Genomic DNA, 57,671 nt, shown 5'->3' with positions numbered 1-57,671 from the left:
TCTTCAATACCTTCATGAATGTCAGATAATCGAAACGTCTCATCGTCTGGGCGAGCGTAGCCTTTAAGGCTCTTGACCATGTCGGCGATACGTTGAGCACAAACATTGATGGATCGTAAAGTTGCTCCTGTAATGTGATAACTCTCAAGAAGGTCGAGCTCATGCGCTACTTCAGCTTGGTTGCTTTGAGTACGCTTCAACCATTCTTGATTGTCTTCTAACCCGAGTTTGACCAGCTTTTTAGCGACTCGACGTTCACCCACCTGAGATTCTATATTTTTGGCTAGTTGCCGTTCATCAGAAGTTGACCTCGGTTTGGAATCGAGAGATTTAGCCAGAATATCCGCTCCTAGAGTTTTGAGTCTGGATTGACCATTATCATCACTGACTAATTTATGAATGTTAGCCGTTAGCGTTTCGGTACTGCGAAGAATTGCCGCTACAGGATTGTTTAGCTCATGGGCAACGCCCGCGACCAATTGGCCTAGCATTGCCATCTTTTCACGCTCAATGAGTTGTTGATGGGCAGAATCTAGGGATTCAAGCGTCTTTTGCAGTTCGAGCTTAGTATTAATACTGCGCTGCAGGCGACGATTGAAATGACGCAGAAGTAGGTTAGTAAACAAAGGAAGCAGGGTGGTGTTGGAATGCATGACTTTAGCGAAAATGTCTCGGTCGAGTTTTATCACCTCAGTTTGTTTTAAAGTCAGTGCTGTCGAGAATGAGGGCTCACCCGTGACAAACGACATCCCTCCGACAATATTACCCTTGTTGTGTCTGACCACCTCGCGCTGTATTCCGAGTTCGTCTTTTTTATATAGCGCAACTTCTCCTTTGGTAATGAACCAGAGAAATTGATTTTCTTCGCCTTCAATGGTGAGCAGATGTTCAGATGAATAGGTTCGGCAAGCGCGAGTGTCGTCCTGATCTGAGAAGAACTCGTGCAAAGCTGAGATAACTTGCTCAGCGAGCTCTTGATCGGAGAGCGTGTGATGATCAGTGATAAAACCCTCGCGATAGCTGCGCATTTTGAGTTCGATGTGTGCTCTAAGAAGACGCTGTTGATCGAGTATTTGACTATATGCGAGAAGGTTTTCTTGGTCGTGCTTTAGAATAAAAGTCGTGAGTTCTTTTTTGACCGTTTTGTATACCAAGTTGTCCTGCAACGGTTTAGTCAGACAATGATCCAGTCTACCTTCATTGACGGCAGACAGTATCGCTTGTATGTCTTGTCCGCAGCTGATCAAAATCTTACGTGCGCTTTGTGTATGGTGGCTTTTGTCTAACTGAATCAGAAATTCAGCGCCATTAAAGTTTTCATGATGGCTAGCCAGTACCAGCGCGACAGGTTGCTGGTTTTCCTGACAGTAAGCCAGCGAAGCGTGCGCGTCTTCGATTGCATCAGCCGTATGTATGTCGAACCTTGCCGCAAATTGACCCAGCTCTCGTCGCAGTTGCTCTACACTAATAGGATTGTTGTCTAAGCACAGTAAGGCATACTGATTCACTGTTGTCGCCTGTCTCTAATGAACGCCCTGATCTGAAATTACTCTAACAAGGATTACTCAGAGTGACTGAGACACAGGTTTTAGATTCGTCTTCGATTTGTGAAGAAAGCCAATACTCTGATTTAACTCAATGTTTTTTGGTGTAAACTGCAAGAAATACCTAAGTGAAGATAATTACATGCATCAGTTGAAAAAATACGGCGCTATTGGTGGCGCAATCGCTTTGGCTTTATGTTGGCCTCTGGCGGTAGGACAAATTGGACAAAATGTTATCCATGATGGCATTACGCATCTAAGCAATGATTCAGTGAAAGCTGAAGTCGTTTCCTACAACCGCGGCTACCTCTCTTCTGAAGTACAAACTCGTTACACGGTTGCGGATCCAGAGCTTGCCAGCCAACTGGAAATTGATGGGTTGCCGACGGAATTCGTCGTGAATAGCCATGTCACTCACGGTTTGTTTAGTTTGAAAGCAGAGTCCACGTTGGAAAATGCGGAGCAGTTTCCTTTAACGATGACAACGGTGACTCAACTTAACGGCAATACGGACTACTCGTTGGAGCTGGGTAACTGGCATCAAACAACAGAAGGTGACGGCGGCGCTATGGTATCAGTGACACCTTCGTCTCTGAAAGGCCATGTTACGGTGTTGGGAGAAGTCAGCTACGACCTTAACATTCCTTCCGTTGAAGTCGATTTCAATACAGGTGAAAAGATGCTGCTGTCGAACATCACGGGTTCGGGCCTTGGCAGAAAGCAAAACAGTTTTTGGCTGGGCGACCAGAAAATCAACATTGCGGAAATGTCGGTTCTCGATTCCACACAGACCCCTTTGTTTTCTCTGAAAAGTGGTCAGTATCAGTTTGCTTCTTCACTTGATGATGCCTCTCAACGTGTAAATAGCAAACATGTTGTGAGCGTTGATAAATTACTTATGTCTGAAGACGAAGTGGACAACTTGGTGCTGGATTTAGAATTCGGCGATTTAGACAGCAGCTCATTTGAGCATTTGGTTAGTATGTATCAGAACAATCCGGTGCTGACGGCTGACGATATCCAAGATGCGATTCCTTACGTGGAAACCCTATTTTCTAAAGGTTTCTACCTATCTATGAATAAGATGGCTCTGACCTTAGGGGACAATGGCGAGTTCGAAAGTACATGGAAAATTACCGTTCCAGAAGGAACCACCAACGTCACTCAAAACCCTGCCAACATTCTTCCTTCTTTAACGGGGAACTTAGACACGTTTTTCTCCAATGGCTTGGTTGAACAGTATCCTTTCATTAAACAGGGTGTCGATGAAGCGATGGTGATGGAGTTTGTTAGTCAGAACGATAAGGGCTACCAGATTCAGGCTGAGCTAAAAGATGGCAATCTTGTATTCGAAAACGGGCAGCAAATACCTTTGATGGCGATACTATTGCCAGCAATGATGCAGCCATAAGTTAGGATTTTTATCACTTACATGAAAAAGAGGTCTAAAGACCTCTTTTCTTGCTTTTTATACGTGAGAAAACGTGCTATTAATCCTGTCATTACTTATTGAAAGCATGAGCAAGGAATCTCGAAATGGACAATGTTTATAACTTTAGTGCCGGACCAGCGGGGCTGCCTAGAGCTGTAATGGAAAAAGCACAATCCGAATTCGTTGAGTGGAACGGATTGGGCACATCTGTGATGGAAATTAGCCACCGAAGCAAAGAGTTTATTAAGGTTGCTGAGGATGCAGAACAAGATCTTCGTGACCTACTGAACATTCCTGACAACTACAAAGTCTTGTTCTGTCAGGGTGGTGCTCGTGCACAGTTTGCTGCTGTCCCATTAAACCTATTAGGTAGTGCTAAGAAAGCGACCTACGTTGATGCAGGATACTGGGCAGAAAGTGCAATCAAAGAAGCAGAAAAATACTGCGAAGTGGATGTATTTAATGCCAAAACCACAAAAGAAGGTAAATTGGCTGTCACTGATGCATTAGAATGGAAGATTGACCCTCAATCCGCTTATGTACATTTTTGCCCAAATGAGACTATCGATGGTATCGAGATTTCAGAACTGCCTAAGACGGATAAACCGATCGTTGCGGATATGTCATCCAACATACTTTCAAGAGAGATCGACGTCTCTCAATACGGGGTTATTTACGCTGGTGCTCAAAAGAATATTGGCCCTGCGGGGATCTGTATTGCTATCGTCCGTGATGACTTGCTGGATCTTGCTCATGAACTTTTACCGAGCTTCATCAGCTACAAGATGTTGGCAGAGAAAGACTCAATGTTTAACACGCCACCGACTTTCGCTTGGTACTTGTCTGGCTTGGTGTTTAAGTGGTTGAAAGAGCAGGGTGGTGTCGCGGCTATGGAGCAGATTAACCGCGAGAAAGCAGCGATTCTTTATGAATGTATTGATAGCTCTGATTTCTATAAAAACGAAGTTTGCGCCCAGAATCGTTCACGAATGAACGTACCCTTCCAGCTTGCTAAACCTGAACTGGATGGCCTATTCCTAGAACAGGCAGCAGCGAAAGGCCTTGTTTCGTTGAAGGGCCATCGTGCTGTCGGTGGTATGCGTGCTTCAATTTACAATGCAATGCCTGTAGAAGGTGTAAAAGCTCTGGTTGAATTCATGAAGGAATTTGAAGCAGCAAATGCTTAACCCGGAGAGATAAAGTAAAGGCTTAGCCATTGAGGCTAAGCCTTTTTTATTGATTAAAGTTTAAAACGAGCGACAACTTGTTCCAGTTCTTCGACTTTTCGGTAAAGCTGGCTGACCGCTTGAGCGCCATCTTGAGTGGTGCGAACCGAGTTGTCGGCAATTTGGCTGATGGTATTGATGTCACGCGACATCTCTTGTGCTGCTGTAGCTTGCTCGTTTCCGGCTGTTGCGATCATATCTATCATCTGGTTGACATCCTGAGCACGGGATACGATCTGCGTCAGGGCGTCCCCAGCGGAGTTAGACAGGGTTACGCCTTCTGCAACTAAGTGAGTTCCTTCGCTCATCCGCTCTACGGCCTGACGTGTTTCGTTCTGAATCGAGCTGATCAAACCGCCTACTTCTTCGGTCGCTTTTGAGGTTCTCTCAGCCAGACTGCGCACTTCATCAGCGACGACGGCAAATCCTCGACCAAGTTCACCGGCTCGTGCGGCTTCAATGGCTGCATTGAGCGCGAGCAAGTTGGTTTGTTCGGCGATATCGTTAATGACTTTGATAACGTTACCGATCTCTTCTCCGCGTTTACCTAAACTGTCGACAGTTTCTGCGGTTTCATTGACGACTTCGGAGATCCGATTCATGCCATTGACGGTTTCTTGCATCAATTTACCGCCATTGGTTGCTTCCTCACCAGCCTGACGTGAACTTGCTGCAGCGTCAGTGCTTTGATCTGCAACCTGATTGACGGTAACAGTCATCTCTTCGACAGCACTGGCGATGAGTGTAGCTTTGTCTGCTTGTTCCTCAATACCAGAAGCAACCAATTTAGTTGTGTCCTCGACCATTTGCGTGTTGCTAGCAACTTCAGAAGCAACACTTGTGATATTGGATAACACACTTCTGAGAGATTGTTGCATTGCATCAATTGCACGAGCGAGTTCACCCAGTTCATCTTTGTTGGTTTCATTGATCGGCGGTTCTGACAAATCACCGTCAGCAATGGACTTGGCTTTTGCTGCAATCACATCCAGTCTCTGACGTATGATGTTTAGTAGGCCCCAAGCGACAGCAATACCGACAACCAATACCACAATAACATTGATAGTCAGCCAAAAGATAATGGTCGACATATTGTTGTTGAGTTCTGCTAAGGCTTGGATAGAGTCGTTAGTCTCTTCTGTGGCGGAGTTATTGAGGATTTCTTCCAGCGGAAGAATAATAGATTGCTTCAATTCACCGACCAGCATGTTTGCTGATCTTTTACCCGAAGGGTCGTAGCCTTCAAAGACCTCCTGAGCAATACGAATAATGTCGTAGTAATACTGTTCAACCTCGTCGATTTGGCTTGAAGCTTGGGGATCTGGTTCTAGGGGACGGAGTTTATCAAGATATCCTGCAAAGGCACCGGCATCATTGTTAAAGGTGTCTCGTGCTGCTGGGTCACCCATGATGTAGGCATTGAGCGTTGCAATCATATCGCCGGCTTCGTCGACCAACTCAAGATAATAACGAATACTCGGTAAGTCTTGATTCAAAGTCCTATCGAGAGCGGTGCTTTTATAGGCTTCGGTAAAACGCTTTTCTGCGAGTTGATCGAGTAAATCCTCCAACGGTGCCCCAATGTTTTTGGTCAGCTGATTGATTTTATCGATAGCCTGCTGTTCATCGGCGGGGTTGAATTTGGTGAAGATGCCTTGGTTAACGCGTTCAATGTACTGGTTCGCTAGACTAATGATGCGATCCATTTTTGCTACGTCAGAGGCTTTAGCCGACTCTAACGCACGTAATCGCAAGTATTGTTGCTGGAATTCATTGGCATTCGTTTCAAAAGCATTGAGTTGCCCTGCATCGCCATTGAGATATTCGAGGGCGTTAGTTTGTAGGCTTCCAATTGCATCCAATACGTTGAAATAGGCCAACACTCCGGGTACATCATCAGACTCTATTTCCTGTGAAATGGTGGCAGATTTGTTGACGAGAGACCAGACGATGAAAGCTAAAATCAGGGTGGTAATTATTATTATTGAAAAGCCCATATAGAGGGCATGGGACAGACGAACGTTCATCTCTATCTCTCCATCGGGAGTTGGATTCCAATGAACTAAGTATGGAGCCTATGAACCAAGGCGCAAATAATTAATAAATTTATCCGTAGCAAGCGAGTTAGAGGGGATTGATGACAATAAAAAAATCGCAGCCTAAGCTGCGATTTTATAATGTGTCAGAGTGAGTCGACTATCGACGTTTAGGCTTGCGACCTGCCGAAGGTTTTCCGCCCGCTGGTGGCTTACTGTTACCATGACCGCCTGGCTTACCATTTCGACCACCTGTTGGTTTACCACCGTTACCTGAGTTGCGGCTATTGTTTGGTTTTTTTTGACCAGAGCCGTTCATCTTTTCAAACCCTGGCTGACTCTTTGTATGTTTAGTCGCGAAACGGTTTGAGCCATGACGACCAGATTTTCTTCGCTGTGCAGGAGTCAGGGCTTCATTGTCTTCTGCTGGTACCAGACAGCTCTGCTTGTCACCAATTAAGTGCTTTTTGCCCATGCTGATGAGCGCTTCGCGAATCAGAGGCCAGTTAGCTGGATCATGGTAACGCAGTAGGGCTTTATGCAAGCGGCGCTGGCGCTCTCCTTTCGCTACTGGTACTTCTTCGCGTTGTTTGTACTTAACACGCTTAAGTGGATTGGTTTCCGAGTAGTACATCGATGTGGCGTTACACATCGGTGATGGGTAGAAGTTTTGTACCTGATCACACTCGAAGTCGTTCTTCTTAAGCCACAGCGCTAAGTTCAGCATGTCTTCATCTTCAGTGCCCGGGTGCGCAGAGATGAAGTAAGGGATCAGATACTGTTTCTTCCCGGCTTCTGCACTGTACTTCTCAAACATTTCTTTGAAACGATCGTAAGTGCCCATGCCTGGCTTCATCATTAGGTTCAGTGGACCTTTTTCTGTATGCTCTGGTGCGATCTTCAGATAACCGCCAACATGGTGAGTAACTAACTCTTTAACGTATTCAGGTGACTCGATGGCCAAATCGTAACGAACGCCAGAAGCTATCATCACTTTTTTGACACCTTCCACTTTACGTGCTGCGCGATACAGATCGATAGTGTGCTTGTGGTCAGTATTCAGCTTGTTACAGATCCCAGGGAAAACACACGATGGACGGCGACAGTTTGCTTCAGCTTTCGGATCGCTACAGCCGAGTCGATACATGTTTGCAGTTGGACCACCAAGGTCGGAAATGGTACCAGTGAAGCCTGGTACTTTGTCTCGGATTTCTTCAAGCTCGTTTATGATCGACTCTTGAGAACGGTTTTGGATGATACGACCTTCGTGCTCAGTAATAGAACAGAAAGAACAGCCACCAAAACAGCCACGCATGATGTTCACGGAGGTTTTGATCATGTCGTAGGCAGGAATCTTTGCTTTACCATATTTCGGGTGCGGTACACGTGCGTAAGGCAGGCCGAAAACGTAATCCATCTCTTCCGTTGAAAGAGGAATCGGAGCTTGGTTAACCCAAAGTTCACGATCACCGTGACGTTGAATTAATGCACGACCAGAATATGGGTTAGTCTCAAGGTGCATAATACGGCTGGCATGAGCGTAGAGAATTCGGTCATTATTCAGCTTTTCAAAATGCGGGATACGTACCGCAGTTGTTGCCGCATCGTGACGAGAAGGACGAATAGCGATAGGCTTCGCTTCAGGCTCTTCAGTTTTCGCTTTGGTGTCACACTGTTCTTCTACCGCATATGGGTTCGGTGGGATGAAAGCTTCTTTACGCGGTTTTTCAATACGTGAAGAGTCAATGATCTTATAGCCTTCTGGCTCCGCTGGCAGGCTGACAACCGTACCGCGAATATTAGTCATCGTGCCAATCTCTTCACCATCAGCCAATCGGTGAGCAACTTCAACCAATGCGCGCTCTGCGTTACCAAATAGTAAGATATCTGCTTTTGCGTCAAACAAAATGGAGCGACGAACTTTATCGGACCAGTAATCGTAGTGCGCTAAACGACGTAAGCTGGCTTCGATTCCCCCAAGAACAAGCGGCACACCTTTGTAAGCTTCACGACAGCGCTGAGAGTATACTAATGTCGCGCGATCAGGGCGTTTACCGCCTTCGTTGTTTGGTGTATAGGCGTCATCATGGCGTAGCTTACGGTCAGCTGTATAACGGTTGATCATTGAGTCCATGTTGCCAGCAGTGATGCCGAAGAACAGATTTGGTCGACCCAATTGAGTGAAAGCATCTTTATTGTGCCATTCAGGCTGCGCAATGATACCGACACGAAACCCTTGAGCTTCAAGCAGGCGACCGATAATTGCCATACCAAAGCTTGGGTGATCCACGTAAGCGTCGCCAGTCACGATGATAATGTCACAGCTGTCCCATCCTAGGGCATCCATTTCCTTACGACTTGTCGGTAGGAAAGGGGCATTACCGAAGCACTCTGCCCAGTATTTTTTGTGCTCATGAATAGGGGTGATATTGCTGTACATATTTTGTTCTCTGTTCCAGGGAGCGCGAATTATAGCGGCTTGAGAGACTACTATCTACCTCAACATGTCCCTAGATTCTTCATGCCTAATGCACGTCCTATTAGTTATGCATCAGGTTGTTGTTAGTTGTGTTAGCTATATAACGGATTACGCCTTCATATGGGACTAATATTATAGAGTGGTGATGAATATCAAGCTTGAGGTGTGTGCTTATGCATGGCGTAGATTCCGAGATAGCTGTGGAAGAGAAAGCAGCCCCCCATCGTCAGCGAAAATACCAAACGTACACCTGGCAGCTAGATCTTGTTACCCAGGAGTTTAGTTGCGAGCCTGAGGCGATGAAACGGCTCTTTGGCTGTCATAAACCCACCATTTCAGCCAAGGAACTGCTCAAGTTGCTACCGACGACTCAGCGTCGTATGGCTCGCACTATGTTTAAGTCTGCATTAGCTTCCGACAAAACTCACTCATTCCATTGCTGCTTACTTACACCCAATAGCTTGTTCACTTACGTAGAGTTCATCATCCAAGCGGAAAGTGAGTTTGTGCTAAAAGGCGTGGTTGCTCCGTGTTTGGTTATTCCATCGAGAATGGTAGCAGCGGATATTTTTTATTCTGTATTTGAGAACAGACACCATGGTGTCTTAGTGACGGACTCAGAAACCCGAATCCTTGCGTGTAACCGCCATTTTGAGCGAATTACAGGCCATCAGCTCGAAGATATTCTGGGCTTAAAAACGAATATTCTGAACGCAGAAAAACTTAGCGCAGATTATTACCGTGACCTGTGGCACAGCATCGAACGGCATGGTCACTGGAGTGGTCCTATGCTGACTAAAAAAGCGGACAACTCCGTCCTACCCCAAGAATTAACTATTCATAAGATTGAGCCGGGAAACGGTGAATCTTACTTTCTGGGGTTGTGTGCAGATTTATCTAATCAGCTTCACCGAATTGACGACCGAGAAACTGGCGGTGTTGATTTACTGACTCAATTACCGTCTCCAGAGCGGTTTTTAGAGCAGCTGGACAAAGAGTATGGTGATAACCAAGGTGAAGAGTTGCTGATAATGCTGGCGTTACAACCGCAGTTTCCGTTGGCGAATGAGCAAGAGGTTAAACGTCAGTTTGCTAGCTACATTGCTGAAAACTCCTTGGTTCCGTATGCAAGCTATATTGGTGATGGTCGGTTTGCGGTGACATTGAGTGTAGAAAACTCCCAGGGGACTGAAAATGTTCGAGCTATTAGGAAGATGATTAAAGCCTTTTTCCACAGCTTCAAGCATGCTCAGGGCACTGTCGCTCAATCGCTCAAGTTTGGTCTAACAGGGGTTTCCGTAATGCACTCAGATGCCAAGTCGCCCAGGCAGTTGTTGTCTCATGCATTGCAGTCTCTGCTTGAACTCCATTCTGGCGAAAGTAAGAGGATTGCGTTTTATGATCGCGAGATCCATGAACAAGTGGAGCGTAAAAAGCAGCTAGAGAGTTGGGTCGAGCAAGCCATCTTGGCGGAGACAATCGACGTTTTTTTCCAGCCAATTATCGATATTAAGAAGGGTAGAATCGACAAATTTGAGGCCCTATGTCGTTTTCCTGTCAACGAAACGACGAGTGCATCAACGCAGGAACTTATCAACATTGTCGAAGACCTTGATTTAATTGTCAGTTTGGATGACGTCGTTAACCGAAAAGCTATGTCTGTGCTACCGGAGCTGCAGCAACTGTTTGGCGACCGTGTTGGGCTATCTGTCAATCGTTCCTTCAATACCAAGCAAGACATCGCGGAGATCCTTCGCCACAGCGCCCAGCTCATCGATCAAAGTGGCATCAAACCGGATATGTTGACGATTGAGTTTACGGAAAGTGCGTATTTTGATGGCGACAGTTACCAAGAGCAGTTGCTTGCAGCGATTCGAAAAGCTGGCGTATCCATTGCTGTTGACGATTTTGGTACAGGATGTGCGTCTTTCGATTATCTCAATAAGAGCTACTTTGATGTTTTGAAAATTGATCGAAGCTTTGTCCAAGGCATTCGCTTTGCTAGTCGGCAATATCATGTCGTCAATACCATTATTCAGTTGGCTCAGAAATTAAAACTTAAGGTCGTGGCTGAGGGCGTTGAAACAAGAGATGAATACCTAACGTTGCGCAGCCTGGGTGTGGATTGCATTCAGGGCTATTTTTTCTCAAAGCCTCTTTCAATCCAAGACCTTAGAGTTGTAACCAACTACTGTACTTTACCTCCAATCGTGGCTGAATCTGACAACAATATCGGAACATTAGCGGATCTGATTACACCGCATTTACCGCACGTTGATCCTGGGGAACCTTTATCTCTTGTTCACACCTATTTTAAAGTGGATGCAATCAACGTCTTACCTGTTGTTGAATCTCATCAATGTGTGGGAATCATTAGCAGAGCAGCAATGAATTTGCATCTGACTCCCAATATGGGCACTGACCACGAGACCAATAAAGAGCAAACAATGTGGCACAAATCTGCGCACCGCATGATGTCTCCACCTGAGTCGTTATTGTCTTGGCATACTTCATTGACTGAAGTAGAAGACTTGATGATGACCACGCCATTGCCTTGGATATTGGTTGATGATGAATCGCGATTTAAAGGGATCGTTGAGCAAGAAAGGATATTGCATCATTTATTGGGGAAGATAATTAAAAATTAATACTATCAATAACGGCAAATTCACCTAAGTTTATAAGTGATACCGAACAATATAATGCTTTTGGGTGAGTCTTGATGTTGGGAGATCTCCGTTCTCGTGGTTCGATTGAATCGTATGTTAAAGGTAAAGCTGAGCTAAATTCTATTGAATGGCGGTGGGAAGCAGAATCTCACCACTTCTCAATAGAGCGCGATGAGTGTGTGCAGTTGTTTCAGTCTGACTTTCCTAATCTGACCAACAACTTTTTACTATCTTGCTTGAGCTACCAAGACCAGTCTGCACTTGTTAAACAGTTCGAAGAGGCCCATAAATCACTTCAAAAGAGGCGATTTAGTTGTTGCTTAAATCTAGATCAGGGCAAGGTCAGCTATGTCGAGTTTACCTTTAATGGTGACAAACAAGGGCGCGTGCTCGGTCACTTGGCGCCTTTGGTGACTTTTGACAAAAACAGTGACTTCGTAAGTCAATTGTTCGAGCAACTTTTTGATAATCCTCACCATGGTGTTGTAATCGCCAACTCTGAAAAAAACGTCATTGCCTGCAATAGCTATTTTCAAGAGCACACAGGGTACTCGCATCCCGATTTGGCAGGAAGAAATCTCGACAAGCTGGACTCGGGTAAGCACAGCAAAGATTACTATCAAAATCTCTGGAAAGAGGTCGCGCGAAAAGGTTTTTGGTCTGGTGTTATTCTTATTAAAACCAAATCAGGTAACACGATCCCACAAGACTTAACCGTTCAAAAGTTCTCTTTAGGCGAAAATATATTTTATGTGGGTTGGTATTTAGATCTGTCTAAAAACCTCTATCGGGTGGCGGATGTCGAGCATGGTGGGGTTGAGCTTTTGACTCAGCTCCCTACTGAGCAGCAGTTTACTCAATCAGTGGCGAGCCGATGGATGGACGAAGCCGAAGAGCATATAAGTATGGTCGTCGCTTTTGTGCCTAAATTTAATAGTGAGGATGATTTTGAGCACAAGTCGGTATTGTCAGAACATTTGGCGAGAAATCGCAATGCTCAACAGGTCGGTTATATTGGTAACAACCACTTTGTCGCCTGCTTAGAGTGTGAGAAACGGCCTGGTCCTTCTCAGGTCAGGATTATTCACCAAACCATCCGACGTTTCTTTAGTTCGCTGAACCAAAAGGCAGGCAAAGAGATCCATTTGGCGATAGTTCACGGCAAAGTAGGTGTCTCGGTACTGGGCCATGATACACACAACCCTAAATTACTTGTTTCGCATGCTGTACAAGCGATGCTAGAGCAGCAAAATGATGCCCGTGGGCTCATCACTTTTTATCATGGTGCCATTCACCGAGAGGTATTACGTCGTAAGGAGCTAGAAGAGTGGGCTGTTAAGCTGATTCGCTCCAACGCTGTAGAAGTGTATTACCAACCTATCGTCGATGTTAAAACGTGGGATATTGTTAAGTTTGAAGCGTTAAGCCGTTTTAAAGCTCCCAATGGAAAAATACTCAATACCCAGGAAATGGTCACTGTCGCAGAAGACCTAGATCTAGTATCGGACTTGGATTGGTGTGTGGGAAGAAAAGCGTTGGAAGACTTATCCGTGATTCAGGAGCGGTATGGTGAAAAGTTAGGGATGACGATCAATCGCTCTCTAAACACTAAGCTAGAAACGGATGAAGTGCTTCAGAGCGCAGATGATTTGGTGCATAAGTTCGCTAAAACTCCTGAACTCGTAACAATTGAGCTGACAGAAAGCGCTTACTTTGATAGCGAATCAGAGCAATCTTCTCTGATCAGAAACATACGACGAAGAGGTGTCAGCGTCGCGATAGATGATTTTGGGACGGGTTACAGTTCTTTCAGCTACCTCAGTGACTGTAATTTTGACCTATTGAAGATCGATAGAGAGTTCGTCACAGGTTTAAGAGTAGGGACCCACAAGTACCATATTGTAAAAATGATCACGGAGCTGGCGCACACTTTGAATGTTAAAGTAGTAGCCGAAGGCGTGGAGACTCGACAAGAGTTGGAGGTTATCTGCAGTGTTGGTGTGGATTACATTCAGGGCTACTTTTTCTCAAAACCTTTGCCCATTGATCAGCTTGAAAGTGCCTGGAGTTATTGTGAGAGGCTGGAGGAGTTTCTCACTAGAGCGTCTAGTATGCGGCAGGTCGGGATCCTCAATATCACGCAAACTTATATACCGACCTTAGAGCCTCAAGACACATTAGAAGCTGCCAGAAACCTTTTTGACTCAAAGCAGTACAATCTCGAGGTTATCCCTGTTGTTGATGGCACCACTTGTGTGGGAGTTGTTGGTAGAGAAGAACTGAATCATCACCTCTCGACAACTCTCGGCACAAAACTGGAAACGCCTAAAGATTTGGTTGCTTTGAAGAGAAAACTCAATCAGGTGATGAGGCGTGACATCCATCGTGCTTCATATCAGATAAAAATGTCTGAAGTGCCAGAATTGATAAAAAGTGGTATCAAGCCTCCTTGGTTAGTTGTCAACGAAACCGGACAGTATTTGGGTGTGGTCACAAGTCAGGATCTTCTCAGCCATTTTGCCAACGAATAGCTAGGAATCGCTGGTGGCACTTATCTAAGCAAGTCTGCTATTATCCGCTTCCATTAAAAACAATAGTGATAGCTCACACCATGGTTCAGCAATTGTTAGCAGTGTTTCCGCCTATGCTTTTAGGCGTTCAGTTGATTCTGACGCTTATCTTAGTCAAAGGGGATATTTGTCCTGGCCAGCGAGGCCGTATTCATAAAGTACTCCCCGTACTCGCCATTATGTGGCTAGCCGTCGCGTCGTTGAAAATCGAAGCCATGATGGTGGTGTTTGCGATTGCTTACTTTTACTCGCAGGTTCAGACCAAAAAAACTCGGGTACAAGGCCCATTGTGGGTGATGTACCTTGCTAATGGTCTGGCCTTGGCTTATGTCGCCATTGGCATTGGTGAGCAGCCTGATTTAGCGGCAAGTTTAAACGTATTTGTTCAGATCATTCTTCTAGGCGCTCTGTTTGCTCATTTACTCCTTACGGTCGCTCGCACTAGGCTTCAGGCTTTTCATCGTATTTTGCCAGTAACGGGTGTTATCTCAGCAATGTTGATGAGCCTAGCAATTCTCTTAAAAGCTTTTGGCCTAGAAGAAGTCGCCTTAACTCAGGCGACTCAGCCTTTATTGGTAGGTTTTGCGCTTCTGATTACTTCGGTCCTCATCTGGTGTTGGCACATCATTGTGTCGAAAACCGTCAACAAAATTCAGTTAGCAGTAGCATTACTGACGTTAGTTTCGGCCACAACGTTTAATCAAGGCTTGTTCGTTCTTTAGAAGCAGCTCACTTTAAATTTGAGGATTTGAAGCTACGCTTGTGTTAGGTGATCAGCACAGGAGTGTAGCTATGGATCTAAGTAATGCTGGAAGATTAGATAGCGTCATCTTGCTTGGTATTGTTAACGAAAAGCTGAGATTGGAATGTAACAGTTTTGAGGAGCTTGTGACCATGTATGAAATGGATATCGAAATTGTGATTGGCAAGCTCGATGTCCTCGGTTATCAGTATGATCCTCTCACCAATCAGTTTAAATCTTACGACAGATAACATGTAAAAAGGAGGCTGAATGCCTCCTTTTTCATACTGTTTTTATCCCTTCTAAATGGCTCTTCGATTGCTGTCGTGCGGTATTAAAAAACGCCTGAAGGTAACGTTTATCTTTGTCTGAGTTGCGAGTCGCGGCGAAAAGGCGTCGCCATAAACCATCACCAAGCGAAATACTGGTTATTAACCCCTGACGAGAGAATTCGCTGATGGCCCAGTTTGGTAACGCGGCGACTCCCAAGCCTGCTGAGACCATTTGGACTAGCATCAGAGTGTTGTCAGCCTGTTTCCATTTTGCTGGTTCAATGCCTGCTGGGTGGAGAAAATGTTTCACCACATCCAGTCGGTTTTTTTGTACCGGATAAGACAACATGGTTTCGTTTTCCAAATCACTTGGTTCGACAGATGTGTTTGCCGCCAATGGGTGATTGGTCGCGGTGACAAGGCGCATTTCAAAATCAAACAAGGGTTCGTAATGGACTTCTGACCTAGGCTGGATATCCGAGGTAATGACTAAATCCAACTCGCCACTCATCAACGCAGGCAGAGGCTCGAAACCAAATCCCGATGAGAAGTCCAGAGTCACGCTTGGCCAAGCAACTTGGTACTCCCTCAAAGCTGGCATTAACCATTGGAAGCAAGAGTGGCATTCAATTGCCATGTGCAGGCGTCCATTGACGTCTTCTTTCAGGCTGGCAAGTTCATTCTCTGCTCGGGCTAATCGTGGCAGCACTTGATCCGCCAAATTCAGAAGAATCTCGCCTTCAGATGTAAACCTTACCGGGCGTGTTTTGCGCAGAAATAACTGACCGCCAATTCTGGCTTCGAGATCTTTTATTTGATGAGACAAGGCTGACTGAGTCAGATGTAACGTCGTTGCGGTGGCGGTTAACGACCCCGTATCTCGCAACGTTGCTAATGTTTTCAGATGCTTAAGCTCAATCATGAAATCCCTTCAACCGTAGTCACTGATGATGAATATAACTAACTTACCTGCATTTTTTAGGGGTGTAAACATCTAGACGTCTAAAAATTTAAATGATTTTTAATATAGAGCTTTTACATGTAGAGCATAAGTAACATGAAATAATCTAATAAACAGGTTGAATAATTGGAACTTGTTCCGTCATGAGGTTGGCGAGATAGTTTAGCCATCCAGACGCCTTCTATGCCGTCTGAACAGAACATGCATCTACGATTACAAACCAGAAGGATTAGGGCTATGACAACAACTCATATTTTGGGATACCCAAGAATTGGTGAAAAGCGTGAACTTAAGTTTGCGTTGGAGAAATACTGGCGTGGTGAAATTGAACAGGCTGAGCTAAAGGCCGTTGGCGCTGAGCTACGTAACAAGAACTGGCAGACGCAATCTGATGCAGATCTGAGTTTCGTTACTGCCGGTGATTTTGCATGGTATGACCATGTACTTACCACGACTTTATTGTTGGGCCATGTGCCTAAACGCCATCGCGATGGCTTCCCGGATCTGGATACCTTGTTCAAAGTGGGGCGTGGGCAGTCGCAGGTGAGTTGCGATTGTAATGGCTCTGCGGCATCAGACATGACCAAATGGTTTAACACCAATTACCATTATATTGTGCCAGAGTTCAGTGAAGACGATAGTTTTGACGTCAGCTGGCCGCAACTGTTTGAAGAGGTGAGCGAAGCTACGAAAGCTGGTTACAACGTGAAACCCGTTCTACTGGGGCCCATCAGCTACCTTTACCTTGGCAAAGAGGTGGATGAAGGGTTCGATCGCCTAACCTTGCTACCACGTCTTCTCACTGCCTATCAGAACATCTTGTCAAAGCTGTCTAAGCAAGGGGTCGAATGGGTGCAGATAGATGAACCCGTATTGTCGCTAGAACTCGAAAAACCTTGGTTAACTTCATTCAAACTCGCGTATCAGGTGATTCGCAGCGACATAAAAGTGCTGCTGACAACGTATTTTGATTCCGTTGATGACACATTAGATAAGATTGTTGAACTCGATGTTGATGGTTTGCATATTGACCTAGCGGCCGCACCTCAGCAACTGAGCACCGTAGTATCTCGTTTGCCCAAAGAGTGGATACTGTCCGCAGGCGTGGTTAATGGACGCAACGTTTGGCGCACTGATCTCAGCACACAGCTTGAGCTTTTGCAGCCTGTTAAGCAGCAATTAGGTGATAGGTTATGGGTCGCGAGTTCATGTTCATTACTGCATAGCCCAGTTGATTTAGAGCTTGAACCTACGTTGTCGGAAGAAGTTCGCAGTTGGTTCGCCTTTGCCAAACAGAAGGTCCATGAAGTTGCTTTGTTAGGCAAAGCACTGGACGGCAACCAGCAAGCCATTCAAGAATGTGTTGTCTATAGTGCTCCAATTGAGGCTCGAAAAACAGCAACACACGTTAACAAACCTCAGGTGCAGGAGCGATTAAATCAAATCACCAAATCGCTGGCAGAGCGCAGCGCACCCTATGAGGAACGCGCAGAGTATCAAAGTGCTGTGCTAGGTTTACCACTTTTCCCAACAACGACTATTGGCTCATTTCCTCAAACTCACGAAATACGAGTTCAGAGAAGTGCTTACCGTACTGGTCAATTGTCTGACTCTGAATATGTAGCAGCCCTAAAAGGGCATATCGAAGACGCCGTGAAGCGACAGGAAGCATTGGATCTCGACGTGCTGGTTCATGGTGAAGCTGAGCGAAATGATATGGTTGAGTATTTTGCAGAGAACTTGGCCGGTTTTCAAACAACAAAGTTTGGCTGGGTTCAGAGTTACGGGTCTCGCTGTGTGAAGCCTGCGATTGCCGTTGCAGACATTGAACGCGAGAAGCCTATTACCGTTGAGTGGTCGACTTATGCACAATCGCTGACGTCCAAACAAATGAAAGGTATGTTAACTGGGCCTGTAACCATCCTTTGCTGGACGTTTTCTCGTGAGGACATCAGTCGCAAGGAGATCACCAATCAACTAGCGCTTGCATTGCGTGATGAAGTGTCTGATCTGCAGGATGCGGGCATCAATATCATCCAGATTGATGAGCCGGCGATTCGTGAAGGTTTGCCACTTAAAAAACGTGACCATGCAGAGTATTTAGAATGGGCTGTGGATGCTTTCAAAATTTCCGCAGCCAGTGCAAAACCAGAAACTCAGATACATACGCACATGTGTTACTCAGAGTTTAACGAGATCATCGACTCAGTCGCAGCACTGGATGCAGATGTGATTACGATTGAAACATCGCGCTCAAACATGGAGCTCCTTAAAGCGTTTGAAGAGTTTAATTACCCGAATGAGATTGGCCCAGGTGTCTACGATATTCACTCGCCTAACATCCCGAGTGAGGAGTGGATTGAAGGATTGATCAACAAAGCGGCTGAGAAGATCCCAGCGAAAAGGTTATGGGTGAATCCAGATTGTGGCTTGAAAACACGAAACTGGGCTGAAACAGAAGCGTCGCTAGCTAATATGGTGTCGGCGGCGAAAAAACTGCGTAAAGAGTTTGCGTAACGAAGGAACACCGTTGATGTGAAAATGCCGATCTATCGATCGGCATTTTTGTGTTTGGATAGAGTTAGATAGATTCGCCATTCACAGTTACTTGAACATCAATATTACCGCGAACAGCGTTAGAGTAAGGGCACACCTGATGGGCAACGCGAGTCAATTCTAGAGCCTGTTCCTGAGGTAAATCCACTTCTGCAGCGAGGCTAATAGTCAGCGCAAATCCGCCATTATCATTTGGGCCAATCCCGACTTCTGCAGTGACTGGTGCTTGACTGATCGCCACTTTCGCTTCTCGAGCAACGTGCAAAATGGCATTAGAAAAGCAGGCAGAGTAACCAGCCGCAAATAGTTGCTCTGGGTTAGTCGCTGTGCCACTGCCGCCCATTTCTTTAGGGTAAGCAAGTTCTAGATCAAGTAAACCATCGTCAGTTTTCACTTGACCGTTACGACCTGCAAGCGCTTTAGCTGAAGTTTTGTATAGAGTTGTCATGTCATCTTCCTTTTATTTTGATTGTGTACAATTTAATTGCTTGCAATATTAGATCGAAAATTATCTGGAATGCAACTATATTGTGCGCAATTTAATTGTTTTTGTTTGATAGGTGTCGAATGAGTAAGTGCCAAAATGTAGAAAACATGACGGATGAAGAGAAGCTATTGCTGGATAATCAGCTTTGTTTCCCACTTTACAGTGCGGCTAATGCGGTAATTCGTGCTTACCGACCTATGCTTGAACAGCTGGATCTTACCTACTCTCAATATTTGGTGATGATGTTGCTTTGGGAAAAAGATGGCGCCAGCGTAAAAGATTTGGGAGCAAGGCTCCACCTTGATTCAGGCACATTGACCCCATTGCTGAAAAGGCTGGAAGTGAAAGGGTTTGTTGCCAGAGGCAGAAGCCAAGAGGATGAGCGTGTAAGAGTACTTAACCTGACCAATGCTGGTCAGGCGCTCAAGGATTCGGCGAAATCAGTGCCTAACGCGATGCGATGCAAAATTGATCTTGAGGTCGATGAACTGGTGACGCTTAAGCAACTATGCGAGAAGGTTCTGAACAATCTAGTCTAGGCTATACGCGATTATCCCCTGAACTAAAGGCAATCGTCTGGCTGATTTGGGTCAGGCTGCGCCCACTTTGTTGTTGCCATTCGGCGAACGCCTTATTGGCAGCATCCAGAGAGCGTTTAGTGTCTCTACCACCTTCAATAATTTTACAGTTTCTTAGGTAGGCTTCGACATCTCCAGACATAATGAAAGTGTCGACACCCATTTGGCGAAGGCTATATGGGCCGGTGTTACCTCCAAGTCGATTGCCTTTCTTCTTTAGGAAACTCCACAATTCAGTAATGGTTTCGCTTGGCCATTCGGCGATCATTTTACCAAAAGATCCATGTTCCAGAGACGCTTCATGAATCATTTGTGCGTTAGCGTGTATGGATTTCACTTTAGCGTGATGGCGAATAATGCGTTTATCCGCCGCTTTGTTATCCCATTGCTCATCAGACAACATCAATAGTGGTTCGATCTTAAAACCGAAGAAGACTTCTTCAAAGTTAGGCCACTTGTTTCGAACCACACTCCATGAAATGCCACTTTGAAATACCTTCATACTGAATGCAGATAGCCAGCGATCGTTGGGAATGGCCGCAATTTCTTCTTTGCTCAGTGGGGTTGAAAGCAAGGCTTCCAACTGGTCTTCGCCACCTTTACGCTCTGCTGCTCGTTGATAGATATGTTCAAACTTTTCAACTGTCATGTGCTGTATCCTTTTATTTTTCATTATCATAACAGCCTGTTATGCCTTATCTCAATTGACCTTGTCGGCAATTATTAAGGATGAAATCGGCAAAGGTCCTATTTTTCAAAGAGAGTCGTTTGCTCTTGTACAGCAAGTGAATAGGCTTGGGAGCAGGCACGTCTTGTTTGAGAATTTCTACTAGCCGACCATTGGCGAGATCGTCTTCAACCAAAATGGTAGGCTGCAGCATCACTCCAGCTCCTGATAGGGCAGCACAGCGCAACACCTCGCCATTGTTTGAGGCAAGCCGGGTTTGGCCGCGTAGAAAGGCACTACTGGCAATTTGTGTCGTTATGCTTGCACTGCCTTCACTGTAACTAAAGCCGAGACATTGATGCTGAGTAAGATCAGACACTGACTGAATGGGGGCATGTGCCGCAAGGTAAGCTGGAGAAGCGCAAAAAATAAGTGTGTAGTCACCAAGATAACGTGCGACCAGCGCTGAGTCTTCCAGGTTACCGATACGAATCATCATATCCGCATCGGTTAAGTGTGGGTCGATCAGTTCGTTACTGAGCTCCATCTCGACATTGATGTTCGGATGCTGCGCGAGAAAGCCAGCAATGAGTGGTGCGATCACCTTATTGCCATAGGTGACTGGGCAATTGATTTTCACCACTCCTTTTGGGCTGTTCTCTAAGGTTTGAATCAGGTTCTCTGCATTGGCGAGATCTTCAAGAATGCGTTGGCACTCTTTGTAATAAAGCTGGCCTGACTCGGTCAAGGTTTGTTTGCGTGTGGTCCGATGGATCAGTTGAGTCGCCAGATGATTTTCCAAATGGCTAATGTGCTTGCTGATCATGGTCGGGGAAAGAGCAAAGTGGCTGGCGGCACTGCGAAAACTGCCATGTTCGACCACGTAAGCGAAGACCTTCATACTGGTGAATTTGTCCATTGAACACTCAGAGTTTACAAATAATCAACTAAAGCCAAGTTTATCAATTGAGCGGAGATAATTACATTATGAAGTCTGAATAATGAATAGAATGCCGATATGATTGAGATGATTTACGTGACCGCAGAGCTGAAAATAAAGCCTGAAGTGGAAATACAACATGCGCAAGATGCCATTGAGCAATTTTGTCGCGACATGGAAAGTGAAGCGGGCTGCTTACAAGCAAAAGCCACGTACGATCTTAATGAGCCTAGCCGTGTCATTCTATGGGAAAGGTATCAGGATAGAGCGGCGATTGAAGCGCACTTTACCATGCCTCATACCCAAGCATTCATTGCCTTGGGCATAACGGATTTAGTGCAAGTATTTGAATCGCAAAGTGGAGAGCTAGCAGGATGAAATGGGGTGTACTCGGAACCAGTTTTATATCAGGCGTGATGGCGGAAGCGATCAATAATGATGAAGGCAGCGAGCTGTACGCAGTAGCAGGGCGCTCTCAACAGCCTCTAGATGATTTTTTGGCGAACTATCGCCCAGAGAAAGCGTATTCGAACTACGATGAACTTTTGAATGATGACGCAATTGATATCGTCTACATTGCACTGCCTAACCATGTTCACCATGAGTACGTTGTCAAAGCGGCGCAAAAAGGCAAAGCGATACTGTGCGAGAAATCCCTGTCGGTGGATATGGAAAAGACGCAACAGGCACTAGATGCTGTTAAACAGAGTGGTGTCTTCTTTGCTGAAGGTTTGATGTACCTAAACCATCCGCTGGTGAGCGCTATTCTTGAAGAGCTGAAACAAGGGACTATTGGCGAAATTCGCTCAATTCAGGCCTCGTATATCGCGGCGATCTCACAGTTTACCAATCCGGGCAGTAAAGGTGCGCTATACAATCTTGGCTGTTACCCAATGTCTCTGGTGCATTTGATTCTTCAATCGCAGTTTGGTGATCAAATATTCGATAACTACTCGATGCAGGCGTTAGGTCGCCTTGGTCAGGATGGCAATATTTGTGAATCTTCTGCGTTAATTCGCTTTAGCGATGCTCTCACAGTTCAAGTTCACACAGCGGAAGATCATGGCCTAAAACATGGTTTCACGATTTTGGGAAGTAAAGGGGCGCTCACGCTCGATTCAAACCCTTGGTTGGCAACCCGAAGCAACCAGTTCAGTGTGGAAGTGTATGAAATGTCACAGCGACAAGTAGAGGTAGAGGCGGAAGGGGACGGATTCTTCTATCAAGTGGCTAACATACGCAAAGCCATTGAAGAGGGTAAGAAGAGCTTGAGTAGACCAAGTGCTACCCTTGAAGATTCATACCAGATAATGAAGTTACTAACCGACTGGGAACAGGCAGCTTCAATATAGAAACAGGCCAGAGCAATAGCTCTGGCCTTTCTTGTTACAGAGTCAACAGGTATTTGACCAGCTCATTATATTCTTCATATGAGCGAATCTTGTCGGCTTTAACAATGTATTTATCATTAACCAACACACCCGGTACACCTGTCAGCGTACTTTGCTTAAATTGCTTGTCGAAGTTCTTTTGCATCGAATTCACCACAAAGCTGTTATAAGCCGAGTCAAATTTCTTAGCATCAACACCATTATCGATAAAAATTTGGCGAAGTGCCTTTTCATCTTTCGGTGCACTACGGCGTTCGTGAATCTGCTTAAACATAGCCGGAACCAAACTCTTTTCTACATCCAGTGCTACCATGGTCGCGTAGGATTTGGCCATTGGAATCGCCATGTCGCTACCCATAAAGGCAACGTGCACTTTCTCGAATTGTGCGCCTTCTGGAAGCGATGTTTTAAGGCGATCGATCACAGGTTCAAAGTTATAACAATGTGGGCAGTAGAAAGAGAAGAACTCGGTGACCTTCGGAGTTTTCGACTTGTCCGTTTCGAGCACTTTGTAGTGGGTTCCTTCTTCGAACTTAGCGGCATTAGCGGCTAGTGCAAATACCAATGTGGCAAATAGGGCGAATAGTTTTTTCATTGAATAAATTCCTAATAGATACAGTTAGTTGCCGGAATATAACCGGAGTTGAACGTGAAAATTAAGAATTACGCAATAGGAGGGCGGAACAGAGTCTGAATTCGAGCCACTGCTTTTTCGGCCTTATCTTGATTGATAAGTGCCAGTGAAGTAGGGATGGCATCTGCTAATGTGAGTCCGGAGATATAAGGTACTTTCAGTAGGCAAACTGAGGCACAGCAGTGATGCGATGATTGAGTCTCACTGTGATTAGGCTTGGGGCATTCAATCGGGTGAACTTGAGAGAGGCGTTCTAGATTTAGAGTACTGTGGGTCAACTCAACTAATGCTTTTTCGCCAGCTTGTACGCCTACTGTTGCACTAGCAAAGAACAGTACGAAAGTGACAAGAAAAACAAGAGGTAATGAACGATTCTTTAGCAACACAATGAACCCAAAAGCGAATTGCGCCTAGGTTAACTGATTTGCCAGCGATGATAAATATTCAGTTTTTCGTTTTGTTGGTCGAACTTTATTTATGCACTGGATGTCCTATCTAGCAAATTCTCCAACTCCACTCGTTTATGTTTAACTTCAAAGATGCTTTTTTCTTTTTGGCTTTGTTTGCGTCAACTGGGGTGTTCGCTGCACCGTCTCTGACTTATCAATTATCTATCGACCCCGATGACGCTGATAAAGTCATCGTCACAGTGGACACGAGTGGTTTAGAGCAAGTAGAGATAATACCTGCTCGTGCTTTAGCCAGTGCGGTCCAGCCGTTGATATCGTGCCAATTGCCTTCGGGTAAGATCACGGCTTTAGACCAATCTAGTCCTCAGAAATGCCAGCAAATTCAATGGTCGTTGAAAATGGAACACACGTCTGAACAGGGTATGGATATATCACAACAAATTGATAGCCGGAGTATTGATGAGGGGTGGTATTTCATTAGTGAGTGGAATTCGCTGCCGCGCGTGAAAGGGAGTAGCGAGATTCGTGTTTGTACCCCTGAGCGGAACTGCCGGACGATTCCTGAGTTATCAGAGCCACCATTGTTTGTTGTTTGGGGAATGGAAAGTACAGAACTAAACATTAATGATAAGAAAGTGACCGTTTTTAGCGATGCGCCTCAAGTGATGCAGCAAGTAGAGCAATGGAAACCGGTATTGGAAACATCGCTACGTTACTTGAACAGCGTATTCTCTAATACACAGCGGCAAGACTGGCAGATGGCGTTCTTCAAAAAGGACCGCTCATCAGGGAGTTTAAGTGGAGCCGCTGGTCAGAACATGATTTTGATTAATGCCTGGCTAGAGCAAGGAAAACTCACACCAGTTTCACTGAAGATGCTTCTTAAGATTGCTGCGCATGAGTCGGTCCATGTTTTAGATTCTGCCAGCAGGCCGACTTGGGCTGCGGAAAGTCTTGCAGAGTATTACGCGATAAAATCATTGCAAACAACGCCTTATGCTGCGGATGAGCCAACTCGTTTCTGGCTTAGCTTTGCTCAAAAGTTTCCTTTCTCAAAAACAGGCTTGGTTGAAGCAAACCGCCTCTACAATGAACAAGGGGCAGGTCAATATTACCCGTTGTTTTACTTTAAAGGCTCTGCGTTTTGGTATGAATTGGATTCCGCTTTGAATCACACCGGCTCAAGTCTAGACAGTTTGATGAGTCAATTGAACTTTGAAACTGATGGACGCTTATCTGCAGAGTTTGTTAACGCAGTAAGTGAGAAAATAGGTGATAGGGAATGGACAGCGATCAGTCGTCGTTATCTGTGATTCTGGTCGGTACACACGGCAAATGGGAGCAACGCTCCCATTTGCTTACGTCACACAAAGGTTATTTATTGAAGTAATCAGACATAATTTGATTGGCATCGATCTTTTTCAATCCTTGGTCAACGATCGATTTCCATTTCTTGCCAGTTTCGTCATTGCCAAATGCGATGAATAGTTGTTTTTCTTCCAATAGTTTGGCGTTCATCTGTAACTTGTCCTTCGCTCCTTTGAGGCTCTTATCACTGGCCAATAAATAGCTGAGAACATTACTATCTATTACAGCGAGAGGGATACGTTGGCCTGAGACTTTTTTCAGGTTTTGACTGTCGCTGGTTACTGCTTCAGATTGAAGAGCGCCACTGGCAATCATGCTGTCGAGTTCTTCGGTGTTGACATAACCGCGAACCACGCCAATTTTGGTTGATTTTAAGTCCTGCAAGTTGCTCCATGATATCGGATTAGCTTTGTTTTCAACGAAGCCAAGAGGGCCTGTTCCTATCGGTTCTGAGAAGATTAGATCGGATGCCTCAAAATAGTACTCAGGAAAGTAACCAGCGTACTTGGCTTGATTCTTGGCAAGGTGAACGGCTCGTTCCCAAGGGTAAAATTCTACGGTCAGCTCATGCCCCATTGCTTCAACAGCCGCTTTGACAACGGCTACGGAAGCTCCTTGAGAATCGAGACTTCTTCCAGCGTATGGAGGCCATTCCAGAGAAGTGAGAGTGAGGACATCTCCACGGACTGGTAACGCTAATAACATTAGGCTAAAGAACATCAGTTTCAGATTGTGCATTGACTCTTCCTTATCTCAGTTGCTGCTTTAACAGCATAGACAATATTTACCTGAAGGCGGATGAAGGCTGAAATGAAAGGGTATACATAGAAAAAACCTCAGACTTGTGTCTGAGGTTCTCGGTTCGATAGGGGAAGGGTTAAATTTTGAAGAAGCCCACTTCCTGTTTGAGTTGGTTGGCGAGCTGATTGAGCTTTCTGCCAGCGTTTTCGTTACTCTCCATGGAGTTAACGGAGTCATCCGACATACTCGAAATTTGCTCCATAGCCGCTGCTATGTCTCTGACACCTTCTACCTGTTCATTGGTTGCTTGCACGACGTCACGGATATGGCTAAGCGTGTCCTCGGCCTGATTTTCAATATCAACCAGTAACTGGCTGGCTTGAGAGGTTTTCTCTTTGCCTTTTTCTACTAGAGGCTGAGTATTTTCCATCGCGATTACGCTTGCAGCGGTTTGGGTTTGAACTTCGTTGATCATGGACTCAATCTGCGAGGTTGCATCATTGGTGCGTTGAGCCAGACTTCGGACTTCATCGGCGACAACCGCAAAACCACGACCGGACTCTCCCGCACGCGCTGCTTCAATGGCGGCATTCAGCGCCAGTAGGTTGGTTTGCTCGGAGATTTCACTGATCACGTTAACGATGCCACCAATGTCTTTGGTGCGAGCTTCCAATTGCTTCACTTGCTCCACAGTTGCAAAAATCGTCGCGGAGATATTTTCCATTTCTGCTGCGACATCAAACACTAATTCGCGACCACCGCGAGCGTTGTCTGTTGTCATGACAGAGTTGTTTTCTGTCTGTGTTGTTACTTGGGCAATCTGGTCAATGCTGTGACGCATGTTGTCCAGTTTGTCTACTGTCTCTTGAGTCAAGCTGGCTTGCTGCTGCGCAGAGCGTAAAACACGGCTTGAGCCATCCGCCACTTCATCGACTTGTTCAACCAACTGGCCTGAAGCAGACACGATATTACTGACTATTTGAGTGAGCTTCGTCGACATACCAGAGAGAGAGTTAAGAATACTGCCACTGACGCGTTCGCCGTAATTGTGAGTCAAATCGCCATCTGCCATTAAGCGGATAGCACTTTGTGCTTCATAGGGCTCTCCGCCCAGAGACTTGCGGAAGCTACGTTCGATAGCAATACCGACAACGACAGAAATCGCTAGCGCAATAGCGGTCAGTAGAAGCATCAAATCTTGGAAACCGCCAGCTTCGCCACGAGCTTCAGGAGTAAGGGTTTGGTTCAGGTTCTCTTGGTAATCAATAAACTGGTTGATGGTGTTAAGCCATTCAATAAAAGCGGGTCTTGCCTGATCGAGAACAACTTCTGTCATCACTTGATCGTTTTTCTTATCAGCGATGATCTGGCGTACAAGAGGGAGTGTTTTGGCTTGGATTTGATCTATGTGGGAGAGAATCTGGCGCTCTTCAGCAGTAAACATCACCCCTTTAGCTATCATGGCCTGCATGTTTTGCTCGGACTCACGATAAAAATCTTCCAGTTCTTTGATCTCTTGTTCTAATGCGGAAATTTCCTGAGGGTTGCGTGCGATGGCGATATCTCGAATCGCGATGGCTCTGTCGTGAACACTGCCACGGTAGTTGATGGCGTAGCGTTGTTTTACCGAGTTAATGTCGGTCATTTCTGAAAGTACCATGTCGATGAAGTTTACTTTCTGAATACCCAAAACGGTTAGCGTCACCATCAAACTGACTAAGATACCGAAGCCGATCCCTAGCCGTGTTTTCACTTTCAGTGTTGAGAGGTAATCCATTGCACTTTCTCCTGCTTGGATTTGATTAGATACGTTGAACTTGACCTAAGCCCAGGCTGTTATCTTATTGATTTTTTAAGGCTGTAAAGCCACTAAGATATCAGTTTAGAATATTTGGACAATTCATTTCATGAATATGACCGGAAGAAGATGAAACTCTATTCATGAAACTTCAGTTTGTGTGGGGGTTGTGGCTCATTGCAGATGTCGAAAATATTCAATATTTCGCTTGATGCAACAGATAGGCTATCGGTATCAAACAAGGAGATACCCATATGACACCAAGACTTAATTACTTCAACGCCGCACCTGAAGGCATCCAAATTCTGATGGAGCAGGAAAATTACCTTCGTACCCAGTTTGAGAAGCAAAACACGCTATCGATAACAACGTGGGAGCTAGTTAAGCTTCGCGTATCGCTGATTAACCAGTGTGCGTTTTGTATTGATATGCACAGCAAAGATGCACTGAAGCAAGGAGAGTCATACTCTCGTCTGATCGGGCTTAATGCTTGGCGAGATATGCCCGAATATAGCGATGAGGAAAAAGTTGCGCTACATTGGGCTGAATGTATCACAAAAGGTGGCGATGTCGACGAAAGTGCGTATCAGGCAACACTGAATACGTTTGGTGAACAGGGGCTGGTAATCCTCACGCTGGCGATTAACGCAATTAACAGCTGGAATCGTGTTGCCAAAACGTTCAAGCCTGAGATAGGCAGTCTGTCGGCAGAATAACGACAGGAGCATTGCTCAACAAATGGATTTTGAAATAGTCAATCCAGACGGCCTGCTAGCCGACCATATTCAGGCAATATGGTCGGCTAAAGTGTCTTGTGGGCAAGCTGTCTCCAAACCTCTCTATTGCGATGGAGGCTCTGGGGTGATGTTTGTACTACAAGGGCAGATGAGTTTAGAAGGCAAAACATATGGTGAAAGCGTGATGTATCAGCCATATAGCAGAGTCACTAAGAACATCACGATTTCCTGCGAGGCTCAGCTTTGCGGCGTCCGTTTTCATCCAGGTATGCAGTTTTCATTCTTGGAAGAGCTCGTCGAAGCAAATAGAGAAAGCCATCAAGACGTGTTTTGTTTTGAACCTTCAGAGGTTTTGGGCAAGCAACTATCCGAGTACCAGAACCATAGCAAGCGAATAGCGCTTCTGATGGATTGGTGCTTAGAAGCCGTATCTCAAATAGCTATGGATGACGAGAGAGCTAAACTGATTCATCTTGCGCAGGATGGCAAGATAGGCGAGAGCTTTGGAGAAAACCAAAGGCAGGTAGAACGTAAATTCAAACATTGGGTGGGTATGAGCCCAAAGCATTTCCAACGTCTTCGTCGAGTCCACGCCAGCATTCAAGAGCTGAGAGACAACCCAGAACTATCTTTGGCCGAACTGGCCGCCTATCAAGGTTTTTCCGATCAAGCGCATATGACGAGAGAGTTCAAAAATTTCGCCTTGATTACTCCGGGGCAATTTAGTCGCAGGTTAAAACAAAAATAACTCGAGCTCTTAGGTTATTCGCCATTTTTTTGTTTTAACTGCTTTCGATACTCGCTCGGGCTTGTTCCGGTAATGCGACTGAACTCTCGATTGAAATTGGATTTGGTCTGAAAACCGGAGTTCATCAAAATTTGTGTCACCGATTCATCGGTTTCAGCAAGGGCTTGTTGCGCATGACGTATGCGATATTCGTTGACCAGCTTTGATATGTTCTTTCCATGTACCTGATTGACGGCCGTCGATATCTGTTTAGCTGGAACACCTATAATGCGAGATAATCGTGAGAGCGTGAGTTCTGGGTCTAGATAGAGGGATTTTTCTAGGATCTTTTCATTCAACAATGCTGTGACTTCCCTTGCTCTATGCTCAGACATAACAGATTGAGGCACTGGCGACTTTTGCTCAGGCTCAGTTTCATCAAGACTCGGTGTCGTGTTTATTCCTGTGATAACAACGGCCAAAGAGAGTACGGGTAACAAGATTAGATGCCCCAGCGTCAGTATATAAAGCGTTAAATCTCCACGGTTATAGGCAAAATCGAGTGAGATAAAAGCATCAATAAGGGCGGAAAAAATGAGCATCCACCCAGCGACGATTCTTGCCTTTTGAACGCCTTCCCAACGTCCCAGTGTTACGTTAACCAACAAACCCTGTTCAGACGACACCCTCATTAATGCAATACCGTAAAAAAGGTAGATAGCCGTTAGCAATTCATCGAGAGGTGGAAGCCATAATGTTTGGGTGAAGACAAAAAGCACCACAACTATGGGTGCTAAGGCATGCTTGTATGTTGATTTCAAATGCCAGTCCCCTGTGCGTGCAAACGCGTACCACGCTGAGATGGGAATCAAAGCTGCGAATATTGGTTGAGCAATTAAGAATAGAGGGGATTGGAAGGTCCATCTCAATCCAACTATAGCTGTGGTTAAGGCACATAAAATTAAAAAGCCACAAGCAAATTTGGCTTGCTCTCGGTTACCCAAATACAAGGTCACTGCCAGCAGTCCTAAAAGCAGTGATACAACAAAAGGGACGGGAATCGCGAGCATAGTTGGTCCTGAGTTGGAGAAGAATATAGTTTCTGAATTCGTCATAGCATAGCGATATGAAACTGAATTAGATGCCCACACTAGACCAAAATTGGTATCAGGACGTCCTAAAACCAGTTTGAGGACGTATTTATTACCCCTTCGAACTCAGAATAGAGACTCATTTTACGTGTTGGGGAGATTAACAATGTATTTCTATTGGCTGGCGTGGCAACGAGGTTTGGACTTTTCTGGCCATTCTTCAAGGCGAGAATTTTGGATGTTCGTAATCGTCCACATGGCAGTAAGTATGGTGCTTATTGCTATGGATGTAGGCTTTTCATTGCCTTGGCTTGATGTGCTTTATAGTGTCGCAAGTTTCATTCCGCTCGTCGCATTAATCGTGAGGCGTATGCATGATATTGGTAAATCTGGCTTATGGGGGTTGGTGTTTTTTATTCCGACTATTGGACCATTCTGGTTCACATATCTGCTCATTCAGCAAAGCAGCTTGCCATCAAATAATGGAGGGCGTTCGTTATGAGATGGATACTTTTGAGCGCGCTTATATTTGCTTATCAAGTGATAGCGGATGAAGAACCCCATCTTTTTCCAGAAGATGCGATTGGTGTATTGGAAGTTAATGATATGACATCGGGTCAACTACTTTGGTTACGCGGTCGCGTGGGTGAGGGAAGTTACACTTGGGTGGACCAAACTGGCAATCACTGTACGATGAAAATCCCAGTTGCCATAGGTCGAATCGCTGATTCTGGTTTGAGTATCGGCAGTGCTGGTGGTATGAAGATGATTGTCATGAGTAAAGATCTGAATGAGGCTCTTGTCCAAGGGGAGCGAGTCAACAGCAAAGAGTGGAGGTTCACTGAGTTTGGTGAAGGTGAAGCTGATGGCTGGATTGTTGATGGCATCAGCCTTCATGAAGCGTTTGTCCTTAACTCCAGAAGGCGTTGGGTTTCTTGGCTACTGGGTGATACACGCAGCGAGCTATGCCAACAATAAAGACCGAAGGTAGCGCTTTTATCAGGAGCAAGTGTTCTTTAGTCATTGGGTGGGGATAATATAAGGCGCAGTTTTTGCCGAAAAGATAACTTCTTCTGGCGTAAATCGCGAAAGAGGTCTCCCCACTCTCTAAATGTAACTACCAGAGGATTGAAGCTCTCTACGGGTTTTGTGACACCGTAGCGTACAGTTTCAACTTCATGCTCAAAGGTACCGAACATTTTGTCCCAGATAATCAGTACACCGGCGTAGTTTTTATCGATGTACTGAGGGTTACGGCCATGATGCACTCTATGATGAGAAGGGGTGTTAAACAGATATTCTAATGGTCCAAGAGTGCGAATCCATTGTGTGTGGACGAAGAACTGCAAACCTAAGTTTAATAATACGGCAAAAATGACCCATTTGGGCTCGAATCCGATGATCACAAGAGGAACCCAGAAAAGCCACATTCCCGCAATGGGGTACATTAAGCTCTGGCGAAAAGCAGTGCTGAAGTTCATGCGTTCAGAGCTGTGGTGCGCAACGTGCGCGGCCCACATCCAACGAGTGCGATGACTGGCACGATGAAACCAGTAATAGAAGAAATCTTGCAGTATGAGCAGAACAATAAAGCTCGCAACGCCCATTTCTATGTCCATCAGTCTCCAGCCAAACAACCACATGTAAAGTTGAATGATTAAAAGTCCAGTTAACAGGTCCGCTAGTTGATGCATGCCCGCGAGAGCAAAGTTACATAATACTTCCGGAATAAAATAGGCTGAGTTTTCTGGAAGATGGCCTCGCTTTTGCCCGATAAAGTACTCAGCCAACATCAAACCAATGAAAAGAGGCGCTAATAGCATCAGAAGCCATTCAGGGTTATCGATAAGAGTATTGAAATCCATATAAAGCTCCGAAAATGTTACCAGCGAGCGAAGTGATCTTCCGTTAAACCAAGTTGCTGTTCTAATGTATGAAGTACGCCGTTTTCATCTTTGATAAAGCCAGAAAAGTGGCCAACAAACTGACGAAAATTACTTTGCAAAACCCACAAGTTAAGTTTTTCACTTCTGTTGTTGAGTGGAGTAAAAGTCAAATCGACTCGACCATCATTAGAGAAAATACGCCATTTCTTTTGTGTTGCTTGGCGATCAAAATGGAAGTGGACAGCCCCTAGTAAGTGCCGCTCTTCATTAACCCACAAAGCATTCTCATGACTGCCCGTTTCGTTAACTCCAGCGGCCAAGTTGAGACCAAGTTTGCCTTTGTCACTGCAGCCATTGATGCTTGCCCATCGCCAACTCGTCTCGCGTCGCATATATCCCGCTGAAAAGTCATAGCCACCCAACGCTAGAGAAGTGTCGATCTGTTTTCCACCTACCGTAATATTTCCCTTAACGGCCAGCGCGTTGTGCTTTTTGGTATAGGTCCAGCCGTTATAGCCAGTAGGAGTGCACAGTGAGAGCGGCAAGCTGCTGCTTGGCGGTTGGAGGGAAACATCGAGTTGTAATAACTCGGTGTTGGCTTTGACCTGCCAACTGGGGTAAGTAATCTCAAACGCTAGCTTTTTGGCTGCGATATGGCTGTAGCCTCCGTGTGGGGATGGGGACATTTGCTTGTCGATATTCAAAGGCCTTAACCAGCTTTGCTCGACCAGAGTATCTGTCTGGACGTCGTAAACATAGCAAAACGCAGAGCCCACATAGCGAATATCTGCAATGGCTAGGCCAATCACATAGCGTGGTGTCATGATGCTGACAAATTGAAACTGCTTGTAGTGAAAGTACTTTTTCAGCTTACCGACTTTGCGATCCATGTTATTACGGTATTCGAAGCGGTGGATTCCCAATTGCTTTGGCACTCCATCGAAATGACCAAAACAAGGCTTTCCATTTGAATGGATAAGGTATTCAGGAGCAGTTTGGCTAAGTATCATGATAAGTTCACAATCCAATAACATTTCAATCAGTGTTACGTGTTTGAGTGTTATTAAACAGGTCATTTTCGGTCATAAAGTGAATTACCATCACGATTGCAGAGGGTGAACTCCGTTATCCTGAATGTTGGATTACACGAGGAATAGACATGGAAGTCATCGCAGAATATCTGCCTATTGATCATCGATATCAGTTGGGGATCTTAGATATCTCTTTACTGCTTAGTGTCGTAGAGGAATATGGGCTAGATGCGGATAGCTTACTAAATCATGCTGGCTTAAGTGATATAGATTGGCATAGCCAAGAAAGCCATATCAGTTATTCGGATAAGCTTTTGCTATTCCACTATGTACAGAAGTATTTCCCCAATATTGGTCTAGGCTTGTTGCTTGGCGAGCGGGCGGCATTGAGCCATTTTGGTATTCTCGGTTATGCGGTTTTGAGTAGTCGAACCGTCTTTGAGGCGATAAAAGCGGGGTTTAAATATCTTGATCTCAATGGCCCTGTTTTTTCTGTAAGAGTATCCCGCAACGATGACACCGCATCAATCGAGATTGAAAATGACTTGGAGATTGGTGAGCTACTTCCTTTTTGTACAGAGTATTTTTTCAGTTCTATTACCTCTTTGTTTCTTGAACTGACCGGGCAGCAACTGGTGTTACAGAAGCTGGAGCTGCCATACCCAAAACCTGATTACGCAACGCACTACGCAGACCGCTTCCGTTGTAATGTAATATTCGAACAGCCTCGGTGCGTGCTAACTTTTAAAGCGCACGTTATGGATTTGCAACTGGCTTCCCATAATTCAGATCTACTCAGTACTTATCTCCACTCTTGTGAGTCCGTGATGGCAGTATTGCAATCACCTACGCGATTGAGCAATCAAATCAAAGCCTTGCTCTATCAGAGTGTTGGTGTGTTCCCTTCTATTGATGACATTGCCGTCCAACATGGATGCTCTGTTAGGACTTTAAGAAGGTTGCTCACTCAGGAGCAAACCAGTTATCGAGAGCTTGTTGATGAAGTTCGCTTTGAGCTCTCTAAAGAATTTTTGGTAAGAACACATTTGACGATAGAAGAAATTGCTTTTCGGCTTGGATATAGTGACAGCGCCAATTTCAGGCGAAGTTTCAAGCGCTGGTCCGGAAAGGCACCGAGTTGCTTTAGAGCGCTGTGATCTGGGGGCTATTTAACTCAGAAGCCAGGAACCCCTTCAATCATTTAGATTGCAACTACACTTAATATTGTTTTATTGATAGTTGTGTTTTTATGAATTTGCTCGGGCTTATCTCTCTACTCATTTCACTGTGTGTATTCTCAGCGTTTGCCAGTGATAAGACGGTTCGGTTTGCGGTGGGAGACTGGGAACCATATACCAGCTCTCTCTCTGACCCAGAATTGAAGATCTCAGAAACTTTGGTGCGAAGAGCATTCGAAATTCGCGGATATGCTGTCGAGTTAGAGTACTACCCTTGGGTGCGGTCTTATCAATATGCGATTCGCGGTGAATTTGATGGCTCGTTCCCTTGGATGAAAAACGAAGACAGAATCAAGGATTTTATCTATTCAGAGCCGTTTTTCAGCCAACGTGTACAGTTCTTTTATCATTCAGACATACTGTTTTCATGGCAAGAAGCCAAAGATCTAAATAAGTATCAAATTGGCGCTACGCAAGGGTATCACGCGACCTATTTTATGGAGCAGCTTGGTATCGACGTAAACATTAACAACTCAGAAGAAACCAATTTTCAAAAAATTGCTAAGGGGCGATTAGACGCTTACCCAACAGGCGTTGAGAGGGGCTTGTATCTCATTAAACACTATGTCCCTGAAGAGCTAAGGCCATACATAAAATTAGATTCCAAACCTTTACTTGAAGATGACATGTTTGTGATATTCAGTCGATTTGATAGTGAACGCAGTCAATTACTGGTTAGTGAATTCAATGCAGGTTTAAAGCAACTCATCGAAACGGGCGAGTACAAGGAAATCATGCAGTCAGAAGCCGAGTTTCTACAAACGATACAAAGCAACGACTAATTCGTCTGTTGGACATAGGTTAGGGGACTCAAAATGTTTAATTTACTTACGGCCTATAACCTAGAAAGGGCGTAGTTATGCACAAATACATCAAGACAATCCTAATCACTATGGCTGTTCCGACACATGCATTCGCCACCATTAATATGGCTGAAGTTAACGCTTATGCATATGAAGGGCTTGCGGAAATATGTGCTAACTCGAGGCACATTCTCGGGTCAGAACTAAAAGAAATAAAGGTTCTTTATCTTAATAAGAAACGTTTGAGACAGGCGATGTTTCCAGCGGACCCGAATTTTTCCCATTACGCAGCTAAGCAGCTATGGGACATCGGAACAGGTGACAACCCCTCATTTGATGAATGCGTAACACTACTCAGTAAGTAGTTATTGCTAACTCATCAGCTTCGCTGCTTTTTTCGCCAGCTTATTAACCTTATCAATGGCATCGGTTATCGAACCAAGAACTTCTGTCGTATTATCCAGTGAGTCGGCTTTGTCATTGCAGCGTTGCGCAAGCCGACTAAGACTCTGTAATGCAGCGTCAAACTCAGCAGAGGTACCACTTAGCTGGTTTTGAATGATGTGAGCCAATCTCAGGTGAAGCTCAGCACTGGCATTGTTTAGGTTGAGCGCAAGCTGATCATTCATTTCCAACTCATAGCGCTTATCGAGTTCGAGAATGGTCGACAAGATATCGGCTTTTAAGCGGCGATTGGTTTCAGGAAGTTCTGCCATATTCGGCTCCTCTCAAAATATCAGGGTTTGCAGGACGCAACTTGAGTACGAGGGTCGTCCCCTGTTAGCTCGTAGCCTTTCTCACAACTGGTGACGACTTCTCGGAAATCGTCGTATCGCTCCCACTGGTTTTTCAGTTCGCCGACGATGGCGATAATGCCTTTGCTGTTAAACCTGTCCGCCTGAACTTCTTTGGTGATGCCATTGTGTGCTTTCTTGACGGCTTTGATAGCTTGTCGGGTCTGGTGCAGTGAGAGCTTGGTCTGGGACATGATGGTGTACAGCTCGTACAGTGCCTGAGTCTCGTTGTAGCTCTGTTCGAAGGCCATCGGTTGTTTGGAAGCGCGCTTACTATAGTCCCTCAGGGCATGTTTTAGGTGGGTACTTCTGCTCGATACTAACAGCTCTTCCATGCCTGAATCCGCCAATTGGATGACTAACTCATCGGTAATAAGGTTCACTTTTTCATCGGCCTGAGTAATGACAGATTTCAAGGATTCCTGACGTTGTTTTTCAACGATGGAGGTTCCCAATGCAGCAACAGCGCTTGCCACAATCGACATATCTTTGGGTTGAAACAGATCGTCGTTGTTGGTGAGAAGAGTGTAGCTGGTATTCATCCCGTTCATTGCGCTGGCTAGCTCAGCGGCCGCAATATCGATATCAGCCTGAGTAACGGCACCGCTTAACGCTTGAAGTCCTTTAGCGTAGCGATTCAAAGCGTGATTGGCACGATAGATAGCCACTTGCTTTTGAGCTGACTGATCAAAGAGAGGAGTGACTGACTGCAATGTCTCTCTAGTCAATGGTTCTCGACCACTACCATGTTGCGTGGCGATATCCATGAGTTGTTTGTTGATATGACTTTGGTTAATTTCGACGATGACCTCATCGACTTGTAAGGTGATTTCTTGTGTTGCTTGAGCAAAAGCACCGATTTCGTTGTGTGGTGTAGATTGACAAGCTGAGAGTAAAATTGCCGAAGCAATGATCAACCAAATCCTTATCATTTCATTCTCCTAAGACCAAGCAAGGTGGAGATCCTGAGATAAGCCAGACAACACAACAAGGTTTATACGTCAGAACTGAACATACGGTAGCGAAACTGATGTATAAGTTAGCATTAGATTCATCAATGAATTGTGACTTAAATTCCATCAATTTTATAAATTGGTGTTGTTATTGAGAAAAATGAAAAGGAGCCAGTGCGACTCCTTTGTTTTATTCTGAAATCCTTTATTTCTCTAGATATTAGGACGTGTCGTTTCGTTGCTTGATGGTGGCAGGTACGGCAGCGTCACCTGTGGCTGTTCACCGGTGAGTGATTTCAGGAACTCAGTGATTTTTCCAGATTCGTCACTGGTGAGCTTTTGACCCAATTGGATGTCAGCCATGATTTCTACCGCCTGTTTTAAGTCCCAAACGGAACCGTCGTGGAAGTACGGGTAAGTCAACTCGATGTTTCTCAGCGTTGGCACTTTGAATACGTACTTATCAAACTCTTTACCTGTAATGGCTTTGCGTCCGATGTCTGGATTGCTCGTTTCATAAGGCTTAACCAGCCCCATTTTTTGATACATCTGTCCACCAGCAAGCGGGCCACTATGGCAAGCGGTACAGCCTTTGGCTTTAAACAACGCATAGCCTTCAATCTGTGCCGCTGAGAGAGCGGAATCGTCACCTTTCAGCCATAAATCAAATGGGGCGTTAGGTGTTCTAAGCGTTTTTTCAAATGTGGCAATAGCATCCGTCACTTCGGTGATGGTTATGGTGTCGGCGTTGTAGGCTTGTTTAAACCAATCGCGATATTGCGGAATGGATTGTAGAGTGTCTACCGCGAGCTGGTGGCTAAACGCCATTTCCAGAGGGTTTTCAATAGGCCCGGCAGCCTGCTCCTGAAGATCTTTTGCACGTCCATTCCAGAACTGAACAAAATTCAAATCAGAGTTAAAAACCGTCGGTGAGTTTATCGGGCCAATGGACCATTTATGGCCAATTGAACTCGGCAAATTGTCTACGCCTCCTTTGGCTAAGTTGTGGCATGAGTTACATGAGATGGTATTAGAGGCGGATAAACGAGGCTCAAACCATAGAGCTTTTCCGAGCTCCACTTTTTGACTGTCTAACCCTGTTGCGGGCTCAATCACTTTGATTGGTTCGTTGTTCTGACGTTGAGCGTGTGCGTTGAAAGTTAAGACTGACAATATGCTCACTGCTAATAGTGTTTTCATTATGAATTCCTTTTGATGTGATGGTTTATTCTCACCAGATCGGCACGCTTCTGATGGGGCGTGCTCGGAACTCAACATAAAGAAATAGCAGCTATCGATGAAACGCAAAATATCGATAGATTTTATGGTAAAAAGCGATGTTAAAATGAACAATAAGCTTAAGGGTGTTGATGCATAAGGCTTTGGCAGGGTAGCAGTAACTTTTTGTTTACAAATCAATAAATAAACTAAAGGCTCTATTGTTGATGTAGGTCAAAAAAGCGCCAATGCCAAACTTAGGGGAAAGAGGAAGGAGTTTATTCATTAATCGCCTCCGAATGCTCTTATTTCAGAGGCGAAGATGGACATACTAGGTTTACGAATTTGCTCTGTTTTCGGATAACTCAGAGAGGTAGCGAGCCGCTTCCGTTTCATCAGCAAACCAAGGGAACAGGTCTTTAGGAGCGTCAAATGCATTGGTAATACGATCCGCCAGCGATTGATGTTGACTCGCTGAACCTAGAATATTGAGCACAAAAGGCGGTGGAGGTGACAGCATCATATTGGTCCACTGAGTAACCCATTGTGCCTGCTCCCAGTACTGCTCAAACGTTGCCGTCATCCACTCTTCATCAAACGGCTTATCTCCTTGCTCAATAATGCTGTGCAGGTAGATTTGTGCTGCTTTTGCTGCGTTGTTCGAACCTTGCCCAGTGATAGGGTCATTAAGGCAAATAGCGTCAGCTAGACCTAATACCGCTGCCCCGGAAGGTAATGTAGCAACAGGGTTTCTGACTACAGGGGTAAAACGGCCAGTGAGTGCGGCTTTATCGTCGGTTAGGGTCGCTTGGTCTATGCGTTCAAGTTCCCATGGAAGGTAGGTATGGAGTAGCTCTCTGGCTTTATTGAAGCGCTCTTGAGGGGAAGAGTTAGGATCAAAGCAATCCATTGGCCCACCTGGAATCGCTTCAAATAGCATTGCTTCACAAGGGCCAGAGCTGCTGAGTACTGGCATCACAAAGTACTCACCAATGCCAGGAATCACGTTGAATTTAACTTTATCTAGCTGGCTTCGAGATTGCGGGTGAGAAACGTAGAACAGAGAAAGGTGTCTTTGTGGCTGTGTGAAGGCGGAGCGCTGTTCGTCTCGTGTGAACATCTCACCGATGCTGCCTTTCCCAGTCGCAGCGATGACCAGATCACTGGTTGATGCGTAGTGTTCGAGATCTTGCACTGAAAGCGTTTTGAATTCCAGAGTTCCACCTAATTCCTCAAATCGTGTCATCCAAGCTGGAAATTTGATGCGCTGATCGACGGACTGAGCGTGATTATCGAGCTGGCCTTGCCACTCGATAGCGATATGGCCCGGGTTATCTGGCGCTGTGATGCACAGGTTAATTGCTTCAATTTTAGGACAATCATCTTGCCAGAAATCCAGGTCGAGTTTGCGTTCTGACTCCAGCGCAGTATGGAACATACACTGAGTCGACATTACGTAGCCATGCTTAATGTCTTGTGGTTGTCGGTCGGTGATTAGTCGGACTTGGTAGTCCTGCTGTTGTAGGCCGATCGCCAGCTGTAAGCCTGCTTGCCCAGCACCCAGAATAGTAATATTTCTCATGGCTATCCCTTGCTTAATAGTATTTGTTTTGGTGATTTATTGTTCGATTTTTAAGGTCGAGAGCAGTATGAGGAGAATATCATCTATATGCAACTGGGTATGTTGGGTAGGTGCTGATTTTTCCGTATAGAGTGTGATTCTCTATTATGAAGAATCACCGCGAATAACTATTTTTGTGGGCTAAGAAGTAGAGCTTTAGGTTCGACTAAGGCTCTACATGATTGTTAGGTTGAAGGGGTACTTAAGAAGGATATGTGATTTATGAGCTTGGTTCCTGAATATATGTATCCCAATCCTTCGTTAGTTCTTCGTCTAACAGAATTTGGAGCAAGGTGACGTTATCACTCGCTGAATTAAAACTGAATCTAAAGGAGTTGTCACTGTATTCTGCGCCTGAAAAGCCGTAATCTGAAAGTGTCAGTTTGTTTGCTTTAATGACCTGTTTGATTTCAACATGATCTTCGAAATAGTTTAACCCTCCGTTGAAAACAGATTGATGTCCAGAGTTACATCTAACGTTCTTAATAGAATAAGTACCCGGAGGAATTTTATTAAACACTACGTAAGGTTCTTCTGTGTCAACATAGAAGCTAAGGACATGAGGTTTTGCTGTTTCGGAACTGGTGTCTTGCATCTCTAACGCGAGACTTTTACATGGGAAAGTTTGAGAAGATTTAACAAAGGTAGTGAGGAATACGATTGAGCCATCTCCGGATTTAGGGCCTAACTCGGTAACATTACTATTTGAAACTGATTGGCAGCCAAATAGAAACAGTGATACTGCGGAAGTAAGTATAGATTTGAGCATAAATGTACATTTATAAGTATTTGGTCTTAAAGTTCATTTATATCATATAATTGGTCAATAATTAGAGCGAGTTGTGGATCTAAAAAATCTGCCAGCAAATGGCTGGCAGATTGGTAATAACGTATTAGTTATGAACGAGAGTGAGACCGCTTGGCAGTGCATCACCAAATACGCGCTTCGATTCGCTTTCGGATAGCTCTTTGACTTCTTCGACCAGCGAGACCCAAGATTCTGGAACCTTACTTTGTTTTAGCTTAGTTAGAACTTGTTCGCGGTAGTCATCAGAGATATCGAATAAACGGTCACCTGTCTTACGACAAATCATCACAGCGGCAAACGCAATCATCGGCTCTTTGAGCCAGTTTTGTTCGAGCAATTTAGGCAGCCACTGTTCAGCTTGTTCACGAGGGATGACACTATGCTGGCTACCGTACAAAGGTGTGCGTGACGCTAGGCGGCCCAACGCCCACCAATGAGCTTGTTCAAATTGATTGTGGTTGATGGCTTTGCTTAAGAACCAGCTGGCTAACAGCACTTTATCTTCCACTTCAAGATGCTCAAGTGATGCAGATAGTCGAACCATCGACTCGTAACCCATGTCTTGTGCCGCTTTGGCTGATTGAGGATTCTTCATAGCACCGGGGTGTAAGTATTTGGCAATATCAGCCAACAGTGTTTCTTGTTGCTCCTGACTTAACCCGCCCGCGATGCGACGCCAGAACACCCACCAGTCTGTCCAGCCTTGGTGGTTTTTGAACTGAATGCCTTGTTGGTAAAGGCCCCACACTTGTTCGATTCGCCAAGAGTCGGTGGCATCGCCAAAGCCAGGTCGCAGTGAGAACCCAGCCAAGCGAAGCCAGTTTTTCTCATGAGCTTCTGAGCGGCGACGACGTTTACGGCCTTGTGCAAAAGCATCGAACAGGTGACGTAAGGTCGTGAAATCCCAGTCGTCTCGTTTACCTAACTTTCTTTCTAGGTCTTTTGCGAGTGTCTTGATTTCTTTTGCGTCGGCGCTTTTCTTGTTGCCGCTGTAGAGGCGAGAGATGAGCTCTTTAGATTCTGTCAGGCGTGGGTGCAGTTGCTCTTGCTCTGTTTCGTCCGCTTGTTGATTGCGAACTTCGAATTCTAGCTCCCAGCGTTTGTTGTCATCTTCAACGCTGACACATTCCATTTTTAGTGTGCCAACTTCAGTTAGCTGGCAGGCCAGTTGCACCTCAACTCGTTCTTTCTGGTTAGCTTGAAGATCAGTCCCTTCACTTTCCAGAGTCGAAATATAGGGAGGAAGAGGCGAGAAGATATCTGGGTCTACTTCGACCATCACACCGTTTTGAATTTCGGTGTTGTGAGTCAGAGTGTCATGGGTTGATGTCAGTAGGTTAAAGCGAACTGGCTCACCCAGTGTTAAGGAGAATCGACGTCCACTTAAGCGAATCTCGTGCCCTTCGTCTGTGCCTTTCGCCAGAAGACAAAGTGCTTTGCCCATCTTATTTTTTTCCTGTAAATGCAGGAAATAAGAACGTGCAGCACCGCCACCAATTTTGAGCTGAGCGCCACGGCGAGCCTTACCAAATGCTACGGCCCCAAGAGCGACTGACCAATCCGGATGTGGGTTATCGAGCACGGTCACAGGAGCGCCGCGCCAGTTGCCAAGTAGGGTTGTGACTCGCTCGGTAACCAGCTCGCTATTAAATACACCACCGTTTAGTAGTAGGCCGACCGGAACGGCAGGCGTTGATGTGTCTTCCTGACCTAGTGCGGAGTAAGAGACTTGTTGATGTTGATTAAGAAACTCTGCAACGTGCTTACTGACTGCTGGATCTGCAACATACGGTAATCCAAACTCGACCATCGCACTGCGGCGTTTGTCTGGCACTTCACTGAAATCAGAAAGTGGGAAAAAACCATCCAGAGCAATTTGATGGACTTCTTGCTTGCTGAGGCCAATACTCTTTGTCCCACCAAGTAGCTTAGACCCAGCGCCCAGCATGGTGATTTTTACTTCGTCAGGCGCGCTCACTGACAGCAAATCTTCTTTTGCTTTACGAGTTTGTTGAATCAGTTTAGTTAGGCTTGCTGCGGTGAGCTTCTTACTTTGATTGAAGCGGCTTTCCGCGAGGTGTGCTAATGCTAAGTCGAGGTTGTCACCACCAAGCATCAGGTGTTCGCCAACACCAATTCGATCCAATGCTAACTCATCGTTGTGATACTTCGCTTCTATCAAACTTAAGTCGGTGGTACCGCCACCGACATCGCAGACCAGAATTAGCGGCAACTCTTTGAGCTCGTCTGCAGCCGTTTGCTGGTGGCGTGCATACCAGTCGTAACACACCGCTTGAGGCTCTTCGAGTAAGACGATCTTCTTCAAGCCCGCCAGTTCAGCGGCTTCCAGAGTGAGCTTACGCGCGGTCTCATCAAACGAAGCAGGAACAGTTACGACGACGTCTTGATCTTCTAGCTTGTTGCTTGGGTGACGATAGTTCCACGCTTGGCGAATGTGGTTGAGGTAACTTGCGCTGGCAATGACAGGCGAGACTTTGTCGACGTCTTGTGCACCAGCCCATGGAAGGATATCTGAGCTACGATCTACTGCTTGGTGCGAGAGCCAGCTTTTGGCACTGGAAACTTGTCGGCCTTCTACCTTCGCGCCTAATTCACGCGCCCATTCACCAACGATGACATTACTAATATCGCCAGAAACGGGTTCGTTTTCCCAAGGAAGTGTTAGGTCAGAAGGGGAGATTTGACCAACGGCTGGGTGGTAGCGGAAAGAGGGCAGCAGTGGCTTACGAACCACTTCACCCGGACCAATCAATTGGTCGATATCAAACAGGGATACTTCGGATTGTTCAAGGTTGTCGGTGATTTCACAGTACGCGACCACAGTGTTTGTGGTGCCAAGGTCAATACCAACAAGAAAACGAGGAGATGCCATACAAACCTTCGTGTATTTAAAAACGGCACCCGATTGGATGCCGTTTGATATTTATTTATTCTTCTTCGTTTGAGTCGCTTTTCGCGTCTTCGCGTACATCAAACTCAACATGCCATTTTTGACCGTTATCTGCGGCAATGGCTTCTAAGTAAAGCGTACCAAGCTCTGTCACGCGAGAGGCTAGGGTAACTGGCACCACTTCACCTTCACGGCGACCTTCAGAGACAGGTAGAGTAACTTGAATCTCTGGTAGCTCTTCCAACTCATCAGGGCCCCAGTGGTCAAGGTGTGTACCTGCGTCGTCTTCACGACGAACTGTCGAGCCAAAGAACTGGAAGTTCACAGGCTGGCCGATGATAAGACCAAATTCCTGACTTGGTACTTCAACCGCAGAGCCTTCTTCCATACCAAATGGTGCCACACACAGAGCTTCCATTGGTGGAGCCATGCCCGGAATCGCTGGCATAGCACTCTCGATGCCCACATAGTAGCTCGATGCAATACCGCCGCGAATTCGCACACCTTGGCCGCGACGCACGGAGCCATAGTAAGAAGCGCCACTTGCAACCGCCAGATCCAAATCCACGCCAGTTAAACGTTGAGCCATCTCAGCATCAGCGTCGATCAACCACTCATTGATGGTTTCTTCAAGGCGATTCGCCAGCAGGTCTGATTTTAAAACGCCACCATTGAACAAAATGGCTGTTGGCTTGATAAAGTCAGCTGAAGATGCTTCAGCGCCGCCCATACCTGGCATTCCAGCAAATGGATTGAACTCGGTTGAGGCGCTTTCTCCACCTTGAGCATTAGCCTGCTTTGAAAGGAAAGCCGCGATGTGTCGTGTAATCCCTGCATCTTGCGCATACGGAAGACCCATTTGAGTCAGGGCGCCGCGATTACGCTGCACTGGATGCTCAGTAACGGCAACTTTCGGGAAGAAACCGTCCACCAGTGTTTGCTGAACTTCTTCTTGCGTCAGTTCCGTCTTCAAGGTTGCGCCAAGCAGTTTAGAGCCGCGACTTGGTACTACGATTGGCACTGACTGAAGTTCGCTGTCGTTCAATAGTGCTTCTTTAGCGTCACGACAGGCGTGCGTCATCGCTTGAACTTGCCATGGTTGTAGCTCTTTACCATCTTGCGCTAGCTTCATCTTCAAGCGGTACGCAAGGGCAAGGTCCATGTTGTCACCGCCGAGTAGAATGTGTTCACCTACCGCGATACGGTTTAGCGTCAAGTTGCCTTCGTCTTCGGTGACTTCAACCAGAGAAAGGTCAGTGGTACCACCACCGATATCGACAACCAGCACGATGTCGCCAACTTCGACTTCATCACGCCATTTGTCATTGCTGTTGTCGATCCAGTTATATAGAGCCGCCTGAGGTTCTTCCAGCAGTGTCAGGTGAGTTAAGCCAACATTGCGTGCTGCTTCAGCCGTTAAATCACGAGCCGCCGGATCAAAAGATGCAGGCACGGTAATCGTCACGTCTTGCTCAGAAAGCGGGTCGCCAGGATGAGTATGGTTCCACGCATCTTTGAGATGCTCAAGGTACAGCTCCGTTGCACGAAGTGGAGATACTTTCTCTACTTCTTCTAGACTGCCAGCAGGAAGGAACGCATCACGTCGGTTGACACCAGCGTGACAAAGCCAAGATTTTGCACTTGCTACAAGGCGAATCGGCGTTTTTGAACCAAGGTTACGAGCGATTGCACCAACTAGAGCTTTAGGCTCAGAGGACCAAGGCAATACACGAGCTGAAGGGTTCATCTCGTGCTCGTGTGGTTGATAAAGGAACGAGCCTAGTTGATTGCGAGTTTCTACAGTGCCCGGTGCGGTCAGCTGAGAAATCGACATGACTTCAACACGCGCGTCTTCGCTCGATGTATCCACATAAGACAGTACGCAGTGAGTGGTACCTAAGTCGATACCCACGCTAAACTTTGGCGTTTCAGCCTGCATGGTGTTCAGGTTTTCCATTACAGCTCAACCTCAGCAGGAGCAATGACAGAAGCATCGTAGTTTTCAGCCAGTTTTGGAAGGTTCATTTCGCGTGCTTTCCAGCCTTTATGAACCAGAGTGCCGCTGAATGGTGCACTGCCAGTCACGTTACCCGTTAAGCGAACCTCTTGTGGGTTAAAGCCTTCTTCAATAGTAACGTGCGTTTCTTCATCTTCATTACGGATGTGTTCAAGCGTGACGTAGTCGTTCAGTACTTTCTGGCCGCCAGTGTGAATAACACGCGCCGCAGCGCCGACATCTTCGTCTGAGAACGATGTCAGGTCTTCTTTCAGGAAGTCAATCAGGCGAGCTTCCTGCTGCATGATAGATAGTAGTTGCATGGCAGAGTAAGTAGAAGCTGTTGCAAGTTTTGATTCCACTTCCACGACTTTCTCAATCACTTTTTCAACTTCGACCACTTTTTCTACTTCAACGATCTTTTCGACAGGCTTTTCAACTTCGACGATTTTCTCAACTGGTTTTTCAACCACTTTCTCGACGACTTTAGATTTGCGCGAAACCGCAATCAGAAGTAAAAGGACGCTTGAAGCCGTCAGGCCAGCGTGCAGCATATCGAACGTTTGAGGGATCATTTGTAAATCGAACGTCATGACATTTCTCTTAATTGATGGAAGAAATAGGAGTCACACTTTGACTGCTATTGTCGTAATTATTGGGTTAAATTGGGGCAAATATTATCACATTCAAGTCTACAGGCCTTCAGAAAAGAGGCGGTAACAGGCCTGATTGATTTGTTTTTAGTCATTTTTAGTCACACTATAGGTAAGTTGACCAAAATGACTGGGCAGTTCGACAGAAGATTGCAGAAGATCTGCTCAATCAATTCGGTGGCATTCGAGTTTTGACCTCAACTGAGGTAGAATTCGGCGCTTTATCAGAATACTAAACATAGGCGAGCAATGAACCATAACCGTATAGTTTGTTTCGATCTGGAAATGTGCTGTTGGAATGAAAACGGTGTCGGTACTACGGGTGAAATCATCGAAGTCGGGCTGGCAGAAATCGATCTTGTGAAAGGCGAGATCGTTAAGCGTGCTCAGTACTATGTCAAACCCGAACAGGATGAAGTCTCTCTGTTTTGTTCGCAGCTCACCGGCATTACGCCACGCAAAATTGAAAAGCAGGGCCGCCCGCTTGAAGAAGTATTGAAGTCGATGATCAAGAACTTTGGTGGCGCGAATAAGATTTATGCGTCGTGGGGTCGTGATGATCGTATTTTGGCGCAAGAATGCCAAGACAAAGGCATTGAGATGCCGTTTAAAGAATTCATCAACTTAGCCACTTTGTATCGCGTTCAACACCGCCTCAAAGATAAACGCATTGGTCACAAAGCCGCTCAGGAAGCGCAAAATATTGAGTGGGAAGGGCGGCAGCATTCTGGGTACGTTGACGCGTACAACCTCGCCAAATTAGCATTGACGATGCTGTGATAAAAGAGAGATGTAAAGGGAGCCTAGGCTCCCTTTTTTGGATTTTAGAAGCCTAAAAAGTAATATAAAGAGAGCTAAAAACCGCAATATCTCTTTGATCATTATAAATTAATTTTTAATTCATATTAAAAATGTCGCGCCTTCCTTACCTCGCTATGACTCCTTGTTAGTATCTCGACTGTTCGCTGACCAGAACAACAATTCAATGAGGAAAAAAATGGAATTCAATTTTAGAGCCTTTCTGATGGCAGCATTAGTGAGCGTGCCAATACAGGTTAATGCCGCTTCCTATGGAGTCTCAATTGCTTGGAAAACCGAAGACTCACAGGCAATTTTCGATAATATGCCTTCACAAAAAAAAGCGTTTGCGAATTTGATTGATGCCGGATACATCAAAGATATGTTCGTGTCTTCCAGTCAGGTTGGAGGGCAAGACTTTCCGATCATTCGTTTTGTGATGGAGGCTGATAGTGAGCAACAGGTTCGTGATCGCGTTGGCAATTTGCCCTTTCTACCGACAAGAGTTAGTTGAGATAGAAGAGATTCGCGATCTGGGCAGTAAATGGCTCGACAGTGTCCCTGCTTTCGAAAATTACTCAGTAGAGTTGGAATGGAAAGAACCGTCTGACGTGTTGCTCGTCGATAAAGTGTTGGCGTCAGATTTGCAGAAAGTGGTCGATTGGACTAACCAAGGTAAGGTGACGTCGGCATACTTGAAGAACGAAGGGGTGGCGGGTAGCGAGTTCGTCCGGCCTCTTTACTCAATTGCGGTACTGGCAAAAAGCGAACAGGATGCAAAGACCATTGCGGAGCAACTGGACGCAGTGAGACTGGGGTTAGCAGGAGTGTCTGTGACTAAGCTCGGTTTTAAGCTGGAACTGTAATGTTCCGAGAGAGTAAGTAGTAAGGCTTATTCGATTCGGATTTGGCTCATTAAATCAAAGGCTACGCTTTATCACAAAGCGTAGCCTTTTCTTTTCATAGCCTGAATTAGAACGGAGAGCGGCTATTGACGATAGTGAACTGCTGATAGAGTTCCGCCACTTCTACGGGGTTGAACGCCTCGGTATACGTTAACTCACTCAGACGATGTGTGATGTTTTGCAATTCGTGAGAGCGCTGCTGTGCCCGCAGTTGATAACGTTCGAATGCCGCAGGAATATCGTAGAAGTTGGAAGCCAAGCTTTGCGCGAGGATAAACGCATTCTCAATCCCAAGGCTAAAACCAATTCCCATGGTTGGCAGTACCGCGCAGCAGGCATCACCCAGCAGTACCGTATTATCACGAGACCATTGCTCAAAGGGGGCAACGTCGACCAAAGGAGAGGGCAGGATTTGCTCTTCTGGGGTCTGCTCGATCATTTCCAGTAGGTATGGAGAGTAGTGGCTGAATTTATCGAGAATCTTGGCTTTGTCGAGTGTTTCGCCCGGCTCAACTTTACAAGCGGCGAACCAGTACTTGCCATGCGTTTCACGATCATAGGTGTAGGTCACGATGCGTGACTGCATACCCGCAAACACATAACACTCGTCGTCGCTAATTGCAGGGTTATGGTAATCAACCATGCCTCGGCAGCAGTAAACACCTGGTTGACGTAGGTTAACTTCTGGCGCAACAAACTTTCTCACCTGAGAGAAGACACCATCTACACCCACAATTACATCTGCAATCAACGGCTCACCATTGATCATAATGGTATCGTTTTCGACCGTACAATGTTGGCCAGTGCGAATGTTTTCTTCACCGTAGGTATCAAGCAGCAATTGGTAGAGATCGCGGCGATGGAACAGGCCGACATCGGCGTTCACTTTGCTTCCTGCCTGACGCATTGAAAGCTGGTTCAGGATATCGGAGTTAAAGGCCGCTGTGGTGATAATATCGACGGTGTTGCCTAGTGTTTTGATCTTGGCCGCATCCGTTAACGCCGCGAGGACCTGCATTCCCTCAGGCCACATAATGATACCTGTGCCGTCGATTCGAGGTTTATCTGACTTTTCATAGATCGTTGCTTCGATGCCGAACGAGCGAAGCGATAACGCTAGCGCCAGACCGTTAAGTCCAGCCCCTACGATCGCTACTTTGAGAGAGGCTTTGTTCATTTACTTTCACCATGTATTGTTAGTATTTTCCGTACGGTAACAGTAAGTTAGGCAACTGAATACATAAAAAGTAAACTTTTTGCTTAAAGATCGCAGATTCCCTTTTGAGGCGTGCTAACCGATACAATGGCTCAATTAATGGCGAATGATTATTGCCCGTCTTGACCTTCAACTATCTGTAATTTGGCGCGAATAAATTCACTATGATCAACATACAATAGTTCTGCGGTTTTGCGAATGACGGCATCTTCCAGTGGGTCAATCTCGCCGTCGGCATGGGCAACTTCCCACATTGCTTTGATCAAGTCGAAGCGGGTTTCCTGACTGAGTTCTCTCAACTGAGATGTAAACTCATAAAGTGATGCAGATTCTTTACTTTTTACTTCTGCACGGTCGAGTAGAGCTATGGCTTCTTCGTTGCTTAGATCCAGCAATCTTGTCAGCAGTTGAAGTTTGGCTTCGGTCTCTGTCTGATTGATTTGATGATCCGCCCCCGCGACTTCACAAAGCAAACAAGCGATAGCGAGATTTGGATCGGTACCTGCGTGGTTTCCCAGATCCTGACCATCGATGAGTTGTTTAAATAGGGTCGTGATTGAATTCAACATGTGATGCGCCTCAAAATTTGTTCCTATTTCTATAGATAGTGATTATATGAGGCGAGCACAAGTGTCTTTACAAAAAGATTACTTTTCTTTTATCGGTGGGAAATCAATTTCCTTGCCGTCACCCGTCAATATCGAAATGCGTAGAGGCTTGCCGTGGTCGTCAAGTTTCAGCTCGCCAATGGCGCTGGTGTTGACCAAACGACGAACGCCCTCGGTATTAGGGTCGCGCTTTTTGATTTTTAATCTCTTTCGCTTGGTCAGAAAGTTCAGTAGCGAACGAGGTGAGTAGAGTAGCCTGTCCATATGATCACACACCGCCAATAGCGGTTCTGGAAACTGGTTTTTAAATCCACTGGAAGTGATTTGGTAAATATTAGGACTGGAGCGTCGAAAGCGTAGCTTAATGTCGTAAGCGAAAGAGTAGTGCACGTCGCCGGACAAGATAACAAAGTTGGTTGGTGTTTTGGTGTGGGTGAAAATACTCAGTAGTGTATTAGCGCTCCCTGGATGGGCCATCCAGTTCTCTGCGTCTATTACCAGTGGCTGACCGAGGGTCGTCATGCCTTTTTGTAGTGCTTCAATGAATTTCACGCCGAACATAGGCGCGGCAGAAACAACGATCACCTTGTCCTGATGCATCAGCTCTTGTTGAAACTCAATCAGAGCTTCCCAGTCCATCAGGCCAGATGGTTTGTTCATTCGAGATTCGGAGCGCCATCTTCGAGTTCGAGTATCCAACACTATGACCTTAGGGGAGGTGTGGATAGTAAAGTGCCACCTTTCGAAACTGTAAAGATAACGAATGAAGTCATCTTGGTGTTGTTCTGAGGGGCTTTTTAAATACTTGAGAGCGACAGACAAAAACTCATCATTGAAGTTATCTGGCTCATTCCCCCAGCCTTGGCATAACCAGTAAGCGATTAACCCATTCCCAATAATTCGGTTAGAGAACGGGTTGCTGTACGCCGCTTTTTCCCATCCCACCGTCAGGTTCCAGTCATCTGTGACATCATGATCATCAAAAATCATATAAGTCGGCACGTGAGCAAACAGCCTATGGACCTGAGGTAAGCCCTGAATGAAATCTTCCAGTATGTGCTTTTCTTCACGCCATTGCTGCTGCCATTTGGGCGACAGTGTTTTGCCATTGTGAGCGAATGCTTTATCGAGCAAGCGTGTCAGATTGAGGCACGGCCAAAGTGTCGGTGACCACACCAGAATATACATGGCGAAAAACTCAGCAAAGGTGATGAGGTGGTTTTCATTCTCTCGAGAACTGAAGATAGGCACATGTCGTTTAGGAAAAAACTTGGTTAGTAAGGAGCCATCACCCACATAATGGGGCAGTATTTTATCCCGCCCGAAAAAACAGTCTGGGTGTGCGTACAAAGCTTCTGCGGAATCAATCGGCGCGTCACTGAACGATTCAGAAGGTAAGCCGAGCATGTCAATGGTTTGCAAGATGACATCCAACATCGGCCCCGCAACATGATCGGCATAGATCTGGTCGCCACTCATGACCAACATGTCTGGTCGCTCGTCCAGTGATTGAGTGGCAAGTTTAGTGTCGATGCTAACTAACGCATCTTTGCTTGGGTGGTGTGGATTGCGACAAGAACCGTGCAGGACATAATCTGCTTTGGTTGAAATCTTAAATGTGAGTTTTTCTTCATCCTTGTACAGCAAATGCGGATTTAGTTCACTAAGCGGGCCTAGCTGAGTCTCAAATTCGTAACTGAGCGCTACGTCGGTTGGAAAATGATGTTTGAAATGCGCCAAGGTGACAAAACAGCGAGTACCGACCTGAATTTGATGGCAATGACTGAGGTTTTCTTGAAATACCACCCCATGATCCGGTTCATGATGAAGGACAAATTGGCCTTCAAGAGGGCGACTGGTGACCAGCCAGAAGACAAGCTCTTCTGCGGTGGATTTTCTTAATATCGGGCCGGCTAATAGGAAGGGTAATTCAGGCGTCGGTTTCATTGGTTCTCTGTTGGATCCTTAGGTACTTCAGGGTCTTCCATGATTTCGATGATCTCGGAGCTCGACATCTCATGACCCATAAGAAAGAGGGCCAGCATAGCATCTGCTTTGGTTTTTGTATCGGAGCTTTCGTCAAGAATTTGTTCAAATCGTTTACGAATCATGTCAACTTCATGTTCGACAAAGCCACGTCCTTCCTCTTCACCTTGAGCTTCTTCTGGCGCGTTATCAAATTCTAAGAACAGCATCTCATCGTCTAGGTAGGTATTGACCAAGCGTTCGGGCAGCCATTCTTCACCCGTGACTATGTTAGGGTTTTGTCCTTCAGGAAGGGAGTCGAGTAGTTTCTTTAAATCTGATGCTTTCACAATTATTGGATTTAGGCGAACATATACTCTTATATTAACGGTGAATTGAGCTTAAAGATAAGTATTAACTTTATCGATTGATGAGAATTTGAGTCGTTCAGTCAGTTTTGGACAAAAAATGATTAATATAAATAGACAGTTGGCACTGACGATGTTGGCCGCGAGTGCCATCAGTTTTTCTGCAGCAGCCGAAGAAGAAACCAGCATCAGTGAACAGGATTGGGGTATTGCGGCTGTCTATCGTATGGCGTCTATCCCTTTTTACACGGGTAACAATGACCAGACGGTTGGTACGTTTGTACCGATGATGTATTTCGAGAACGAGCATGTGTTTGTCGAAGGCTTGCAGGGCGGAGCTTATCTTTATAAGCCAGAGGATGAAGCTTTTCAGTTAAGTGCATTGATGCGGCTTCGGTTTGTTGATATTCCTTCATCAGAGCAAAACTCGAACGGGGGAGATGCCGTCGACTTTGGTGGCCAGCTACGCTATTTCCTCGATGAAGATTGGTATCTTGATGCTGAATTGATGACGGATGATGAGTTTCGTTTTCACAGCAACTTGAGTATCTCAGGCGAGTTTGAATATGGGGACTGGGAACTAAAGCCACATGCGCGCCTGCGGTATAAAGATGCCGACTTTAATAGCCAGTATTACACCTTCTCAGATGTCACTAAAGAAAATGTCGGTGGTGGCGTGGATCTGAATGTGGGAATCGATGCTCGTTATCATGTTTATTCCAATCTTTATTTGCTCGGTTCCACCAGCGTAACTCGCTTGGATAACAATGCGTATCACTCCAGTACGGTTGAAGACCGTTATCAGGGGGAGTTTTACATTGGTTTTGGTTTCTTCAACGACAAGTCAAAAGCGCCAAAGTCTGAGCTCAAGAACAAACGCTATTTCCGAATTGCGCACGGTTGGGCAACGCCGTCTAACATCGGCGATATCATGAAGCTCAATACAGAGAAAGATCCTTACAACAACCAGATGACCTCTTTCTTCTATGGACACCCACTGACAGATGAACTGTTTGGCGTGCCGTTGGACATCTATTTTACGCCGGGTATTGTTCATCACTGGTCCTCAGATGTGCAATCTGCCAGTACTGAGTATGTTGCGGCGATTAAGGCTTACTATACCTTTAACTGGCCCACTCAGTGGCGATTTGGCGTCGCCGAAGGCATGTCGTTCATTGATAGCATTACCTACATTGAACAGACTGAAATGGACTCCAAGGGGTATAACGCGAGTAATCTATTGAACTATTTAGATTTCTCATTCGACATAAATGTGGGTGATCTGATCAATAATCGAGACTTGGACAATATGTGGGTAGGGTATTCGCTCCATCACCGCAGTGCGATATTTGAGCAAGCTTCTCAGTATGGCCGGATTAAAGGTGGCAGTAACTACAACACAATTTATGTTCAGTTCGATTTTTAACCGAAAGATAGGTAAAGCCGTTAGTGATGATTCGCTAACGGCTTTTTGCGTTTTAGAAGTGGAATTCAGCGCTCAGTGCATAGCTGTTTTCAACCACTTTTGCTTCGTATTGTGTGTATTCAAGAGCAATACGTGCAGGGCCTAATTTTACACCGGCACCGACACCGTAGTAGATGTCATCGCTGTCTTTGATGTTGTTTTGGAAGTGACCCACACCTAAACGGCCGTAAATATCGAAAATAGTGATAGGTAGAGTTAATTTAGCGCTTGCTAGCCAAGCATTTGAGTAGATGTGCTCTAAGTCTTTGTTGGTATCAACAAAGTCAGCGTAACCCGCTTCCACAGAAAGTAGTGAGTTAATCGCGTAGCCTGCGTAAAGGTTGTAACCACTGTTTGTGTCGCTTAGATCCAGATCGTCGTTTTTAACTTGGTAATCTGAGTACAAAAAGCTCGCACCGATGTAAGGGTTTGCCATAACTTGACCGGCGAAAAGAAGCGCTGCGATAGGGAGGATGACGGTTTTCAATTTCATGATTAACTTTCTCTTAAATGTATCTAAATAAAGGTTTATTGGTGTAATTAGCTGAAGCTGTAAGGAAGCTCATTCCTTTCCAGACGATCCATGTTTAGCTGGAACTTCAGTTCTTCCAGCTGCTTGCGTTTATCAACGCTGATTGTATTGCGCTTTCTTCTGCGCCCCCTTGGCTGCAATGCCACAATACAGTCGAGTACATCTTGTGTTTCGTCGTTGAACATAAAATGCCTTTTTCGTAGTCAGACAGACGTTATAAGTAAGGTCACGAGATGAACGTTCGTGACCTCATTTGGACGAGGCATAGAATGGAACAAGGCAGGGTATTAGACATAACAAGGCGATAAGCTTGTTATAAATCACGCTAAACTTATTATTTTCTGATTATATAAATTTCATAAAATACAGCGCATTAGCACCAAACTTGGGGTTGATAACTAAATCTGTTGGCAGTTTTGGGCTTTGATTACAGCAAAATCAAGCTTGGCATTGACGGAAAATTTGCTTTGCGCATTGAGACATTTGCCATAGCGACTGTGATACAATCCGCGACAGTTTTATGTAGTGAAAAGAATAGGTAACGCTTTGACTTCGTCACAGCCAGAAAAAAATCCCGCCTCTGAAGACAAAGGGCAGGCTAATAACGCCGCCTCTCTTCGCAAGGCATTGAATCAGTGCATGCTCAAAGACAGATTTCGTCTGAGCAAGCGCATTTCAGGCGCGAGTAAAATAAAGAAAGAAGCGTCTCGTCATGCTGTGTTTGACGAAATTGCATTGGATATCGCCAAATCCATGATGGATGTAGAGCAAAGAGCCAGTTATAAGCCAACCATTGAATATCCAGAAATACTGCCTGTTAGTCAGAAAAGAGATGAGATTGCAGAGGCGATAGAAAACAACCAAGTGGTTATCGTTGCCGGTGAAACAGGCTCTGGTAAAACCACTCAGTTGCCAAAGATTTGTGCTGAACTTGGACGTGGTCAGTATGGCTTGATTGGTCATACTCAGCCAAGACGTCTTGCAGCTCGTTCGGTGGCGAATCGTATCGCTGAAGAAATGGAAACCAAGCTGGGTGAGTTTGTAGGTTATAAGGTTCGATTTAACGATCAGATCTCAGACAATACCCAAATCAAACTGATGACTGACGGTATCTTGCTGGCTGAAATTCAGCACGATCGCTTCTTAAATCAGTACGACACCATCATTATCGATGAGGCGCACGAGCGCAGTCTCAACATCGATTTTATTCTCGGCTATCTCAAAGAGCTTTTGCCGCGTCGCCCCGATCTGAAAGTGATCATCACCTCAGCGACCATTGACCCTGAGCGATTCTCGAAACACTTTAGCGACGCGCCTATCATCGAAGTGTCTGGCCGTACTTATCCGGTAGAAACACGTTACCGTCCGCTACGTGGTGACGATGACGTCGATCGCGATCAGTTAGAAGGTATTTTTGACGCAGTTGATGAGCTGTGTGATGAAGGATTGGGCGACATCCTGATCTTCATGAACGGTGAACGAGAAATTCGCGATACTGCTGACGCGCTAGCAAAACGCAATCTAAAAAGCACTGAAATTGTACCTTTGTATGCACGTCTCTCAGCGGGTGAACAGAACAAAATTTTCCAACCTCATGCAGGACGTCGAATCGTATTGGCGACCAACGTTGCTGAAACCTCTCTGACAGTACCGGGCATCAAGTATGTCATCGACCCGGGTACGGCGCGTATCAGTCGCTACAGCTATCGTACCAAGGTACAACGTCTGCCGATTGAACCAGTTTCTCAAGCGAGTGCGAACCAGCGTAAAGGTCGTTGTGGTCGTGTTGAGGAAGGTATCTGTATTCGTTTGTATTCGGAAGATGATTTTGAATCTCGTCCAGAGTTTACGGATCCAGAAATTCTTCGTACCAACTTAGCGTCGGTTATTCTCCAGATGACGGCATTAGGATTAGGTGATATTCAAGCGTTCCCGTTCGTTGAAGCACCTGATAAGCGCAATATTCAAGATGGTGTGCGACTACTGGAAGAGCTGGGTGCCATTAATGAAAATGCGAAAGATCCTAAAAAGCGTCTGACCTCGATTGGTCGCCAGTTGGCCCGTCTGCCGATTGACCCTCGTTTGGCTCGTATGGTTCTTGAAGCGCCAAAATATGGCGCATTGAAAGAAGTGATGGTTATTGCTTCAGCGCTGTCGATTCAGGATCCTAGAGAAAGACCGAGCGATAAACAGCAATCGTCGGATGATAAACACAAGCGCTTCTTCCATGAAGAATCGGATTTCCTGACGTTTGTTAATTTATGGGATTACGTTCAGAAGCAGCAAAAGGCATTGACGGGGAATCAGTTCCGCAAACAATGTAAGCAAGATTACCTAAACTACTTGCGAGTGCGTGAGTGGCAGGATGTCTATTTCCAGATTCACCAGTCTATGCGTGAAATGGATTTCAAGCTCAATGATGAACCTGCTAGTTATCAAGGTACTCATAGCGCGATTTTGGTCGGGTTGCTCTCTCATGTTGGTATGAAAGACCAAGAGAAAAATGAGTACCAAGGTGCGCGTAACGCGAGATTTCATATTTTCCCTGCATCAGGCTTGTTTAAGAAACAGCCGAAATGGATTGTGTCAGCCGAGCTGGTGGAAACCTCGAAGCTATGGGGGCGCATTATTGCCAAGATCCAACCTGAATGGATTGAACCGCTGGCGAAGCACCTCATTAAGCGCAGTTACAGTGAACCGCACTGGTCGAAAAAGCGTGCAGCCGTCATGGCACACGAAAAAGTGATGCTATATGGCATCCCGATTGTGCCTAAGCGTCTGGTGAATTACGGCAGTATTGACGCGACGGTTAGTCGAGAAATCTTTATCCGCAGCGCCCTTGTTGAAGGTGAATGGGATACCAAGCACGCGTTCTTCAAACAGAATCATAAGCTGCTACAAGAAGTGGAAGAGCTGGAGCACAAGTCCCGTCGTCGTGACATTTTGGTCGATGACGATGAGTTGGCAGATTTTTATGATCAACGAGTTGGGACGGAAGTAGTCTCGGGCCGCCATTTTGATACGTGGTGGAAGAAAGCGTCTAAAGAGAACAGCGAACTACTGAATTTTGAAAAAGAGATGCTGTTTAAGGGTGACGCGAGCCACGTTACCGATCTGGATTACCCTAACTTCTGGCACCAAAATGGCCTCAAACTGAAACTGAGTTACCAGTTTGAACCGGGTGAAGACAATGACGGTGTGACTGTTCACTTACCTCTGCCTATATTGAATCAGGTTGAACAAGCTGGGTTTGATTGGCAAATTCCGGGATTGCGTCATGAGCTGGTCGTTAGCCTGATAAAATCGCTGCCTAAGACGATTCGTAAGAACTTCGTACCTGCACCGAACTACGCTGATGCATTTTTAGCTCGTGCCACGCCAATGGAAGCCCCTTTACTTGACGCTCTGGAAAAAGAGCTGCGTCGTATGACGGGTGTGGAAGTGTTGCGTGACGATTGGAACATGGATCAGGTTCAGGATCACCTTAAGGTAACATTTCGTGCCGTGGACCATAGAAACCGGAAGCTGAAAGAAAATCGCGATCTTCATGAGCTAAAAGAAAGCCTGAAAGACAAGGTTCAGGAAACCCTGTCGAAAGTTGCAGATGACGATATCGAGCAGCAAGGCCTTCATACTTGGAGCTTTGGTGAGCTGCCGAAAGTGTATCAACAGAAACGTGGTGGTTACGATGTTAAAGCGTATCCAGCGATTGTAGATAGCAAAGACAGTGTTGAAATAAAGCTCTACGAGACAGAGCAAGAACAGGTTTCAGCGATGAGAGCGGGTCAGCGTCGTCTGATTTTGCTTAACGTACCATCTCCGATTAAATATCTGCATAGCAATTTG

The 57,671-nt window shown here is 45.6% G+C and carries 51 protein-coding genes (2 of these 51 running past the window's edge); 23 read left to right on the top strand and 28 right to left on the bottom strand.

The window, feature by feature from the left end; translation table 11 throughout:
- On the bottom strand, positions 1–1,508 hold the 5' portion of the coding sequence (locus QMA41_RS04330; RefSeq protein WP_281628953.1) for an ATP-binding protein. The gene continues 433 nt to the left of window position 1, outside the view; 1,508 of the gene's 1,941 nt are visible here — the first part of the coding sequence; it begins with the start codon at positions 1,506–1,508; its stop codon lies off the left edge, out of view.
- 178 nt (positions 1,509–1,686) lie between these two features.
- On the opposite strand from QMA41_RS04330, the gene QMA41_RS04325 reads away from it, so the two are divergent.
- Complete coding sequence (locus tag QMA41_RS04325; protein ID WP_281628952.1) at positions 1,687–2,955, top strand: DUF945 family protein; 1,269 nt, start codon at positions 1,687–1,689, stop codon at positions 2,953–2,955.
- Positions 2,956–3,080: 125 nt separating this feature from the next.
- The gene (gene serC, locus QMA41_RS04320) at positions 3,081–4,163 is read left to right on the top strand and encodes a 3-phosphoserine/phosphohydroxythreonine transaminase (protein WP_172850155.1); all 1,083 of its coding nucleotides are present in this window, start codon (positions 3,081–3,083) and stop codon (positions 4,161–4,163) included.
- A gap of 53 nt (positions 4,164–4,216) precedes the next feature.
- On the opposite strand, the gene QMA41_RS04315 is transcribed toward serC, so the two are convergent.
- On the bottom strand, positions 4,217–6,229 hold the full coding sequence (locus QMA41_RS04315) for a methyl-accepting chemotaxis protein (protein ID WP_281628951.1): 2,013 nt from the start codon (positions 6,227–6,229) through the stop codon (positions 4,217–4,219).
- A 169-nt stretch (positions 6,230–6,398) separates the two neighbouring features.
- Positions 6,399–8,678, bottom strand: a complete 2,280-nt coding sequence (locus QMA41_RS04310) for a YgiQ family radical SAM protein (protein ID WP_038162312.1) — start codon at positions 8,676–8,678, stop codon at positions 6,399–6,401.
- A 212-nt stretch (positions 8,679–8,890) separates the two neighbouring features.
- Here QMA41_RS04310 and QMA41_RS04305 point away from each other — a divergent pair, with 212 nt between their 5' ends.
- The 4 genes from QMA41_RS04305 to QMA41_RS04290 all read left to right on the top strand — a co-directional run bounded on the left by QMA41_RS04305 (position 8,891) and on the right by QMA41_RS04290 (position 14,949).
- On the top strand, positions 8,891–11,365 hold the full coding sequence (locus tag QMA41_RS04305) for an EAL domain-containing protein (RefSeq protein WP_038162316.1): 2,475 nt from the start codon (positions 8,891–8,893) through the stop codon (positions 11,363–11,365).
- Positions 11,366–11,439: 74 nt separating this feature from the next.
- A complete protein-coding gene (locus QMA41_RS04300; protein WP_281628950.1) occupies positions 11,440–13,917 on the top strand; it encodes an EAL domain-containing protein in 2,478 nt (825 codons plus the stop codon).
- 80 nt (positions 13,918–13,997) lie between these two features.
- Entirely contained in the window at positions 13,998–14,678 is a 681-nt protein-coding gene (locus tag QMA41_RS04295; RefSeq protein WP_281628949.1) for a hypothetical protein, read from the top strand.
- Positions 14,679–14,748: 70 nt separating this feature from the next.
- A complete protein-coding gene (locus tag QMA41_RS04290; protein WP_019275688.1) occupies positions 14,749–14,949 on the top strand; it encodes a DUF4250 domain-containing protein in 201 nt (66 codons plus the stop codon).
- 31 nt (positions 14,950–14,980) lie between these two features.
- Here QMA41_RS04290 and metR read toward each other — a convergent pair whose 3' ends face one another.
- Positions 14,981–15,892, bottom strand: a complete 912-nt coding sequence (gene metR / locus QMA41_RS04285) for an HTH-type transcriptional regulator MetR (RefSeq protein WP_006959006.1) — start codon at positions 15,890–15,892, stop codon at positions 14,981–14,983.
- 276 nt (positions 15,893–16,168) lie between these two features.
- On the opposite strand from metR, the gene metE reads away from it, so the two are divergent.
- On the top strand, positions 16,169–18,448 hold the full coding sequence (gene metE, locus QMA41_RS04280; protein WP_281628948.1) for a 5-methyltetrahydropteroyltriglutamate--homocysteine S-methyltransferase: 2,280 nt from the start codon (positions 16,169–16,171) through the stop codon (positions 18,446–18,448).
- A 64-nt stretch (positions 18,449–18,512) separates the two neighbouring features.
- Here the strand turns inward: metE and QMA41_RS04275 are convergent, their stop codons facing one another.
- Positions 18,513–18,935, bottom strand: a complete 423-nt coding sequence (locus tag QMA41_RS04275; RefSeq protein ID WP_281628947.1) for an organic hydroperoxide resistance protein — start codon at positions 18,933–18,935, stop codon at positions 18,513–18,515.
- 119 nt (positions 18,936–19,054) lie between these two features.
- On the opposite strand from QMA41_RS04275, the gene QMA41_RS04270 reads away from it, so the two are divergent.
- On the top strand, positions 19,055–19,513 hold the full coding sequence (locus QMA41_RS04270) for a MarR family transcriptional regulator (protein WP_281628946.1): 459 nt from the start codon (positions 19,055–19,057) through the stop codon (positions 19,511–19,513).
- Between the two features lies 1 nt (position 19,514).
- Here QMA41_RS04270 and QMA41_RS04265 read toward each other — a convergent pair whose 3' ends face one another.
- Together QMA41_RS04265 and QMA41_RS04260 are read right to left on the bottom strand one after the other, a co-directional pair.
- Positions 19,515–20,201, bottom strand: a complete 687-nt coding sequence (locus QMA41_RS04265) for a DNA-3-methyladenine glycosylase I (RefSeq protein ID WP_019275683.1) — start codon at positions 20,199–20,201, stop codon at positions 19,515–19,517.
- 46 nt (positions 20,202–20,247) lie between these two features.
- The gene (locus QMA41_RS04260; RefSeq protein WP_281628945.1) at positions 20,248–21,138 is read right to left on the bottom strand and encodes a LysR family transcriptional regulator; all 891 of its coding nucleotides are present in this window, start codon (positions 21,136–21,138) and stop codon (positions 20,248–20,250) included.
- Positions 21,139–21,237: 99 nt separating this feature from the next.
- Between QMA41_RS04260 and QMA41_RS04255 the strand changes: the two genes are divergently transcribed.
- Complete coding sequence (locus QMA41_RS04255) at positions 21,238–21,537, top strand: antibiotic biosynthesis monooxygenase (RefSeq protein WP_006958993.1); 300 nt, start codon at positions 21,238–21,240, stop codon at positions 21,535–21,537.
- The gene (locus QMA41_RS04250) at positions 21,534–22,511 is read left to right on the top strand and encodes a Gfo/Idh/MocA family oxidoreductase (protein ID WP_281628944.1); all 978 of its coding nucleotides are present in this window, start codon (positions 21,534–21,536) and stop codon (positions 22,509–22,511) included. The genes QMA41_RS04255 and QMA41_RS04250 overlap by 4 nt, the downstream gene beginning before the upstream one ends.
- Positions 22,512–22,545: 34 nt before the next feature.
- Here QMA41_RS04250 and QMA41_RS04245 read toward each other — a convergent pair whose 3' ends face one another.
- Complete coding sequence (locus QMA41_RS04245; protein WP_082313724.1) at positions 22,546–23,145, bottom strand: thiol:disulfide interchange protein DsbA/DsbL; 600 nt, start codon at positions 23,143–23,145, stop codon at positions 22,546–22,548.
- A gap of 68 nt (positions 23,146–23,213) precedes the next feature.
- Positions 23,214–23,570, bottom strand: a complete 357-nt coding sequence (locus QMA41_RS04240; RefSeq protein ID WP_064488995.1) for a hypothetical protein — start codon at positions 23,568–23,570, stop codon at positions 23,214–23,216.
- Positions 23,571–23,707: 137 nt separating this feature from the next.
- Here QMA41_RS04240 and QMA41_RS04235 point away from each other — a divergent pair, with 137 nt between their 5' ends.
- On the top strand, positions 23,708–24,907 hold the full coding sequence (locus QMA41_RS04235; protein WP_281628943.1) for a hypothetical protein: 1,200 nt from the start codon (positions 23,708–23,710) through the stop codon (positions 24,905–24,907).
- A 61-nt stretch (positions 24,908–24,968) separates the two neighbouring features.
- Here QMA41_RS04235 and QMA41_RS04230 read toward each other — a convergent pair whose 3' ends face one another.
- Together QMA41_RS04230 and QMA41_RS04225 are read right to left on the bottom strand one after the other, a co-directional pair.
- The gene (locus QMA41_RS04230) at positions 24,969–25,700 is read right to left on the bottom strand and encodes an ABC transporter substrate-binding protein (RefSeq protein ID WP_038162350.1); all 732 of its coding nucleotides are present in this window, start codon (positions 25,698–25,700) and stop codon (positions 24,969–24,971) included.
- A 139-nt stretch (positions 25,701–25,839) separates the two neighbouring features.
- Positions 25,840–27,480 carry a methyl-accepting chemotaxis protein gene (locus tag QMA41_RS04225; protein WP_281628942.1) on the bottom strand — a complete coding sequence of 547 codons (1,641 nt, stop codon included), beginning with the start codon at positions 27,478–27,480 and terminating at the stop codon, positions 25,840–25,842.
- A 275-nt stretch (positions 27,481–27,755) separates the two neighbouring features.
- Here QMA41_RS04225 and QMA41_RS04220 point away from each other — a divergent pair, with 275 nt between their 5' ends.
- The gene (locus QMA41_RS04220; protein WP_281628941.1) at positions 27,756–28,217 is read left to right on the top strand and encodes a carboxymuconolactone decarboxylase family protein; all 462 of its coding nucleotides are present in this window, start codon (positions 27,756–27,758) and stop codon (positions 28,215–28,217) included.
- Between the two features lie 22 nt (positions 28,218–28,239).
- Positions 28,240–28,986 (top strand): helix-turn-helix domain-containing protein, encoded by a 747-nt coding sequence (locus QMA41_RS04215; RefSeq protein WP_281628940.1) that lies wholly within the window; start codon positions 28,240–28,242, stop codon positions 28,984–28,986.
- A gap of 14 nt (positions 28,987–29,000) precedes the next feature.
- On the opposite strand, the gene QMA41_RS04210 is transcribed toward QMA41_RS04215, so the two are convergent.
- The gene (locus QMA41_RS04210) at positions 29,001–30,035 is read right to left on the bottom strand and encodes an AraC family transcriptional regulator (RefSeq protein WP_281628939.1); all 1,035 of its coding nucleotides are present in this window, start codon (positions 30,033–30,035) and stop codon (positions 29,001–29,003) included.
- Positions 30,036–30,222: 187 nt separating this feature from the next.
- Here QMA41_RS04210 and QMA41_RS04205 point away from each other — a divergent pair, with 187 nt between their 5' ends.
- Positions 30,223–30,558 (top strand): DUF805 domain-containing protein, encoded by a 336-nt coding sequence (locus tag QMA41_RS04205; protein WP_281628938.1) that lies wholly within the window; start codon positions 30,223–30,225, stop codon positions 30,556–30,558.
- Positions 30,555–31,034 carry a hypothetical protein gene (locus QMA41_RS04200; RefSeq protein WP_281628937.1) on the top strand — a complete coding sequence of 160 codons (480 nt, stop codon included), beginning with the start codon at positions 30,555–30,557 and terminating at the stop codon, positions 31,032–31,034. The genes QMA41_RS04205 and QMA41_RS04200 overlap by 4 nt, the downstream gene beginning before the upstream one ends.
- A 38-nt stretch (positions 31,035–31,072) precedes the next feature.
- Here the strand turns inward: QMA41_RS04200 and QMA41_RS04195 are convergent, their stop codons facing one another.
- Positions 31,073–31,921, bottom strand: coding sequence for a sterol desaturase family protein (locus QMA41_RS04195; protein WP_281628936.1), 849 nt, complete (start codon positions 31,919–31,921; stop codon positions 31,073–31,075).
- 17 nt (positions 31,922–31,938) lie between these two features.
- The gene (locus QMA41_RS04190; protein ID WP_281628935.1) at positions 31,939–32,952 is read right to left on the bottom strand and encodes a DUF2804 domain-containing protein; all 1,014 of its coding nucleotides are present in this window, start codon (positions 32,950–32,952) and stop codon (positions 31,939–31,941) included.
- Positions 32,953–33,101: 149 nt separating this feature from the next.
- Here QMA41_RS04190 and QMA41_RS04185 point away from each other — a divergent pair, with 149 nt between their 5' ends.
- From QMA41_RS04185 to QMA41_RS04175, 3 genes are all read left to right on the top strand, one after another.
- A complete protein-coding gene (locus QMA41_RS04185; RefSeq protein ID WP_281628934.1) occupies positions 33,102–34,130 on the top strand; it encodes an AraC family transcriptional regulator in 1,029 nt (342 codons plus the stop codon).
- Between the two features lie 92 nt (positions 34,131–34,222).
- Positions 34,223–34,993: a transporter substrate-binding domain-containing protein gene (locus QMA41_RS04180; protein ID WP_099609846.1), complete on the top strand. Its 771-nt coding sequence runs from the start codon at positions 34,223–34,225 to the stop codon at positions 34,991–34,993.
- Positions 34,994–35,070: 77 nt separating this feature from the next.
- The gene (locus tag QMA41_RS04175) at positions 35,071–35,379 is read left to right on the top strand and encodes a hypothetical protein (RefSeq protein WP_281628933.1); all 309 of its coding nucleotides are present in this window, start codon (positions 35,071–35,073) and stop codon (positions 35,377–35,379) included.
- Between the two features lie 6 nt (positions 35,380–35,385).
- On the opposite strand, the gene QMA41_RS04170 is transcribed toward QMA41_RS04175, so the two are convergent.
- From QMA41_RS04170 to QMA41_RS04135, 8 genes are all read right to left on the bottom strand, one after another.
- Positions 35,386–35,730: a hypothetical protein gene (locus QMA41_RS04170; RefSeq protein ID WP_019276620.1), complete on the bottom strand. Its 345-nt coding sequence runs from the start codon at positions 35,728–35,730 to the stop codon at positions 35,386–35,388.
- Positions 35,731–35,750: 20 nt separating this feature from the next.
- Complete coding sequence (locus QMA41_RS04165; protein ID WP_281628932.1) at positions 35,751–36,740, bottom strand: hypothetical protein; 990 nt, start codon at positions 36,738–36,740, stop codon at positions 35,751–35,753.
- A gap of 234 nt (positions 36,741–36,974) precedes the next feature.
- Positions 36,975–37,961: a cytochrome-c peroxidase gene (locus tag QMA41_RS04160; protein ID WP_038162379.1), complete on the bottom strand. Its 987-nt coding sequence runs from the start codon at positions 37,959–37,961 to the stop codon at positions 36,975–36,977.
- A gap of 355 nt (positions 37,962–38,316) precedes the next feature.
- Positions 38,317–39,561: a styrene monooxygenase/indole monooxygenase family protein gene (locus QMA41_RS04155; RefSeq protein ID WP_281628931.1), complete on the bottom strand. Its 1,245-nt coding sequence runs from the start codon at positions 39,559–39,561 to the stop codon at positions 38,317–38,319.
- A gap of 259 nt (positions 39,562–39,820) precedes the next feature.
- Entirely contained in the window at positions 39,821–40,369 is a 549-nt protein-coding gene (locus QMA41_RS04150; protein ID WP_039951626.1) for a hypothetical protein, read from the bottom strand.
- A 124-nt stretch (positions 40,370–40,493) separates the two neighbouring features.
- The gene (locus QMA41_RS04145; RefSeq protein WP_281628930.1) at positions 40,494–43,301 is read right to left on the bottom strand and encodes an Hsp70 family protein; all 2,808 of its coding nucleotides are present in this window, start codon (positions 43,299–43,301) and stop codon (positions 40,494–40,496) included.
- A 55-nt stretch (positions 43,302–43,356) separates the two neighbouring features.
- Entirely contained in the window at positions 43,357–45,276 is a 1,920-nt protein-coding gene (locus QMA41_RS04140; RefSeq protein WP_281628929.1) for an Hsp70 family protein, read from the bottom strand.
- A complete protein-coding gene (locus QMA41_RS04135) occupies positions 45,276–45,908 on the bottom strand; it encodes a DUF2760 domain-containing protein (RefSeq protein WP_281628928.1) in 633 nt (210 codons plus the stop codon). The genes QMA41_RS04140 and QMA41_RS04135 overlap by 1 nt, the downstream gene beginning before the upstream one ends.
- A gap of 309 nt (positions 45,909–46,217) precedes the next feature.
- Between QMA41_RS04135 and QMA41_RS04130 the strand changes: the two genes are divergently transcribed.
- The 3 genes from QMA41_RS04130 to QMA41_RS04120 all read left to right on the top strand — a co-directional run bounded on the left by QMA41_RS04130 (position 46,218) and on the right by QMA41_RS04120 (position 47,632).
- Positions 46,218–46,748: a 3'-5' exonuclease gene (locus QMA41_RS04130; RefSeq protein ID WP_006958954.1), complete on the top strand. Its 531-nt coding sequence runs from the start codon at positions 46,218–46,220 to the stop codon at positions 46,746–46,748.
- Positions 46,749–46,965: 217 nt separating this feature from the next.
- On the top strand, positions 46,966–47,280 hold the full coding sequence (locus tag QMA41_RS04125) for a hypothetical protein (RefSeq protein WP_281628927.1): 315 nt from the start codon (positions 46,966–46,968) through the stop codon (positions 47,278–47,280).
- Positions 47,219–47,632 (top strand): hypothetical protein, encoded by a 414-nt coding sequence (locus QMA41_RS04120; RefSeq protein WP_281628926.1) that lies wholly within the window; start codon positions 47,219–47,221, stop codon positions 47,630–47,632. Before QMA41_RS04125 ends, QMA41_RS04120 begins: the two co-directional genes overlap by 62 nt.
- Before the next feature lie 106 nt (positions 47,633–47,738).
- Here QMA41_RS04120 and QMA41_RS04115 read toward each other — a convergent pair whose 3' ends face one another.
- The 4 genes from QMA41_RS04115 to QMA41_RS04100 all read right to left on the bottom strand — a co-directional run bounded on the left by QMA41_RS04115 (position 47,739) and on the right by QMA41_RS04100 (position 51,810).
- A complete protein-coding gene (locus tag QMA41_RS04115) occupies positions 47,739–48,848 on the bottom strand; it encodes an FAD-dependent monooxygenase (protein ID WP_281628925.1) in 1,110 nt (369 codons plus the stop codon).
- A 149-nt stretch (positions 48,849–48,997) separates the two neighbouring features.
- Positions 48,998–49,456, bottom strand: coding sequence for a TerB family tellurite resistance protein (locus QMA41_RS04110; protein WP_021456630.1), 459 nt, complete (start codon positions 49,454–49,456; stop codon positions 48,998–49,000).
- A gap of 78 nt (positions 49,457–49,534) precedes the next feature.
- Positions 49,535–51,442, bottom strand: a complete 1,908-nt coding sequence (locus QMA41_RS04105; protein ID WP_281628924.1) for an alkaline phosphatase family protein — start codon at positions 51,440–51,442, stop codon at positions 49,535–49,537.
- A complete protein-coding gene (locus QMA41_RS04100; protein WP_064488330.1) occupies positions 51,439–51,810 on the bottom strand; it encodes a hypothetical protein in 372 nt (123 codons plus the stop codon). Before QMA41_RS04100 ends, QMA41_RS04105 begins: the two co-directional genes overlap by 4 nt.
- 151 nt (positions 51,811–51,961) lie before the next feature.
- Between QMA41_RS04100 and QMA41_RS04095 the strand changes: the two genes are divergently transcribed.
- Entirely contained in the window at positions 51,962–53,254 is a 1,293-nt protein-coding gene (locus QMA41_RS04095; RefSeq protein WP_193756595.1) for a MipA/OmpV family protein, read from the top strand.
- Between the two features lie 52 nt (positions 53,255–53,306).
- Here the strand turns inward: QMA41_RS04095 and QMA41_RS04090 are convergent, their stop codons facing one another.
- Positions 53,307–53,786, bottom strand: coding sequence for a porin (locus tag QMA41_RS04090; RefSeq protein ID WP_006958949.1), 480 nt, complete (start codon positions 53,784–53,786; stop codon positions 53,307–53,309).
- 47 nt (positions 53,787–53,833) lie between these two features.
- Positions 53,834–54,010 carry a hypothetical protein gene (locus QMA41_RS04085; RefSeq protein WP_171346446.1) on the bottom strand — a complete coding sequence of 59 codons (177 nt, stop codon included), beginning with the start codon at positions 54,008–54,010 and terminating at the stop codon, positions 53,834–53,836.
- A 361-nt stretch (positions 54,011–54,371) separates the two neighbouring features.
- Here QMA41_RS04085 and hrpA point away from each other — a divergent pair, with 361 nt between their 5' ends.
- Positions 54,372–57,671 carry the 5' portion of an ATP-dependent RNA helicase HrpA gene (gene hrpA / locus QMA41_RS04080; RefSeq protein WP_281628923.1) on the top strand. The gene runs 630 nt beyond the window's last position, so 3,300 of the gene's 3,930 nt are visible here — the first part of the coding sequence; its start codon is at positions 54,372–54,374; its stop codon lies beyond the right edge, outside the window.

It is taken from the genome of Vibrio sp. St2 (assembly GCF_947311885.1).
GTDB classification, from domain to species: Bacteria; Pseudomonadota; Gammaproteobacteria; order Enterobacterales; family Vibrionaceae; genus Vibrio; species Vibrio coralliilyticus.
The sequence above is the reverse complement of the archived record's forward strand: the minus strand, read 5'-3'. Positions and strand labels throughout refer to the sequence as shown.

Excerpts from the sequence above, each read along its gene's own strand:
- QMA41_RS04210 (WP_281628939.1), bottom strand. The coding sequence starts at position 30,035 with ATGCTCGCGATTCCCGTCCCTTTTGTTGTATCACTGCTTTTAGGACTG.
- QMA41_RS04090 (WP_006958949.1), bottom strand. The coding sequence starts at position 53,786 with ATGAAATTGAAAACCGTCATCCTCCCTATCGCAGCGCTTCTTTTCGCC.
- QMA41_RS04085 (WP_171346446.1), bottom strand. The coding sequence starts at position 54,010 with ATGTTCAACGACGAAACACAAGATGTACTCGACTGTATTGTGGCATTG.
- metR (WP_006959006.1), bottom strand. The coding sequence starts at position 15,892 with ATGATTGAGCTTAAGCATCTGAAAACATTAGCAACGTTGCGAGATACG.
- QMA41_RS04220 (WP_281628941.1), top strand. The coding sequence starts at position 27,756 with ATGACACCAAGACTTAATTACTTCAACGCCGCACCTGAAGGCATCCAA.
- QMA41_RS04270 (WP_281628946.1), top strand. The coding sequence starts at position 19,055 with ATGAGTAAGTGCCAAAATGTAGAAAACATGACGGATGAAGAGAAGCTA.
- QMA41_RS04140 (WP_281628929.1), bottom strand. The coding sequence starts at position 45,276 with ATGGAAAACCTGAACACCATGCAGGCTGAAACGCCAAAGTTTAGCGTG.
- QMA41_RS04110 (WP_021456630.1), bottom strand. The coding sequence starts at position 49,456 with ATGTTGAATTCAATCACGACCCTATTTAAACAACTCATCGATGGTCAG.
- QMA41_RS04125 (WP_281628927.1), top strand. The coding sequence starts at position 46,966 with ATGGAATTCAATTTTAGAGCCTTTCTGATGGCAGCATTAGTGAGCGTG.
- QMA41_RS04175 (WP_281628933.1), top strand. The coding sequence starts at position 35,071 with ATGCACAAATACATCAAGACAATCCTAATCACTATGGCTGTTCCGACA.
- QMA41_RS04305 (WP_038162316.1), top strand. The coding sequence starts at position 8,891 with ATGCATGGCGTAGATTCCGAGATAGCTGTGGAAGAGAAAGCAGCCCCC.
- QMA41_RS04165 (WP_281628932.1), bottom strand. The coding sequence starts at position 36,740 with ATGATAAGGATTTGGTTGATCATTGCTTCGGCAATTTTACTCTCAGCT.
- QMA41_RS04300 (WP_281628950.1), top strand. The coding sequence starts at position 11,440 with ATGTTGGGAGATCTCCGTTCTCGTGGTTCGATTGAATCGTATGTTAAA.
- QMA41_RS04095 (WP_193756595.1), top strand. The coding sequence starts at position 51,962 with ATGTTGGCCGCGAGTGCCATCAGTTTTTCTGCAGCAGCCGAAGAAGAA.
- QMA41_RS04150 (WP_039951626.1), bottom strand. The coding sequence starts at position 40,369 with ATGCTCAAATCTATACTTACTTCCGCAGTATCACTGTTTCTATTTGGC.
- serC (WP_172850155.1), top strand. The coding sequence starts at position 3,081 with ATGGACAATGTTTATAACTTTAGTGCCGGACCAGCGGGGCTGCCTAGA.
- QMA41_RS04195 (WP_281628936.1), bottom strand. The coding sequence starts at position 31,921 with ATGGATTTCAATACTCTTATCGATAACCCTGAATGGCTTCTGATGCTA.
- QMA41_RS04250 (WP_281628944.1), top strand. The coding sequence starts at position 21,534 with ATGAAATGGGGTGTACTCGGAACCAGTTTTATATCAGGCGTGATGGCG.
- QMA41_RS04115 (WP_281628925.1), bottom strand. The coding sequence starts at position 48,848 with ATGAACAAAGCCTCTCTCAAAGTAGCGATCGTAGGGGCTGGACTTAAC.
- QMA41_RS04245 (WP_082313724.1), bottom strand. The coding sequence starts at position 23,145 with ATGAAAAAACTATTCGCCCTATTTGCCACATTGGTATTTGCACTAGCC.
- QMA41_RS04290 (WP_019275688.1), top strand. The coding sequence starts at position 14,749 with ATGGATCTAAGTAATGCTGGAAGATTAGATAGCGTCATCTTGCTTGGT.
- QMA41_RS04155 (WP_281628931.1), bottom strand. The coding sequence starts at position 39,561 with ATGAGAAATATTACTATTCTGGGTGCTGGGCAAGCAGGCTTACAGCTG.
- QMA41_RS04235 (WP_281628943.1), top strand. The coding sequence starts at position 23,708 with ATGTTTAACTTCAAAGATGCTTTTTTCTTTTTGGCTTTGTTTGCGTCA.
- QMA41_RS04145 (WP_281628930.1), bottom strand. The coding sequence starts at position 43,301 with ATGGCATCTCCTCGTTTTCTTGTTGGTATTGACCTTGGCACCACAAAC.
- QMA41_RS04135 (WP_281628928.1), bottom strand. The coding sequence starts at position 45,908 with ATGACGTTCGATTTACAAATGATCCCTCAAACGTTCGATATGCTGCAC.
- QMA41_RS04325 (WP_281628952.1), top strand. The coding sequence starts at position 1,687 with ATGCATCAGTTGAAAAAATACGGCGCTATTGGTGGCGCAATCGCTTTG.
- QMA41_RS04215 (WP_281628940.1), top strand. The coding sequence starts at position 28,240 with ATGGATTTTGAAATAGTCAATCCAGACGGCCTGCTAGCCGACCATATT.
- QMA41_RS04260 (WP_281628945.1), bottom strand. The coding sequence starts at position 21,138 with ATGGACAAATTCACCAGTATGAAGGTCTTCGCTTACGTGGTCGAACAT.
- QMA41_RS04200 (WP_281628937.1), top strand. The coding sequence starts at position 30,555 with ATGAGATGGATACTTTTGAGCGCGCTTATATTTGCTTATCAAGTGATA.
- QMA41_RS04205 (WP_281628938.1), top strand. The coding sequence starts at position 30,223 with ATGTATTTCTATTGGCTGGCGTGGCAACGAGGTTTGGACTTTTCTGGC.
- QMA41_RS04170 (WP_019276620.1), bottom strand. The coding sequence starts at position 35,730 with ATGGCAGAACTTCCTGAAACCAATCGCCGCTTAAAAGCCGATATCTTG.
- QMA41_RS04225 (WP_281628942.1), bottom strand. The coding sequence starts at position 27,480 with ATGGATTACCTCTCAACACTGAAAGTGAAAACACGGCTAGGGATCGGC.
- QMA41_RS04295 (WP_281628949.1), top strand. The coding sequence starts at position 13,998 with ATGGTTCAGCAATTGTTAGCAGTGTTTCCGCCTATGCTTTTAGGCGTT.
- QMA41_RS04315 (WP_281628951.1), bottom strand. The coding sequence starts at position 6,229 with ATGAACGTTCGTCTGTCCCATGCCCTCTATATGGGCTTTTCAATAATA.
- metE (WP_281628948.1), top strand. The coding sequence starts at position 16,169 with ATGACAACAACTCATATTTTGGGATACCCAAGAATTGGTGAAAAGCGT.
- QMA41_RS04185 (WP_281628934.1), top strand. The coding sequence starts at position 33,102 with ATGGAAGTCATCGCAGAATATCTGCCTATTGATCATCGATATCAGTTG.
- QMA41_RS04105 (WP_281628924.1), bottom strand. The coding sequence starts at position 51,442 with ATGAAACCGACGCCTGAATTACCCTTCCTATTAGCCGGCCCGATATTA.
- QMA41_RS04255 (WP_006958993.1), top strand. The coding sequence starts at position 21,238 with ATGATTGAGATGATTTACGTGACCGCAGAGCTGAAAATAAAGCCTGAA.
- QMA41_RS04180 (WP_099609846.1), top strand. The coding sequence starts at position 34,223 with ATGAATTTGCTCGGGCTTATCTCTCTACTCATTTCACTGTGTGTATTC.
- QMA41_RS04130 (WP_006958954.1), top strand. The coding sequence starts at position 46,218 with ATGAACCATAACCGTATAGTTTGTTTCGATCTGGAAATGTGCTGTTGG.
- QMA41_RS04310 (WP_038162312.1), bottom strand. The coding sequence starts at position 8,678 with ATGTACAGCAATATCACCCCTATTCATGAGCACAAAAAATACTGGGCA.
- QMA41_RS04190 (WP_281628935.1), bottom strand. The coding sequence starts at position 32,952 with ATGATACTTAGCCAAACTGCTCCTGAATACCTTATCCATTCAAATGGA.
- QMA41_RS04275 (WP_281628947.1), bottom strand. The coding sequence starts at position 18,935 with ATGACAACTCTATACAAAACTTCAGCTAAAGCGCTTGCAGGTCGTAAC.
- QMA41_RS04160 (WP_038162379.1), bottom strand. The coding sequence starts at position 37,961 with ATGAAAACACTATTAGCAGTGAGCATATTGTCAGTCTTAACTTTCAAC.
- QMA41_RS04230 (WP_038162350.1), bottom strand. The coding sequence starts at position 25,700 with ATGCACAATCTGAAACTGATGTTCTTTAGCCTAATGTTATTAGCGTTA.
- QMA41_RS04265 (WP_019275683.1), bottom strand. The coding sequence starts at position 20,201 with ATGACAGTTGAAAAGTTTGAACATATCTATCAACGAGCAGCAGAGCGT.